The organism is Pseudomonas sp. JAI111 (genome assembly GCF_024809425.1).
Taxonomy (GTDB): domain Bacteria; phylum Pseudomonadota; class Gammaproteobacteria; order Pseudomonadales; family Pseudomonadaceae; genus Aquipseudomonas.
Genome location: NZ_JANUCB010000014.1, coordinates 56,702 through 109,031, shown reverse-complemented (window position 1 = coordinate 109,031; position 52,330 = coordinate 56,702). Strand labels below are relative to the sequence as shown.

At 58.5% G+C, this 52,330-nt stretch carries 58 protein-coding genes (1 of these 58 only partly in view); 36 read left to right on the top strand and 22 right to left on the bottom strand.

All coding sequences use genetic code 11. The annotated features are described in order from the left end of the window. The coding region (locus HNR03_RS30060; protein ID WP_259157811.1) for a hypothetical protein at positions 1 to 204 on the top strand (204 nt) is incomplete at its 5' end. On the opposite strand, the gene HNR03_RS30055 is transcribed toward HNR03_RS30060, so the two are convergent. Both HNR03_RS30055 and HNR03_RS30050 read right to left on the bottom strand, forming a co-directional pair. Beyond that, positions 182 to 1,402, bottom strand: a complete 1,221-nt coding sequence (locus HNR03_RS30055) for a CaiB/BaiF CoA-transferase family protein (protein WP_259157808.1) — start codon at positions 1,400 to 1,402, stop codon at positions 182 to 184. The genes HNR03_RS30060 and HNR03_RS30055 overlap by 23 nt on opposite strands. 13 nt (positions 1,403 to 1,415) lie before the next feature. Continuing rightward, positions 1,416 to 2,597, bottom strand: coding sequence for an acyl-CoA dehydrogenase (locus HNR03_RS30050; protein ID WP_259157807.1), 1,182 nt, complete (start codon positions 2,595 to 2,597; stop codon positions 1,416 to 1,418). Positions 2,598 to 2,755: 158 nt separating this feature from the next. Here HNR03_RS30050 and HNR03_RS30045 point away from each other — a divergent pair, with 158 nt between their 5' ends. The 11 genes from HNR03_RS30045 to HNR03_RS29995 all read left to right on the top strand — a co-directional run bounded on the left by HNR03_RS30045 (position 2,756) and on the right by HNR03_RS29995 (position 12,854). Beyond that, positions 2,756 to 3,655: a LysR family transcriptional regulator gene (locus HNR03_RS30045; protein ID WP_259157805.1), complete on the top strand. Its 900-nt coding sequence runs from the start codon at positions 2,756 to 2,758 to the stop codon at positions 3,653 to 3,655. Between the two features lie 435 nt (positions 3,656 to 4,090). Then, a complete protein-coding gene (locus tag HNR03_RS30040) occupies positions 4,091 to 5,212 on the top strand; it encodes a Re/Si-specific NAD(P)(+) transhydrogenase subunit alpha (protein WP_090177270.1) in 1,122 nt (373 codons plus the stop codon). A 15-nt stretch (positions 5,213 to 5,227) separates the two neighbouring features. Beyond that, positions 5,228 to 5,551: an NAD(P) transhydrogenase subunit alpha gene (locus HNR03_RS30035; RefSeq protein WP_003187010.1), complete on the top strand. Its 324-nt coding sequence runs from the start codon at positions 5,228 to 5,230 to the stop codon at positions 5,549 to 5,551. Then, positions 5,551 to 6,987, top strand: coding sequence for an NAD(P)(+) transhydrogenase (Re/Si-specific) subunit beta (locus HNR03_RS30030; RefSeq protein ID WP_222589240.1), 1,437 nt, complete (start codon positions 5,551 to 5,553; stop codon positions 6,985 to 6,987). Before HNR03_RS30035 ends, HNR03_RS30030 begins: the two co-directional genes overlap by 1 nt. Positions 6,988 to 7,167: 180 nt before the next feature. Then, complete coding sequence (locus HNR03_RS30025) at positions 7,168 to 8,661, top strand: acetyl-CoA hydrolase/transferase family protein (RefSeq protein ID WP_222589239.1); 1,494 nt, start codon at positions 7,168 to 7,170, stop codon at positions 8,659 to 8,661. A gap of 318 nt (positions 8,662 to 8,979) precedes the next feature. Next, positions 8,980 to 9,195, top strand: a complete 216-nt coding sequence (locus HNR03_RS30020; RefSeq protein WP_090177277.1) for a DUF1127 domain-containing protein — start codon at positions 8,980 to 8,982, stop codon at positions 9,193 to 9,195. Positions 9,196 to 9,453: 258 nt separating this feature from the next. Beyond that, positions 9,454 to 9,663 (top strand): DUF1127 domain-containing protein, encoded by a 210-nt coding sequence (locus HNR03_RS30015; RefSeq protein ID WP_259157766.1) that lies wholly within the window; start codon positions 9,454 to 9,456, stop codon positions 9,661 to 9,663. Positions 9,664 to 9,807: 144 nt separating this feature from the next. Then, positions 9,808 to 10,125, top strand: coding sequence for a DUF2388 domain-containing protein (locus HNR03_RS30010; protein WP_222589237.1), 318 nt, complete (start codon positions 9,808 to 9,810; stop codon positions 10,123 to 10,125). A gap of 105 nt (positions 10,126 to 10,230) precedes the next feature. Beyond that, positions 10,231 to 10,548 (top strand): DUF2388 domain-containing protein, encoded by a 318-nt coding sequence (locus HNR03_RS30005; RefSeq protein WP_222589236.1) that lies wholly within the window; start codon positions 10,231 to 10,233, stop codon positions 10,546 to 10,548. A 27-nt stretch (positions 10,549 to 10,575) separates the two neighbouring features. Next, a complete protein-coding gene (locus tag HNR03_RS30000) occupies positions 10,576 to 10,896 on the top strand; it encodes a DUF2388 domain-containing protein (protein ID WP_222589235.1) in 321 nt (106 codons plus the stop codon). A 32-nt stretch (positions 10,897 to 10,928) separates the two neighbouring features. Further along, positions 10,929 to 12,854 (top strand): DUF4105 domain-containing protein, encoded by a 1,926-nt coding sequence (locus tag HNR03_RS29995; protein WP_405046099.1) that lies wholly within the window; start codon positions 10,929 to 10,931, stop codon positions 12,852 to 12,854. A 55-nt stretch (positions 12,855 to 12,909) separates the two neighbouring features. On the opposite strand, the gene HNR03_RS29990 is transcribed toward HNR03_RS29995, so the two are convergent. The 3 genes from HNR03_RS29990 to trpB form a co-directional block, all read right to left on the bottom strand. Then, complete coding sequence (locus HNR03_RS29990) at positions 12,910 to 13,377, bottom strand: RcnB family protein (RefSeq protein ID WP_259157759.1); 468 nt, start codon at positions 13,375 to 13,377, stop codon at positions 12,910 to 12,912. Between the two features lie 121 nt (positions 13,378 to 13,498). Further along, positions 13,499 to 14,311: a tryptophan synthase subunit alpha gene (trpA, locus tag HNR03_RS29985; protein ID WP_090177296.1), complete on the bottom strand. Its 813-nt coding sequence runs from the start codon at positions 14,309 to 14,311 to the stop codon at positions 13,499 to 13,501. Then, positions 14,311 to 15,546: a tryptophan synthase subunit beta gene (trpB, locus tag HNR03_RS29980; protein WP_259157756.1), complete on the bottom strand. Its 1,236-nt coding sequence runs from the start codon at positions 15,544 to 15,546 to the stop codon at positions 14,311 to 14,313. The genes trpA and trpB overlap by 1 nt, the downstream gene beginning before the upstream one ends. A gap of 112 nt (positions 15,547 to 15,658) precedes the next feature. On the opposite strand from trpB, the gene HNR03_RS29975 reads away from it, so the two are divergent. Beyond that, on the top strand, positions 15,659 to 16,552 hold the full coding sequence (locus tag HNR03_RS29975; protein ID WP_259157753.1) for a LysR family transcriptional regulator: 894 nt from the start codon (positions 15,659 to 15,661) through the stop codon (positions 16,550 to 16,552). Here the strand turns inward: HNR03_RS29975 and HNR03_RS29970 are convergent. After that, positions 16,549 to 16,875 (bottom strand): YqjD family protein, encoded by a 327-nt coding sequence (locus tag HNR03_RS29970; RefSeq protein ID WP_090177306.1) that lies wholly within the window; start codon positions 16,873 to 16,875, stop codon positions 16,549 to 16,551. The genes HNR03_RS29975 and HNR03_RS29970 overlap by 4 nt on opposite strands. A 157-nt stretch (positions 16,876 to 17,032) precedes the next feature. Between HNR03_RS29970 and HNR03_RS29965 the strand changes: the two genes are divergently transcribed. Together HNR03_RS29965 and HNR03_RS29960 are read left to right on the top strand one after the other, a co-directional pair. Then, on the top strand, positions 17,033 to 17,248 hold the full coding sequence (locus HNR03_RS29965; protein WP_222589230.1) for a dodecin: 216 nt from the start codon (positions 17,033 to 17,035) through the stop codon (positions 17,246 to 17,248). Positions 17,249 to 17,369: 121 nt separating this feature from the next. Continuing rightward, positions 17,370 to 17,591 carry a DUF1161 domain-containing protein gene (locus HNR03_RS29960; protein WP_222589229.1) on the top strand — a complete coding sequence of 74 codons (222 nt, stop codon included), beginning with the start codon at positions 17,370 to 17,372 and terminating at the stop codon, positions 17,589 to 17,591. Between the two features lie 64 nt (positions 17,592 to 17,655). On the opposite strand, the gene HNR03_RS29955 is transcribed toward HNR03_RS29960, so the two are convergent. Beyond that, positions 17,656 to 18,657: an LLM class flavin-dependent oxidoreductase gene (locus HNR03_RS29955; protein ID WP_259157747.1), complete on the bottom strand. Its 1,002-nt coding sequence runs from the start codon at positions 18,655 to 18,657 to the stop codon at positions 17,656 to 17,658. A gap of 243 nt (positions 18,658 to 18,900) precedes the next feature. Between HNR03_RS29955 and HNR03_RS29950 the strand changes: the two genes are divergently transcribed. Next, on the top strand, positions 18,901 to 19,332 hold the full coding sequence (locus tag HNR03_RS29950) for an OsmC family protein (RefSeq protein ID WP_222589227.1): 432 nt from the start codon (positions 18,901 to 18,903) through the stop codon (positions 19,330 to 19,332). 221 nt (positions 19,333 to 19,553) lie between these two features. Beyond that, positions 19,554 to 19,787 carry a DUF1161 domain-containing protein gene (locus HNR03_RS29945; protein WP_222589226.1) on the top strand — a complete coding sequence of 78 codons (234 nt, stop codon included), beginning with the start codon at positions 19,554 to 19,556 and terminating at the stop codon, positions 19,785 to 19,787. 6 nt (positions 19,788 to 19,793) lie between these two features. Here HNR03_RS29945 and HNR03_RS29940 read toward each other — a convergent pair whose 3' ends face one another. Continuing rightward, positions 19,794 to 20,216: a hypothetical protein gene (locus HNR03_RS29940; protein ID WP_222589225.1), complete on the bottom strand. Its 423-nt coding sequence runs from the start codon at positions 20,214 to 20,216 to the stop codon at positions 19,794 to 19,796. Between the two features lie 40 nt (positions 20,217 to 20,256). Further along, positions 20,257 to 20,679: a hypothetical protein gene (locus HNR03_RS29935; protein WP_259157744.1), complete on the bottom strand. Its 423-nt coding sequence runs from the start codon at positions 20,677 to 20,679 to the stop codon at positions 20,257 to 20,259. A 61-nt stretch (positions 20,680 to 20,740) separates the two neighbouring features. Here HNR03_RS29935 and HNR03_RS29930 point away from each other — a divergent pair, with 61 nt between their 5' ends. Then, positions 20,741 to 21,817, top strand: a complete 1,077-nt coding sequence (locus HNR03_RS29930; protein WP_259157742.1) for an aminopeptidase — start codon at positions 20,741 to 20,743, stop codon at positions 21,815 to 21,817. An 88-nt stretch (positions 21,818 to 21,905) separates the two neighbouring features. On the opposite strand, the gene HNR03_RS29925 is transcribed toward HNR03_RS29930, so the two are convergent. Next, positions 21,906 to 22,556 carry an HAD family hydrolase gene (locus tag HNR03_RS29925; RefSeq protein WP_259157737.1) on the bottom strand — a complete coding sequence of 217 codons (651 nt, stop codon included), beginning with the start codon at positions 22,554 to 22,556 and terminating at the stop codon, positions 21,906 to 21,908. A 44-nt stretch (positions 22,557 to 22,600) separates the two neighbouring features. Next, positions 22,601 to 23,146, bottom strand: coding sequence for a gamma carbonic anhydrase family protein (locus HNR03_RS29920; protein WP_222589221.1), 546 nt, complete (start codon positions 23,144 to 23,146; stop codon positions 22,601 to 22,603). A 62-nt stretch (positions 23,147 to 23,208) separates the two neighbouring features. Here HNR03_RS29920 and prlC point away from each other — a divergent pair, with 62 nt between their 5' ends. After that, the gene (gene prlC, locus HNR03_RS29915) at positions 23,209 to 25,287 is read left to right on the top strand and encodes an oligopeptidase A (protein ID WP_259157734.1); all 2,079 of its coding nucleotides are present in this window, start codon (positions 23,209 to 23,211) and stop codon (positions 25,285 to 25,287) included. Further along, the gene (locus HNR03_RS29910) at positions 25,284 to 25,571 is read left to right on the top strand and encodes a YheV family putative zinc ribbon protein (protein ID WP_090177333.1); all 288 of its coding nucleotides are present in this window, start codon (positions 25,284 to 25,286) and stop codon (positions 25,569 to 25,571) included. The genes prlC and HNR03_RS29910 overlap by 4 nt, the downstream gene beginning before the upstream one ends. 55 nt (positions 25,572 to 25,626) lie before the next feature. Here the strand turns inward: HNR03_RS29910 and HNR03_RS29905 are convergent, their stop codons facing one another. Continuing rightward, positions 25,627 to 26,277: a dual specificity protein phosphatase family protein gene (locus HNR03_RS29905; RefSeq protein WP_222589219.1), complete on the bottom strand. Its 651-nt coding sequence runs from the start codon at positions 26,275 to 26,277 to the stop codon at positions 25,627 to 25,629. Positions 26,278 to 26,571: 294 nt separating this feature from the next. On the opposite strand from HNR03_RS29905, the gene HNR03_RS29900 reads away from it, so the two are divergent. The 3 genes from HNR03_RS29900 to HNR03_RS29890 are packed head-to-tail and all read left to right on the top strand — an operon-like array spanning position 26,572 to position 30,416. Then, on the top strand, positions 26,572 to 27,312 hold the full coding sequence (locus HNR03_RS29900) for a gluconate 2-dehydrogenase subunit 3 family protein (RefSeq protein WP_259157727.1): 741 nt from the start codon (positions 26,572 to 26,574) through the stop codon (positions 27,310 to 27,312). A 2-nt stretch (positions 27,313 to 27,314) separates the two neighbouring features. Next, positions 27,315 to 29,099, top strand: coding sequence for a GMC family oxidoreductase (locus tag HNR03_RS29895; RefSeq protein WP_259157723.1), 1,785 nt, complete (start codon positions 27,315 to 27,317; stop codon positions 29,097 to 29,099). 12 nt (positions 29,100 to 29,111) lie between these two features. Beyond that, positions 29,112 to 30,416 carry a cytochrome c gene (locus tag HNR03_RS29890; RefSeq protein WP_259157720.1) on the top strand — a complete coding sequence of 435 codons (1,305 nt, stop codon included), beginning with the start codon at positions 29,112 to 29,114 and terminating at the stop codon, positions 30,414 to 30,416. 61 nt (positions 30,417 to 30,477) lie between these two features. Here the strand turns inward: HNR03_RS29890 and HNR03_RS29885 are convergent, their stop codons facing one another. Next, on the bottom strand, positions 30,478 to 30,783 hold the full coding sequence (locus HNR03_RS29885; RefSeq protein ID WP_259157718.1) for a hypothetical protein: 306 nt from the start codon (positions 30,781 to 30,783) through the stop codon (positions 30,478 to 30,480). Positions 30,784 to 31,008: 225 nt separating this feature from the next. Between HNR03_RS29885 and HNR03_RS29880 the strand changes: the two genes are divergently transcribed. The 3 genes from HNR03_RS29880 to HNR03_RS29870 all read left to right on the top strand — a co-directional run bounded on the left by HNR03_RS29880 (position 31,009) and on the right by HNR03_RS29870 (position 34,659). Further along, complete coding sequence (locus HNR03_RS29880) at positions 31,009 to 32,067, top strand: PA0069 family radical SAM protein (protein ID WP_259157716.1); 1,059 nt, start codon at positions 31,009 to 31,011, stop codon at positions 32,065 to 32,067. Between the two features lie 243 nt (positions 32,068 to 32,310). Continuing rightward, positions 32,311 to 33,042, top strand: coding sequence for a carbonic anhydrase (locus tag HNR03_RS29875; RefSeq protein ID WP_222589213.1), 732 nt, complete (start codon positions 32,311 to 32,313; stop codon positions 33,040 to 33,042). 90 nt (positions 33,043 to 33,132) lie between these two features. Next, positions 33,133 to 34,659 carry a SulP family inorganic anion transporter gene (locus HNR03_RS29870; protein WP_259157714.1) on the top strand — a complete coding sequence of 509 codons (1,527 nt, stop codon included), beginning with the start codon at positions 33,133 to 33,135 and terminating at the stop codon, positions 34,657 to 34,659. Positions 34,660 to 34,779: 120 nt separating this feature from the next. Here the strand turns inward: HNR03_RS29870 and HNR03_RS29865 are convergent, their stop codons facing one another. Beyond that, positions 34,780 to 35,430 carry a hypothetical protein gene (locus tag HNR03_RS29865; protein WP_222589211.1) on the bottom strand — a complete coding sequence of 217 codons (651 nt, stop codon included), beginning with the start codon at positions 35,428 to 35,430 and terminating at the stop codon, positions 34,780 to 34,782. A 370-nt stretch (positions 35,431 to 35,800) separates the two neighbouring features. Here HNR03_RS29865 and coxB point away from each other — a divergent pair, with 370 nt between their 5' ends. The 4 genes from coxB to HNR03_RS29845 all read left to right on the top strand — a co-directional run bounded on the left by coxB (position 35,801) and on the right by HNR03_RS29845 (position 40,185). Further along, complete coding sequence (coxB, locus tag HNR03_RS29860) at positions 35,801 to 36,928, top strand: cytochrome c oxidase subunit II (RefSeq protein ID WP_259157711.1); 1,128 nt, start codon at positions 35,801 to 35,803, stop codon at positions 36,926 to 36,928. Positions 36,929 to 37,010: 82 nt separating this feature from the next. Beyond that, on the top strand, positions 37,011 to 38,603 hold the full coding sequence (ctaD, locus tag HNR03_RS29855; RefSeq protein WP_259157710.1) for a cytochrome c oxidase subunit I: 1,593 nt from the start codon (positions 37,011 to 37,013) through the stop codon (positions 38,601 to 38,603). A gap of 117 nt (positions 38,604 to 38,720) precedes the next feature. After that, positions 38,721 to 39,272, top strand: a complete 552-nt coding sequence (locus HNR03_RS29850) for a cytochrome c oxidase assembly protein (RefSeq protein WP_208670660.1) — start codon at positions 38,721 to 38,723, stop codon at positions 39,270 to 39,272. A gap of 25 nt (positions 39,273 to 39,297) precedes the next feature. Then, positions 39,298 to 40,185 (top strand): cytochrome c oxidase subunit 3, encoded by an 888-nt coding sequence (locus HNR03_RS29845; protein WP_259157708.1) that lies wholly within the window; start codon positions 39,298 to 39,300, stop codon positions 40,183 to 40,185. 4 nt (positions 40,186 to 40,189) lie between these two features. On the opposite strand, the gene HNR03_RS29840 is transcribed toward HNR03_RS29845, so the two are convergent. Then, complete coding sequence (locus HNR03_RS29840) at positions 40,190 to 40,393, bottom strand: twin transmembrane helix small protein (RefSeq protein WP_090177370.1); 204 nt, start codon at positions 40,391 to 40,393, stop codon at positions 40,190 to 40,192. A gap of 69 nt (positions 40,394 to 40,462) precedes the next feature. Between HNR03_RS29840 and HNR03_RS29835 the strand changes: the two genes are divergently transcribed. From HNR03_RS29835 to HNR03_RS29815, 5 genes are read left to right on the top strand one after another with little or no spacing between them, the layout of a single operon-like run. Then, positions 40,463 to 41,203, top strand: a complete 741-nt coding sequence (locus HNR03_RS29835; RefSeq protein ID WP_222589206.1) for an SURF1 family protein — start codon at positions 40,463 to 40,465, stop codon at positions 41,201 to 41,203. Continuing rightward, positions 41,169 to 41,762, top strand: coding sequence for a hypothetical protein (locus HNR03_RS29830; RefSeq protein ID WP_259157704.1), 594 nt, complete (start codon positions 41,169 to 41,171; stop codon positions 41,760 to 41,762). The genes HNR03_RS29835 and HNR03_RS29830 overlap by 35 nt, the downstream gene beginning before the upstream one ends. Before the next feature lie 10 nt (positions 41,763 to 41,772). After that, complete coding sequence (locus HNR03_RS29825) at positions 41,773 to 42,849, top strand: heme A synthase (protein ID WP_222589204.1); 1,077 nt, start codon at positions 41,773 to 41,775, stop codon at positions 42,847 to 42,849. After that, positions 42,837 to 43,736: a heme o synthase gene (gene cyoE, locus HNR03_RS29820; RefSeq protein WP_222589203.1), complete on the top strand. Its 900-nt coding sequence runs from the start codon at positions 42,837 to 42,839 to the stop codon at positions 43,734 to 43,736. The genes HNR03_RS29825 and cyoE overlap by 13 nt, the downstream gene beginning before the upstream one ends. After that, entirely contained in the window at positions 43,733 to 44,368 is a 636-nt protein-coding gene (locus HNR03_RS29815; protein ID WP_259157699.1) for an SCO family protein, read from the top strand. The genes cyoE and HNR03_RS29815 overlap by 4 nt, the downstream gene beginning before the upstream one ends. 173 nt (positions 44,369 to 44,541) lie before the next feature. Here HNR03_RS29815 and HNR03_RS29810 read toward each other — a convergent pair whose 3' ends face one another. The 3 genes from HNR03_RS29810 to HNR03_RS29800 all read right to left on the bottom strand — a co-directional run bounded on the left by HNR03_RS29810 (position 44,542) and on the right by HNR03_RS29800 (position 47,056). Beyond that, positions 44,542 to 45,312, bottom strand: coding sequence for a MetQ/NlpA family ABC transporter substrate-binding protein (locus HNR03_RS29810; RefSeq protein ID WP_090177385.1), 771 nt, complete (start codon positions 45,310 to 45,312; stop codon positions 44,542 to 44,544). Between the two features lie 62 nt (positions 45,313 to 45,374). After that, positions 45,375 to 46,049 carry a methionine ABC transporter permease gene (locus HNR03_RS29805; protein ID WP_090177389.1) on the bottom strand — a complete coding sequence of 225 codons (675 nt, stop codon included), beginning with the start codon at positions 46,047 to 46,049 and terminating at the stop codon, positions 45,375 to 45,377. Beyond that, the gene (locus HNR03_RS29800) at positions 46,049 to 47,056 is read right to left on the bottom strand and encodes a methionine ABC transporter ATP-binding protein (RefSeq protein WP_259157695.1); all 1,008 of its coding nucleotides are present in this window, start codon (positions 47,054 to 47,056) and stop codon (positions 46,049 to 46,051) included. The genes HNR03_RS29805 and HNR03_RS29800 overlap by 1 nt, the downstream gene beginning before the upstream one ends. A gap of 265 nt (positions 47,057 to 47,321) precedes the next feature. Between HNR03_RS29800 and katE the strand changes: the two genes are divergently transcribed. After that, on the top strand, positions 47,322 to 49,460 hold the full coding sequence (katE, locus tag HNR03_RS29795) for a catalase HPII (RefSeq protein WP_222589199.1): 2,139 nt from the start codon (positions 47,322 to 47,324) through the stop codon (positions 49,458 to 49,460). 118 nt (positions 49,461 to 49,578) lie between these two features. Here the strand turns inward: katE and HNR03_RS29790 are convergent, their stop codons facing one another. The 4 genes in view from HNR03_RS29790 to zur are tightly spaced (at most 37 nt apart) and all read right to left on the bottom strand, a layout consistent with a single transcriptional unit that may run on beyond the window. Further along, entirely contained in the window at positions 49,579 to 50,298 is a 720-nt protein-coding gene (locus HNR03_RS29790; RefSeq protein ID WP_222589198.1) for a PA5502 family lipoprotein, read from the bottom strand. A 37-nt stretch (positions 50,299 to 50,335) separates the two neighbouring features. Then, positions 50,336 to 51,124 carry a zinc ABC transporter permease subunit ZnuB gene (gene znuB / locus HNR03_RS29785; protein ID WP_090177401.1) on the bottom strand — a complete coding sequence of 263 codons (789 nt, stop codon included), beginning with the start codon at positions 51,122 to 51,124 and terminating at the stop codon, positions 50,336 to 50,338. Further along, the gene (gene znuC, locus HNR03_RS29780) at positions 51,117 to 51,902 is read right to left on the bottom strand and encodes a zinc ABC transporter ATP-binding protein ZnuC (protein WP_259157688.1); all 786 of its coding nucleotides are present in this window, start codon (positions 51,900 to 51,902) and stop codon (positions 51,117 to 51,119) included. Before znuC ends, znuB begins: the two co-directional genes overlap by 8 nt. Next, positions 51,902 to 52,330, bottom strand: the 3' portion of a protein-coding gene (zur, locus tag HNR03_RS29775; protein WP_090177408.1) for a zinc uptake transcriptional repressor Zur. Its footprint extends 54 nt past the window's final position; 429 of the gene's 483 nt are visible here — the last part of the coding sequence; its start codon lies beyond the right edge, outside the window — the gene reads right to left on this strand; it ends in the stop codon at positions 51,902 to 51,904. Before zur ends, znuC begins: the two co-directional genes overlap by 1 nt.

The window sequence follows — 52,330 nt, the reverse complement described above, 5'->3', positions numbered from 1 at the left end:
TTGTTTACCAAGGAGTTTTCCGTTTCGACTGCGCCGGAAGTGGGGCGAATTATAGACTTCTGGAATCTGCCGTCAACACCTATTTATGCTTTTCTATCAATAACTTGTAGAAGGCATGAAAACAGGCCGATTTCCCTCTATATAGAAGAGCAAAACCACGCCTTCTATATAGAAGGCGTCTTTAGAGCACTCCCGCTGCCTTGAAAGCCGCGACCGCATCAGCATCCAGACCCAGCACCCGCTGCAAAACCTCCAGCGTGTGCTCACCCAATAAAGGAGGCGCATTACGATATTCGACGGGCGTCTGCGACAATCGAATCGGGCTCGCGACCTGCGGCACCATACCAGCCAGCACGTGCGGCAATTCAATTGCCAGCCCGCGCGCCTTGACCTGAGGATCGGCAAACATCTGAGCCAGGTCATTGATAGGGCCACACGGCACACCAGCCTGCTCCAATTGCAGCACCCACTCAGCGGTGGTCTTGAAGACCGTCGCCTGGCGGATAAGCGGGATCAACACCGCACGATTCGCCACCCGCAGCTTATTAGTCGCAAAGCGCGGATCATCTGCCCACTGCGGCTGACCAGCTACCTCGGCAAATTTTCGGAACTGCCCGTCATTGCCCACAGTGAGGATGAAGTCGCCATCCGCCGTGGGAAAGTCCTGATAAGGCACGATATTCGGATGCGCGTTACCCAGGCGCTTGGGAGCATTGCCTGTCGTCAGGTAGTTCATCGCCTGGTTAGCCAGACAAGCCACCTGAACATCCAGCAACGCCATATCAATATGCTGTCCGCCACCAACATGCTCTCGATGAGCCAGCGCGGCAAGAATAGCCACGGTGGAATAGAGCCCGGTCAATATGTCCGTCAGCGCCACACCGACTTTCACCGGCCCTGCGCCCTCCTCCCCTTCCGGTCGACCCGTCAAGCTCATCAGCCCGCCCAAGCCCTGGATCATGAAGTCATAACCCGCACGCTTGGCATAAGGGCCGGTCTGTCCAAACCCGGTGATCGAGCAATAGATCAGGTTCGGATTGATGGACTTGAGCGTCTCATAGTCCAACCCATAAGCCGCTAGACCACCGACCTTGAAGTTCTCGATCAGGATGTCGGACTTGGCCGCCAACTCACGCACCAGCTTTTGACCCTCTGGCCGCGTGAAGTCGATAGTCACCGATTGCTTGTTGCGATTGGCCGACAAGTAGTAGGCGGCCTCGCTGGTGTTCTCGCCATAGGCGTCTTTCAGGAAGGGAGGGCCCCAGGCGCGCGTGTCGTCGCCATTGCCCGGGCGCTCGACCTTGATCACTTCGGCGCCAAGGTCTGCAAGGATCTGCCCGGCCCAAGGCCCGGCGAGCACCCGCGATAAATCCAGTACCCGTAGATGCGAAAGCGCGCCCATGGCCGTTCTCCTATTAATAGAACGCCTGGATGCCGGTCTGCGCGCGACCGAGGATCAACGCATGGACGTCATGCGTACCTTCATAGGTGTTCACCACTTCCAGGTTCACCAGATGGCGAGCGACACCGAACTCATCGGAGATACCGTTGCCACCCAGCATGTCGCGCGCCATGCGCGCGATATCCAGCGACTTGCCGCAGGAGTTGCGCTTCATCATCGAGGTGATCTCGACCGCCGCAGTGCCTTCATCCTTCATACGACCCAGGCGCAGGCAACCTTGCAGCGCGAGGGTGATTTCGGTCTGCATGTCGGCCAGTTTTTTCTGGATCAACTGCGTGGCAGCCAACGGGCGACCGAACTGTTGACGATCCAGGGTGTACTGGCGAGCAGTGTGCCAGCAGAACTCGGCAGCGCCCAATGCGCCCCAGGAAATGCCATAGCGTGCCGAGTTGAGGCAGGTGAACGGGCCTTTCAGTCCACGCACGTCCGGGAAAACGTTCTCTTCAGGGACAAACACGTTGTCCATCACGATCTCGCCGGTGATCGATGCACGCAAACCCACCTTGCCGTGGATTGCTGGTGCGCTCAGGCCTTTCCAGCCCTTCTCCAGAACGAAACCACGGATGTCGCCTGCATCGTCCTTGCCCCAGACCACGAACACATCAGCGATCGGGCTGTTGGTGATCCACATCTTGCTGCCCGTCAGGCTGTAGCCGCCTTCCACTTTGCGTGCACGAGTAATCATCGCGCCCGGGTCGGAACCGTGGTTCGGCTCTGTCAGACCAAAGCAGCCAATCCATTCACCGGTAGCCAGTTTCGGCAGGTACTTTTGCTTCTGGGCTTCAGTACCGAATTCGTTGATCGGCACCATGACCAGCGAGGACTGCACACTCATCATCGAGCGATAGCCGGAGTCGACACGCTCGACTTCACGGGCAATCAGGCCGTAGCTGACATAGTTCAGGCCGCTGCCACCGTATTGCTCTGGAATGGTTGCACCCAACAGACCCACTTCGCCCATCTCGCGGAAGATCGCAGGATCGGTCTTCTCATGGCGGAAAGCTTCCAGAACGCGCGGCGCCAGCTTCTGCTGAGCGAACTGCTCGGCGGTGTCGCGAATCATGCGCTCTTCTTCGGTGAGCTGTTGATCCAGCAGCAGGGGATCGATCCAGTTGAAGCTAGCTTTACCGCCCATGAGTGAGTCCTCTCGAATCGGGTCAAATTGCGTGGGACTGATCCTAGGCCGGGTTCGGCGTGACAGCAAACGAGGATTTTGCATACTGTTGTGCTAATTTCTCACTCCGTAGCATCGTGAAGCGGCTTTTATACGATGCATTAGTGAGGTAGAAGTACATGCGCCGGAAAATCCCTAGCACAACTGCGCTGATCAGCTTTGAAGCGGCTGCACGCCACGAGAGCTTCACCAAGGCGGCACAGGAGCTTTCGCTCACCCAGGGCGCCATTTGCCGACAGATCGCCAGCCTGGAGGAGTTCCTCAGCGTTGAACTCTTCCGACGCTCGCGGCGCGGAGTCAAACTGACCGAGGCAGGACTTTCCTACAGCCGCCGGGTCGCTACCCAGCTCGATGCTGTCGAGCGCGACACCCTTTCAGTGATGGGGCAACAAGGCGCCAACGTGATCGAGTTGGCCGTCGTGCCGACCTTTGGCACTCAATGGCTGCTGCCACGACTGAAGGACTTCCAGCACAAACACCCGGAAGTGACCGTCAACCTCACCAACCGCACACGCCCCTTCCTCTTTGCCGACACCGACTTCGATGCCGCTATTTACTTCGGTGATGCGGACTGGTCGGGTACCGAATCCCACAGGCTGATGGGTGAAAATCCGATGCCAGTGTGCAGTCCAACGTTACTGGGCAATAAGAGCTCCCTGTCAGCCGATGAAATCGCCGACATGCCCCTGTTGCAGCAAACCACTCGACCCTATGCCTGGCGCCAGTGGTTCAACTCGCAAAACCTTAATGTGCCGCGAGACATGACAGGGCCGCGCTACGAGCTATTCTCCATGCTTGCCCAGGCGGCGATGCACGATATGGGGATCGCCTTGATTCCGCCCTTTCTGATTCAACGCGAATTGGCCGAGAAGCGCTTGGTGATTGCCAACCCCCAGGCACTGTCGAGCATCAAGGCCTATTACCTGATGATTCCTGAGCGAAAGGTCGAATCGGCGTCTCTACGCGCTTTTCGTGACTGGTTGGTGAACCAGGCGCAGAGCTACAGCCTAGAGGGATAAAGGGTCAACGCTACTTGTTGACCTCGTAGTCAGCAAAGTAAAAGCCCTACAGATATAAGTATTTGTCGCATATTCGCAGACTGTACCGAAAAGCAGTACAAACGTCCCACAAGCGCCTGCCTACGTGGCTTTGAGCCTCTACTGATGGGCAATAACACCTCATTCACGGTGCGGATGCGTAAATTCTTTAATTTTCGCCAAAATCCTTGTAAGGCACGGCCTGTATGGGATTGAGGCGGTAGGTTGCGACATTCGGTCACGGGGTGACTTGTAGTTAATTTTCCGTCACCCGTCATAATCCCTTGAAGGGCACAAAGTTCGCCTGCAAAATGCCGCGCCCCGCCCTGATTTGGCGGGGTCGTGCTGATCGGCCGCCCCAGCCGCACCATCCGTAGTGCCTGGGTTTACTCAATAAGATCACGCAGGAGATTTGACGTGCACATTGGTGTTCCTCTCGAAACCCAGACGGGTGAAACGCGGGTTGCTGCAACCCCGGAAACCATCAAGAAGCTGATCGGCCAGGGTCATAAGGTCACTGTACAAAGCGGCGCAGGCATTAAAGCCAGTGTTGTTGACAGTGCCTATGAAGCGGCAGGCGCAACCATTGGCAGCGCCAACGACGCGTTTGGTGCCGAGCTGATTCTCAAGGTAGTCGCTCCCAGTGACAGCGAGCTGACGCTGATTAAGAGCGGCACCGTTGTGGTGGGCATGCTCAACCCGTTCAGCAATGAAACCATTGCCAAGCTGGCCGAGTGCGGCATTACCGCGTTCGCGCTGGAAGCTGCGCCACGCACCTCCCGCGCCCAAAGCCTGGATGTGCTGTCCTCCCAAGCGAACATCGCCGGTTATAAAGCCGTGCTGCTGGCCGCTCACTACTACCCTCGCTTCATGCCGATGCTGATGACTGCTGCGGGCACCGTGAAAGCGGCGCGCGTGCTGATTCTCGGTGCAGGTGTAGCCGGTTTGCAGGCGATCGCCACGGCGAAACGCCTGGGTGCAGTGATCGAAGCTTCCGACGTGCGCCCTGCGGTGAAAGAGCAGATCGAATCTCTGGGCGCCAAGTTCGTCGACGTCCCTTATGAAACTGATGAAGAGCGCGAATGCGCCGTCGGTGTCGGCGGTTACGCGCGACCAATGCCTGCCAGCTGGATGCAGCGCCAGGCCCTGGCTGTGCACGAACGCGCCAAACAGGCCGACATCGTCATCACCACCGCCCTGATCCCGGGCCGCAAGGCTCCGACACTGTTGAGCGCCGAAACCGTGGCACAGATGAAGCCTGGCTCGGTGGTCATTGACCTCGCGGCAGCCCAGGGCGGCAACTGCCCGCTGACCGTGGCTGACCAGGTCGTCGTCGAGAATGGCGTGACCATTTGCGGCCCGACCAACCTGGCCGGGGAAGTCGCCGCAGATGCTTCGGCCCTGTACGCCCGCAACTTGCTGGACTTCCTGAAGCTGGTCTTCAACAAGGAAGGTCAGTTTGAAGTGAACCTCGAAGACGACATCGTCGCTGCGTGCCTGATGTGCCGCGACGGCCAAGTCATCCGCAAAAACGCCTAAGCAGGGATTCAGACGATGGAAGAGCTTATCTCCCCCGGTATCTACAACCTGATCATCTTCGTGCTGGCGATTTATGTCGGTTATCACGTGGTCTGGAACGTAACGCCTGCGCTGCACACGCCCCTGATGGCAGTCACCAACGCCATCTCGGCGATTGTCATTGTCGGTGCCATGCTGGCCGCCGCACTGACCGTGACGCCACTGGGCAAGACCATGGGCACCCTGGCAGTCGCTCTGGCTGCAGTGAACGTGTTTGGTGGCTTCCTGGTCACCCGCAGGATGCTTGAGATGTTCAAGAAAAAAGCCCCGAAAGCCGTAAAAGAAGAGGCGCCCAAGTAATGAGCATGAACCTTGTCACGACGCTCTACTTGATCGCGTCGATCTGCTTCATCCAGGCCCTCAAAGGCCTGTCGCACCCAACAACGTCACGGCGCGGCAACGTATACGGCATGCTCGGCATGGCACTGGCGATCCTCACCACGGTGGGCCTCATCTATAAGCTGGGGGCAGAGTTGGCTACTGCCGGCATTGGTTATGTCATCGTCGGTCTGCTCGTCGGCGGCACTGCCGGTTCGATCATGGCCAAGCGCGTTGAGATGACCAAGATGCCGGAACTGGTCGCCTTCATGCACAGCATGATTGGTATGGCCGCGGTGTTCATTGCCATCGCCGCTGTGGTCGAGCCGCAATCTCTGGGCATCGTCAAACACCTGGGCGATTCGATTCCGGCGGGCAACCGTCTGGAGCTGTTCCTCGGTGCGGCCATCGGTGCAATTACCTTCTCCGGTTCGGTCATTGCGTTCGGCAAATTGTCGGGCAAGTACAAGTTCCGTCTGTTCCAGGGCGCACCGGTACAGTTTGGTGGTCAGCACAAGTTGAACCTGCTGCTGGGCCTGGCGACACTGGGCCTCGGCGTGACCTTCATGCTGAGTGGCAACCTCAGCGCCTTCGCGCTGATGCTGGCCCTGGCCTTCGTGCTGGGCGTGCTGATCATTATCCCGATCGGCGGCGCAGACATGCCGGTCGTGGTGTCGATGCTCAACAGTTACTCCGGCTGGGCGGCGGCAGGTATTGGCTTCTCGCTGAACAACTCGATGCTGATCATCGCCGGTTCGCTGGTGGGTTCGTCCGGTGCGATCCTCTCGTACATCATGTGCAAAGCGATGAACCGTTCGTTCTTCAACGTATTGCTCGGTGGTTTCGGTAACACGGCGGACGCGGCCGGCCCGGCGGGCTCGAAAGAAGCCCGTCCGGTGAAGTCCGGTTCGGCTGACGATGCGACCTTCCTGCTGACCAACGCCGACACCGTGATCATCGTTCCCGGCTACGGCCTGGCGGTGGCACGGGCGCAACACGCGCTGAAAGAACTGACCGAGAAACTGACCCATCGCGGCGTGACCGTGAAGTATGCGATCCACCCGGTTGCCGGTCGCATGCCTGGCCACATGAACGTGTTGCTGGCGGAGGCAGAAGTGCCTTACGACCAGGTGTTCGAGATGGAAGACATCAACTCCGAGTTCGGTCAGGCAGACGTGGTACTGGTGCTCGGCGCCAACGACGTGGTCAACCCGGCCGCGAAGAATGACCCGAAATCGCCGATCGCCGGCATGCCGATTCTCGAGGCATTCAAGGCCAAGACCATCATCGTCAACAAGCGCTCGATGGCCAGCGGCTATGCCGGTCTGGACAACGAACTGTTCTACCTCGACAAAACCATGATGGTATTCGGCGACGCGAAGAAGGTCATCGAGGACATGGTTAAAGCAGTCGAGTAAAAAATGCTCCAACGCAATGCCCAAAACCCCGGCCTTTAGTAGGCTGGGGTTTTTTTATTCCTCATGAAACCCGACCAAAGGCTCTAAATCAGTGGTCTGCATTCGACCATGGTAGCGGGAGGAATTTTTCTGAAATCACTAGACTGCAGACCTTGCTTCCGTTACCCGAGATAACAATCCATGTACCGTGATCGTATTCGTTTGCCTTCGTTGTTGGATAAGGTGATGAGCGCCGCTGACGCTGCCGCTCTGATTGAGGACGGCATGACCGTCGGCATGAGTGGTTTCACGCGCGCCGGCGAAGCCAAGGCCGTACCTCACGCATTGGCCGAACGCGCCAAAATCACTCCACTGAAAATCACGTTGATGACCGGCGCCAGCCTGGGCAACGACCTCGATAAACAGCTCACCGAAGCCGGCGTACTGTCGCGACGCATGCCGTTCCAGGTCGACAGCACACTGCGCAAGGCTATTAATGCCGGCGAAGTGATGTTCATTGACCAGCATCTCTCGGAAACCGTGGAATCGCTGCGCAACCAGCAACTCAAACTGCCGGACATTGCGGTGATTGAAGCCGTGGCGATCACTGAGCAAGGCCATATCGTGCCGACCACGTCCGTGGGCAACTCGGCCAGCTTCGCGATTTTCGCCAAACACGTGATCGTTGAGATCAACCTGGCGCACAACCCGAATCTGGAAGGTCTGCACGACATCTATATCCCGACCTACCGCCCGACGCGCACGCCGATCCCGCTGGTGAAGGTCGACGATCGTATTGGCAGCACCGCGATCCCGATCCCGCCGGAAAAGATCGTCGCGATTGTGATCACCAATCAGTCCGACTCTCCATCCACCGTCCTGCCGCCGGACGTCGACACCCAAGCCATTGCCGACCATTTGATCGGCTTCTTCAAGCAGGAAGTCGCCGCAGGGCGCATGACCAACAAGCTCGGCCCATTGCAGGCCGGCATCGGTACCATTGCCAACTCGGTAATGTGCGGCCTGATCGATTCGCCGTTCGAAGACCTGACCATGTACTCCGAAGTGCTGCAGGATTCGACCTTTGACCTGATCGATGCGGGCAAACTGAGTTTTGCTTCGGGCAGTTCGATAACCTTGTCGAGCCGGCGTAATGCCGATGTGTTCGGCAATCTCGAACGCTATAAGGACAAGCTGGTTCTGCGGCCGCAGGAAATTTCAAACCACCCGGAAGTGGTGCGCCGACTGGGCATTATCGGCATCAACACGGCGCTGGAGTTCGACCTGTATGGCAACGTCAACTCTACCCACGTCTGCGGCACGCGGATGATGAATGGCATCGGCGGTTCCGGGGACTTCGCGCGCAACGCGCATCTGGCGATCTTCGTTACCAAGTCCATCGCCAAGGGTGGCGCGATCTCCAGCGTGGTGCCTATGGTCAGCCACGTCGATCACACCGAGCATGACGTCGACATCCTTGTGACCGAGATAGGCCTGGCGGACTTGCGAGGTCTGGCACCACGCGAGCGCGCCAGGGTCATCATCGACAACTGTGTGCACCCGGATTATCGCCAGGCACTGGATGACTACTTTACGGCTGCTTGCGCAGTGGGTGGGCATACACCGCATATCCTGCGCGATGCCCTGAGTTGGCACATCAACCTGGAAGAAACCGGGCGAATGCTGGTGGTCTGATCCAGGAAAATACAGCTGACACAAACACAGTTGTGTCAGCTGCCCTTCGCTTCCTTCGATTCCGTTTAAAACTGTACTTCTGTACCGGTCATTTCTTACCGTATCGCCCTACCAAATCGTGTAAGACGGGCATTTTTGCTCCTTATTGGTGCAGACAAGTACAGTTGCCTCAATTTCGACCAGTACACCGTCTATTAACAGTTAACTGGTCCCTCACAATACAGGTGAACTGTATCTACAGGGACTGGCCAAACGAGAGGATCATTGGCATCAGTTAAACCACTACCTAATCCCGCCATAAGCGGAAGGATGTCAACCATGGAACGTACACTCAGTTCCGAACTGTTCTTCGAAGACACTGCTGCAAAATCCCAGGCTTCCATGCCTCTGCGCGTTATTGCCAACCTGATGTTGTGGCAGCGCCGCATCTCCAGCCGCCATCAACTGGCTCGTCTGGATTCGCGTCTGCTGGCTGATGCCGGGATTAGCGAAGCACAACGCTACGAAGAGCTGAGCAAGCCGTTCTGGCGCTAACTTAGCGTCGCTGGCCCTGACCCACCGGGTCCACTGCCAGCATCCAAATTGAAAAAACAGAGCCCGTCGTGGGAAACCACGACGGGCTTTGTCGTTTTCGGCATCAGGCGGCGGCTATACAGAAGAGATAACGGAGAATAGGTACAGTTTAATAATTTCATCTATTGAACCGGTACAATTTGACATCGGTGTATCTGTTGCTCCAGTACCAGCGGCATCAACATGTACGTCCTGACTCAACAACTAAAGGACGGCGTCATGGATGACTTACTGAAAGTTTGCGCCCCTCCCCTTCAAGCCAAGCTGCGATTCGGAACGCTTAAACGAATGCTGACGGCATTCGCTGATAGCCTTGAGCGAGCTCGAACCCGGCGCTTGTTGGGCCAAATGAATGAACATCAACTCTCGGACTTGGGCATTAGCCACGCCGATCGCCTGAATGAATTGGACAAACCGTTCTGGCGTTGACGCCCTGCACTGAAAGACAGGACTATTCGAAGCGATAAAAGCAGGCTTAATATCCAACCCGAACGTGGCGAGCGCTGCATGACAAGCGTCTGATCCAACAGCGGCTTCATCACCTCACTTTCGGTTATCCAAAGGAGTTACACCATGTCCCGTCTTCGTCTGCTCAGCGCCGCAGCCCTGCTTGTCGTGGCTGCAAATTCCCACGCCACCAGCTTTATCGTGACCACGGATGCAGTGGTTGGCGCGCTGAAGTCCAGCTCCGATGCAACCTCGGATGTCACTTCTTCCTTTCGCGATAACAAGATTGTTCGCGCCGCCCGTGACGACGCCGCCAGCTATGTGGCCAGCGAAGGCGCCATTCGTGGTGTGAAACTGGAAAGCGCATTTGACTACATTCGCCGCCAGGTTCCTCAACTGAACGCAACCGATGCCCAACTGGCCCAGGCTATTCTGGCAATCTAAATCCCACGCTCCATGAGATACGCCGGTCGTGTCCCAATGTTTCGACGCTGGCTCTACGCCGGGCGTTGAGCTAGCCTTGGGACTCGCTTTCGGCAATCGAGTCTCATGCGTTTTATTCCAAAGCTTGTTTACTTTTCGATCATTCTCCCGGCCTTTTGGTCGGGCTCAACGCTTGCGTACGACGCCTTCAATCTTTCCACGCAAGGCATTGTCGCCACGGGTTACGCCACCAGCATGGTGACCACTGCCCCCTTCGACCGTAAGCTGCTACTGGCTGCGCACGATGACGCCGCAGCATTCATTGCCAGCGACGGCCAGCTACGCGGAGCGCGGCTGGAGTCGGCGCTGATTTACCTGCGCCAAACCCAACCAAAACTTCATGCAAGCGACCTTGAACTGGCGCAGGCAATTCTCGTCCAATAGTTATCCTTGTTCTTGCGGAGCTGTTCCATGCGTACCCCCCTGATCGCCGCCACTCTTGGCCTGCTGCTGTTGGCCGACATAGCTCATGCGCAAACCCTGGTTGCCACCAGCAACATCCTCATCAATGCCACCCGGCGCACGCTCGATTTCACGTCTGACACCACGACGTCCATCCGCGACTCCAAGATCGTCCGTGAAGCCCACGACGATGCAGCCAGCTTCGTTGCCAGCAACGGCGACATACGCGGCGCTCACCTGGAAGCGGCCTTCAATACCTTGCGCATCCGCGTACCCGAAGCCCGCGACGCCAGTGATCAGGTTCTCGCAGAAGCCATCCTCGCACTGTGAAGTTTCCCGTAGCCTGGCTGCTGGCCGGGGTAATGCTACTGCTTTGCAACACAGCTCAGGCGAGCCTGCAATTACGGCTCAAGACTGAAGGCCTGAGCCCTGAACAACAGCAGGCCAGTCAAACGTTGCTTGATGACGCCATGCAAGCCTTGCCGCCACGCTTCATTGAGCAACTGGACCGGCGCATTGATGTCGGCTGGACCGATGACATGCCGAGCAATGCTTTCGGCCAGGCGTCGCTGGTCTCTGAACTCGACCTGAACCGCAACCTGCTCGCCAGCCTCACCGACGGCAGTGCCGCGACAAAGAAGACCTATCGCCCCCACGGCACTGTTCGCCGCGAAATGCTCGCGACGGTACTGCATGAACTCACCCACATTTACGATCGCTCACGCCTGTGGCCCGACGCGGAGCGCAAGCTGATCCAGCGTTGCACCCGACGTAATGACAGCTCAGGCCTGATTGGCCTGCCCGATGAATGTCGAGGCCAGTCCGCACGGCGTTTTACCTTGAGCGATGATCCTCGCCTGCTGGATCTGGCCGGATGGCAGCAATACGTCGGTCGCCGTGGCGAGCGCGAACAGCACAACCGACAAATTGCCCGCAGCCCGGACATCTACGAGACGAGCAGTCCCAAGGAGTTCGTCGCGGTCAACATGGAGTATTTCCTCCTCGATCCGAGCTATGCCTGCCGTCGTCCCGCGCTGTATCGCTACTACAAAGAACATTTCGGTTGGGCGCCCGCCGCCAAAGACACTTGCTCCAAGTCCTTCGCCTTCCTCAATGCCGGCAACGACTTCGCCAAACAACCGCTGGGACAGGTCGATCCGGAACGGGTGTATGCCGTCGACTATCTGCTAGCCGAAGCCAACCAGAACTGGGTCAGCCGCTGGGGCCACAGCATGTTGCGCCTGGTGATCTGCGCGCCGGGGCGGCCAAGAGGACCGGACTGTCGCCTGGATCTGGACCAGCATCTGGTCTTGTCCTACCGCGCCTTTGTCGGTGACGTGCAGCTTTCCAGTTGGGATGGACTAGTCGGCAAATACCCGTCGCGCCTGTTCGTCTTGCCGCTGTCCCAAGTGATCGATGAGTACACCAAAACCGAACTGCGCAGCCTCGCTTCAGTGCCCCTGAACCTGTCACGCCGCGAGATCGAAGACGTGGTGGAACACGCCGCCGAGATGCACTGGAGTTACGACGGCAACTATTTTTTCCTGTCCAACAACTGCGCGGTGGAAGGCCTGAAGTTACTGCGCAGCGGCACCAACAATGCACAACTGGTCGGGCTCGACAGCATCATGCCCAACGGTTTGCTTGAAGTGCTCAAGGGCCGGGGGCTGGCGGATACCAGTGTGCTGGATGATCCGCGAGAAGCCCTTCGCCTGGGCTATCGCTTCGACTCCTTCCGCGATCGCTACCAGGCGATGTTCGACGTGCTGAAAAAGCATTTGCCGATCAAGCAGGAAAAGGTCGAGGACTGGCTGGCTTTAAAAGCCATCGACCGCCGGCAATGGTTCGAACAGGCTGACTTGCGCACCAGTGCGGCATTGTTGTTGCTGGAGCAGGCAAGCTTCCGCCAGCAATTGGTGTTGGCCCAGGACGAAGTGAAACAGCGCTATCTGGGTGCCAGAGAGTTGAAGAACGGCGGAATGGACAAGGCCAATGCAACCTTGCAGCAGATTCTCGCCAATAGCGGCTTCCTCAGCCGTCCGGCAGAGCTACTGGGTAGCGGCGGATATGGTTTGCCTCAGCCCAGTGAATGGCAGCGACTGGAGTCGGAAAGCAGTCTGCGCCAGAAGCAGCTTCAGTTGCTCACCGGTGATCTGGACAAGGAAGTCCGGGCGCTGCTCGATCCGAGTCGTGCCGCTGAGATGGCCGCCAATGAAGCCAACCTGAAACAGATTGGCGAACATTTGCGCAAGTTGCACAAAGCGGCGGGCGGATTGGAATTGCCATAAAAAAGAAGGCTTCGTGGATGATCCACGAAGCCTTCTTTGTTACCTGCAGGTTAAATCAAAGCACGCCTTCCAGAATCTCGTAGACGATCCCGGTGCCCACGGCGATCAACACGATGTCGCCGCCCGCACGGCGCCATTCGTAACCAGGGTAATAGGGCAGTCGACCCAAGGCGCGGTTATCCAGGCGTTCGCCGTAATAGCCATGAGGCAACGGTCGACCACGAACCAGGTGAATACCTGGAGGTGGCGGCGCGCCCCTTACGAAATAGCCATGATTGTCGTGAATGGTCTGGCGCACCGGGCCGAAGTCTCGCGGTGGAGGGCCGCCGCGACGGTTGTCCTGCGGACCCCGGTGATCATTACCATGGTCATCGCCACGATTATCTCCACGGTTATCGTAATGGCCCTGCTGCTGGTCGCCGCGGTCGTGATCGTCACGCTGATCGGCGCTCGCATGCAACAGCGGGGTGGCACTGAGCATCAGCACACCCAGGCTGGCAATCAGACGTTTCGGCATTTTCATCAGGTCTTTCCTCACTGCGCATACAGCAAAAAGGGCTTCAGAACGGTGTCCTGAAGCCCTCGGTCTTGCTATTTAGTGTGTGCCGCGAGGCGCTAATTCCTCTGTATCAGGAACTTTACCTTCAGCTGACGCGGGCCTTACGCACGCCATCGGCCAATGCCGCGCAAAGACTCAACACTCCGTCCACGGCCTGTTCCGGCGTTGAGGCATTGGCGATGTGATCGATCAGCGCCGAACCCACCACAACACCATCCGCCAAGCGTGCGATGGCCGCCGCTTGCTCTGGAGTCCGAATGCCAAAACCGATGCTGATCGGCAGATCGGTGTGACGACGCAGGCGCGCCACCGCTTCTTCCACGTGCTCCAGCGTCGCCGCGCCCGCACCGGTCACACCGGCGACGGACACGTAGTAGACAAAGCCCGAGCTGCCATTGAGAACAGTCGGCAGGCGCACATCATCGGTCGTCGGTGTCGTCAGACGGATGAAGTCCAGGCCCGCGGCCTGAGCCGGATCGCACAACTCGGCGTTATGCTCTGGCGGCAAGTCGACCACGATCAGGCCATCAACGCCGGCCGCTTTCGCGTCGGCAATGAAACGCGGCACGCCGTACATGTGAATCGGGTTGAAGTAACCCATCAGCACCAGCGGCGTGTCACTGTTGCCTTCACGGAACTCGCGAACCATTTGCAGGGTTTTCGCCAGGTTCTGCTTGGCGCCCAGCGCACGAATGTTCGCCAACTGGATCGCCGGGCCATCGGCCATCGGATCGGTGAAGGGCATGCCCAGCTCGATCACGTCGGCACCCGCACCGGGCAAGCCTTTGAGGATCGCCAGGGACGTGTCATAGCTCGGGTCGCCAGCGGTGACGAAGGTCACCAGGGCGGCACGATTTTGTTCCTTGAGTTCGGCAAAACGTGTTTGCAGGCGGCTCATCAGTGTTTCTCCTGCTGGGAGTGCTCTTGTTGAGAGTGTTCCATATGGTGCATCACGGTTTGCATGTCTTTGTCGCCACGACCGGACAGGTTGACCACCATCAGGTGATCCTTAGGCAAGGTCGGTGCGCGCTTGAACACTTCGGCCAAGGCGTGGGCGCTTTCCAGTGCAGGAATGATCCCTTCCAGGCGGCAGCATTTATGGAACGCATCGAGGGCTTCGTGATCGGTGACCGAGGTGTACTGGACGCGGCCAATGTCATGCAACCAGGCGTGCTCAGGGCCGATGCCTGGATAGTCGAGGCCGGCAGAAATCGAATGGGCATCGATGATCTGGCCATCGTCGTCCTGCAGCAGGAAAGTACGGTTGCCGTGCAACACGCCTGGCACGCCGCCGTTCAGGCTGGCGGCATGCTTGCCGGTTTCGATACCGTACCCAGCGGCTTCGACACCAATGATCTCGACGCTTTTGTCGTCGAGGAATGGGTGAAACAGGCCCATGGCGTTGGAACCGCCACCGATGCACGCCACCAGGCTGTCCGGCAGGCGGCCTTCCTGGGCTTGCAGTTGATCACGGGTTTCTTTGCCGATCACGGCCTGGAAGTCACGGACCATGGCGGGATAAGGGTGCGGACCGGCGACGGTGCCGATCAGGTAGAACGTGCTGTCGACGTTGGTTACCCAGTCACGCAGGGCTTCGTTCATTGCATCCTTGAGCGTGCCGGTGCCGGCCACGACCGGAATCACTTCGGCGCCGAGCAGTTTCATGCGGAACACGTTGGCCTGCTGCCGTTCGATGTCAGTGGTGCCCATGTAGATCACGCACTCCAGGCCGAATCGTGCGGCCACGGTGGCAGTCGCCACACCGTGCATGCCGGCGCCGGTCTCGGCAATGATGCGTTTCTTGCCCATGCGCCGCGCCAGCAGGATCTGGCCGATGCAGTTATTGATCTTGTGCGCGCCGGTGTGATTGAGCTCTTCACGCTTCAGATAAATCTTCGCACCGCCGCAGAATTCGGTCAGACGCTCAGCGAAATACAGTGGGCTTGGACGTCCGACGTAATCACGCTGGAAGTAGGCCAATTCTTCTTTGAATGCCGGATCTTCCTTCGCCAACTCGTATTCACGGGCCAGGTCGAGAACCAACGGCATCAGGGTTTCGGCAACGTAGCGGCCGCCGAACGAGCCAAACAGGCCGTTGGCATCGGGGCCGGTACGCAAATTAGTCTGGGTCATGGGTCGCTCCAGTTGGATTCGTGAGATGACAATGACGATCACTCTACCCCTGACGCCCAGGCCTGAAAACCGATAAGATCGCCACAACCTGTCAGGAAAACTCACAGATCCCATGAGCCACGACCTCCCCCCGCTGAACGCCCTTCGTGCTTTCGAAGCGACTGCCCGCTTGAACAGCGTCAGTCAGGCCGCCGAACAGCTGCACGTCACTCATGGTGCCGTCAGCCGGCAACTCAAGGTGCTTGAAGAACACTTGGGCGTCAGCCTGTTCATCAAGGATGGACGCGGCCTGAAACTCACAGATGCCGGTGTGCGGTTGCGTGATGCCAGCAGCGAAGCCTTCGAGCGTTTACGCACGGTATGCGCCGAGCTGACCCAAAGCACCGCCGATGCGCCATTCGTCCTGGGTTGCTCGGGCAGCTTGTTGGCGCGCTGGTTTATTCCGCGCCTGGGACGACTGAATGCGGACCTGCCGGACCTGCGTCTGCACCTGTCGGCAGGGGAAGGCGATCTGGATCCGCGTCGGCCGGGGCTCGATGCTTTGTTGGTGTTTGCAGAGCCGCCATGGCCGGCAGACATGCAAGTCTATGAACTGGCCAGCGAACGGATCGGCCCTGTCATGAGCCCGCGTTTTGCGGGTTATGAAAGGCTGCAAGGTGCACCGGCCAGCGCGCTGCTGACCGAGCCGTTGCTGCACACCACGTCGCGCCCGCAGGCCTGGCCGAGCTGGGCACAGCAAAACGGCCTCGACGCCAAGGCGTTGAAGTACGGTCAGGGTTTTGAGCATTTATATTATTTGCTGGAAGCAGCAGTCGCGGGACTGGGCGTGGCGATTGCGCCTGAGCCGCTGGTGGCCGAGGACTTGAAGGCCGGTCGCCTGGTTGCGCCATGGGGTTTCAGTGAAACCCCGGCGCAACTGGCGTTGTGGCTACCCAAGCGCGCCGCGGACGGGCGCGCTCGGCAGCTGGCGCAATGGCTCAAGAATGAGCTGCGCCAACCCGATTAGTCACCGCGCTTGCACAGCAAGTACGCCGCGAGCAAACCGAGGGCACCGACAGCGACGCCAGCGGTAGTCCAAGGGTGTTCCTGGGCGTAGTCCCGAGTGGCAATCCCGGTTTCGCGGGTTTTGACTTTGACTTCCTCATACGCATCGCTCAATAGATGACGCGAATGCTTCAGCGCGTTCTCGGCGTTGCTTTTAAGCGCTTTGAGGGTTTTACGCGACTCGTCCGAGGCATCGTCTTTCAGGCTTTCCAACGATTTGAGCAGACTCTCGATCTCGGCTTCCATGCTTTGCAATGAGGCTTTACGTAAAGAGGTGTTGGCCATGGTGGCTCTCCTTCATTGATATGAGTTGCGTGTGTTGGTTGGGACTTCAAGGGTTCGAGAAAGTGCAGTAAATCTGAACTTATGCGTGACATCAGCCGACAGAAGTAAGACGAAAAATCACTGCTAGGCTGTATTTCACACCCTGAGGAGAACACCCATGACTGATCACCACACGTACAAAAAAGTCGAACTGGTTGGCTCATCCACGTCCAGTATCGAAGACGCGATCAACAATGCACTGGCCGAAGCCAGTAAAAGCATCAAATACCTGGAATGGTTCGAAGTCACCGAAACCCGCGGCCATATCAAGGACGGCAAAGCGGCACATTTCCAGGTGACTCTCAAAGTCGGCTTCCGGATTGCCAGCAGCTGACTTTGAGCTAGTCTTCTGAACTTGCGCGCTGGCCGAGCGCCATAGGGAAATGGCAAGCGCTAGATGAGTGCCTCTGGCCCGTGGCTGGATGCTCCCTTTGACCCGACCAGGAATGCGATCGATGAAGAATCTTATTTTGGCGATAGGTTTGTTGAGCCTTGCGGGGACAGCCTTCGCCGATGGTAAATCGTGTGAAGAGCTGAAAGCTGAAATCGCGGCGAAACTGGATGCCAAGGGCGTTTCCGGTTACTCACTGGAAATCGTCGATAAAGGCGCCGAAGCCGGCGGGAAAAAAGTAGGCACCTGTGAAAAGGGCGCCAAGGTCATCGTTTACAAGAAATAAGCAGGTCCTGCACCAATGAAAAAGCCGACGCAATGCGTCGGCTTTTTTGCGGGGCTTGTGAGCCTCAGCCCTTCATGACCTGCGCCAGCAACTCATAGGAATGCACGCGATCAGCGTGTTCGTACAGATCACAGGTGAAGATGAGCTCGTCAGCCTGGGTCTGCTCGACCAATACTTCCAGTTTGGCGCGGATTTTCTGTGGGCTACCCACCATCGCAAGGCCTAGGAAATCGCCGACGGCTTCTTTCTCATGGGGCAACCACAGGCCATCCATGGTCTTCACCGGCGGACGTTGCACCAGGCTCTGGCCGCGCATCAACGCGAGAATACGTTGGTAGACCGATGTTGCCAGGTAATCCGCTTGCTCGTCGGTGTCGGCTGCGACCAGCGGCACACCCAACATCACATAGGGTTTATCCAGCACGGCTGAAGGCTTGAAGTGATTGCGGTAGACGCGAATCGCTTCATGCATGAAGCGCGGTGCGAAATGGGAGGCGAACGCGTAGGGCAAACCGCGCTCACCGGCCAGTTGTGCGCTGAACAGGCTGGAGCCGAGCAGCCAGATCGGGACATTGGTCCCGGTGCCCGGCATGGCGATGATCCGCTGGTCCGGCGTACGTGGCCCGAGGTATCGCATCAGTTCGGCGACGTCCTCGGGGAACTCGTCAGCACTGCCAGAGCGTTCACGACGCAGCGCCCGCGCGGTCATTTGATCGGAACCGGGCGCACGGCCCAGGCCCAGATCGATCCGTCCCGGGTAGAGGCTCTCGAGGGTGCCGAATTGCTCGGCAATCACCAATGGCGCGTGGTTGGGCAGCATCACACCGCCGGAACCGACCCGAATGGTCGAGGTGCCGCCGGCCAGATAACCCAGCAATACCGAGGTAGCCGAACTGGCGATGCCGTCCATGTTGTGGTGTTCGGCAACCCAGAAGCGGTTGTAACCGAATTTCTCGACATGTTGCGCAAGGTCCAGCGAATTACGCAGCGACTGGGCCGCACTGCCATTCTCGCGCACGGGCACCAGATCGAGGGTCGAAAACTTGATATCGGACAGTCGTTTCATAAACCTGCTTCTCCAATTGAGGTCGCAGGTTTTTTCTCTCGAACGAAAACCTGCCAAATCCATAAGCGTGTTCCATGCAATGAGGGCATATACCCGAGTTTCAATAGCCAAGCCAAAAAAACCTACGAAAACGGTAGGAATAATCAGATCAGGTGAACTTTGCGCCACCGTCTATCCTCAGAACCCTAGCAACCGAAAACCACGAAGGTGCGACGTTCCGCACCGGATCTTGAGGAGGCAGACATGGCTATCACGAAGAAAGCATCGGCTCATTGGGAAGGTGACCTGAAAACCGGCATCGGCTCGATCTCCACTGAAACCGGCGTACTCAGAGAAGCGCCTTATGGTTTCAAGGCTCGTTTCGAAGGCGGTAAAGGCACCAATCCTGAGGAGCTTATCGGCGCAGCCCACGCAGGCTGTTTCTCCATGGCGTTTTCGATGATCCTCGGCGATGCTGGCCTCAAGGCTGAGAGCATCGACACCAATGCCGAAGTTACCCTGGATCAGGTCGAGGGCGGTTTTGCGATCACCGCAGTGAAGTTGATCCTCAAGGCGAAAATTCCTGGCGCCACCCAAGCGCAGTTCGAGGAGTTGAGCAATAAAGCCAAAGAAGGCTGCCCGGTGTCCAAAGTGCTGAATGCGAAAATCAGTCTGGATGCAACGCTGGTTAGCTGATAACCAGATACAAGCGTCTACACGAACAGACTCGCTCCCCACATTTGGAATGCATTCAATATGTGGGGAGCGAGCCTGTTCGCGATGCGAGTTTATAAACGACACCCTCCCAACGGCTCAACATGTGAGCGAAGTCAGAACTCGCTTTGCAAAACTGTGGTCGAATAAATGACAGCAGCTGAAACGCAGGTCCCTGCGCGCTGCCTCAATGGAGCCTCACCATGAAACGTTTTGCCTTGGCGATTATGTGTTGTGCACTGGCCACATCGGCTCTGGCGGCAACGAAATCCTGTGAAGAACTCAAAGCCGAGATCGAAGCCAAGATCCAGGCGAAAAACGTCTCGTCCTATACCCTGGAAATCGTCACCAACGATGAAGTGCACGATCAGAACATGGTTGTCGGTACGTGCGACGGCGGCACCAAGAAAATCATCTACCAGAAGAACGACCGCTGATCCGCCTCACATGAGGCAATAAGATTCTCGATCTTCGGCGACGATTTCCCGCTTGGCGTTATACAACCGGGCACCGGGGGTAAACGCTAATGACTGACCTACCAGCACGTACCGTTGGCCGGCTTCGAAATGATCATATTGGATGGTCAGGTAGCACAGCCGCTCCGTAGGGCCGTCCATAAAACTCGGGCCGCCCCCTCCGGGCACTTCGAAGTCGAATCGAACAATCAGCTCATGGCTGCCGGGCGTCACTTGAAAAAAACGCCCGTCAGGCATTCGCTGCTTATCCAGACGTTCGGCCATGAGCAATTTGTCGTTGGGGAACGGTGTAGAAAAGTCCACCCAGGCCATTTGCGGGTTAACCGCTGGCAACGGGCTCTGACAGCCGGCAACGACGCCGGCAGCGAGCAACAACATCAACCTGCGCATGATGAATGTCCCACTGATTGGTCATTCAGCATACCGCCGATCAGCTGCGTTGGCAGCCTGCCGGTATGCCCTGACCAATCACTTTTCGCTGCTGATCATAAAGTTTCGCCCACGGCCGAAAACCGATATTCCCCGCTTGCAACTGATACCGCTCGCCGGCGTTGAAGTCGTTGAATTTCACATTCAGCTGGCAGTCGCGCCACAGCGGTTTGGCGTCAGGACCGATATTGCTGGGCTGAACCGCAAACTGGTAACGCACCGTCAACTCATGGCTTCCCGGCTGAACCTCGAAGTAGCGTTTGTCGGGTGAAGCCTTTCTATCGACTTTCAGCGCTTGCAGTGTGGTGTCTTCCTGCCGCGAATCCAGGTCGATCCATGCTTGAGACGGATCATGGCGAGGGAATCCGAATCCAGCACAGCCGGTCAGCATCAATAAGCCTCCCGTCAGCATCAATTTGCGCATAGCGGAGCTCCAGTCAGGCGGGATAGTCTTGCGGGCAGACTCTCCATGGATGATTTTTATTTTGATCAGGCCGCTTCCAAGCCTTGGGTTACTTGATCGCGTTTTTCGGATTTTGTTTCCGGGTGTACTGCTTTTACTGCTCAGCGGCTGCGCCAGCGTCAGCTATTACAGCCAACTGGCCAGCGGTCAGCTGCAATTGCTGCGAGCCAGGGAGCCGGTTTCCAGCGTCATCGCCGATCCGCAGCGCAGCGAGCAATTACGTGCACATCTGGCGCAATCACAAAAGGCCCGCACCTTTGCCAGCCAACAGCTGCACCTTCCGGATAATCAGAGCTACCGACTGTATGCCGACATCGGCCGACCGTTTGTGGTCTGGAACGTCTTCACCACGCCGGAATTTTCCCTGACACCACAGACCCATTGCTTCCCCATTGCCGGCTGCGTCGCCTACCGCGGTTATTACAGCCAGAGTGCCGCCCGTGGCGAGGCTGCGATGCAACGCCTGAAAGGTATGGATGTGTCGATTGGCGGCGTCGAGGCCTATTCGACGCTTGGCTGGTTCAACGATCCGATTATCAGTTCGATGATGGGTTGGGGTGACGAGCGGTTGGCGACGTTGATCTTTCACGAGCTCGCCCATCAGCGCTTCTATGTGAAGAACGACACTGAGTTCAACGAGTCTTTTGCCACCTTTGTCGAGCAGGAAGGCACTCGCCAATGGCGTGCATTACGCGGCCTGCCTCCGGACGATGGCGTGCAGTCACAACACCGGGATCAGTTCATCCAGTTGGTTCTGGACACTCGCAAACGACTTGAAAAGCTGTACGCCCTGCCGTTACCCGCAGACCAGATGCGCCAACGCAAAGCGGCGGAGTTCGAACGACTGCGCCAGGAATATCGACAGCTGCGCGACAGCCGATGGGCCGGGGACAAACGCTACGACGCGTGGATCAATGCGCCGATGAATAATGCGCGGTTGTTGCCGTTCGGGCTGTATGACCAATGGGTGCCGGCGTTTGCGACGTTGTTTAAGCAGGTTGGTGGGGATTGGGTTAGGTTTTATGCGGCGGTCGAGAAGCTGGGCGCGTTGCCGATGGGTGAACGCAAGGCGGCGTTGAAGGCTTTGGCTGGTTCATAAAATTTCGGCGGCTTATAGGGCCTCATCGCGAGCAGGCTCGCTCCCACAGGATCCGTGTGGACGCGCGGCTGCTCGCGATGGCGATTAACTAGCGTTGCAAGAACGCCTGATGCATCTCTTCCAGCGTTTCGAAGTGATATGCGGGCGCTTCAGCGCTCAACTCTTCCCGACTGCCAAAGCCATAACCCACCGCCGCCGCATCCAGTCCATTGCTGCGAGCACCGATCAGGTCGTGTTTGCGATCGCCAACCATCAGCGTGCTGGCCGGATCCAGACCTTCTTCGGCCATCAGGTGGGCTATCAACTCGACCTTGTTGGTCCGGGTGCCATCCAGTTCGCTGCCGTAAATCACTTTGAAGTGCCTGGCGAAATCGAAGTGCCGGGCGATTTCCCGAGCGAACACCCACGGTTTGGACGTCGCGATATACAGCTGGCGCCCTTGCCCGCTCAAGGTTTCCAACAACGGCGTAACGCCGTCGAATACGCGGTTCTCATACAAACCGGTTACCTTGAAGCGTTCGCGGTAGAAATTCACGGCTTCCCAGGCTTTGGCCTCGTCGAACGCGTAAAACTGCATGAACGCCTGCAACAACGGCGGGCCGATGAAGTGTTCGAGTTTGGTCAAGTCAGGCTCATCGATGCCCAGTTTGTTCAGGGCAAACTGGATCGAGCGCGTAATGCCCTCACGCGGATCGGTCAGGGTGCCATCGAGGTCGAACAGTACGGTTTGGTAATGCATGAAAATTCCTGGGCAAGTGCGAAACGCTTTCCGTTAGTCGAGGCTCAGAGCTGGTCGTAGCCTTCGGCCATGTGCAAATCCTTGAGCTTCACGTAATTCGCCGCACTGTAGGTAAAAAAGGCTTTTTCCTTGTCCGTCAGCGCGCGGATCTGTTTCACCGGACTCCCCACATAAAGGAAGCCGCTTTCCAGGCGTTTGCCCGGTGGCACCAGGCTCCCGGCGCCGACGATCACATCGTCCTCGATCACGGCACCGTCCATGACGATGCTGCCCATGCCGATCAGAATCCGGTTACCGACGCTGCAGCCATGCAGCATGACTTTATGGGCAATGGTCACGTCGTCTCCGATCAGGCAGGCGAAGCCATCGGGGTTGAACGGCCCGGCGTGAGTGATGTGCAACACGCAGCCATCCTGAACACTGGTGCGCGCGCCGATACGGATGCGGTGCATGTCGCCACGGATGACCGTCAGCGGCCAGACAGAGCTGTCTTCGCCGATTTCGACGTCGCCGATCACCACTGCCGAACCGTCGACAAAAGCGCCTTTGCCCAGTAGCGGCGTATGGTTCTGATACTTGCGAAGGGTCACGATAGGGTTTCTCTCTGTTGCCGATAGCTGCGGTGAGCCTCGATTGTAATTAAGATGGCCGCATGTTTCTTCCAGCCAAGGTGCCAACCGTGAGCGTGAACAACCCTCTTTTGCAGTCCTACGACCTGCCGCCGTTCTCGGCGATCCGTGCCGAACACGTGCAACCGGCCATTGACCAGATTCTCACTGACAACCGCGCCGCCATTATCGAGATCCTCAAAACCCAGCGCAAACAGCCTACCTGGGCCGGTCTGGTGCTGGCGATGGACGAACTCAATGATCGCCTGGGCGCCGCCTGGAGCCCGGTCAGCCACCTGAACGCCGTGTGCAACAGCGCTGAACTGCGCGAAGCCTACGAGTCGTGCCTGCCGGCATTGAGCGCCTACTCCACCGAACTGGGCCAGAACCGCGAGCTGTTCGAGGCTTTCGAAGCCTTGGCCAACAGCCCTGAGGCTGCCGGTTTCGATGTGGCGCAGAAAACTATCCTGGAACACTCGCTGCGCGACTTCCGTTTGTCGGGTATCGACCTCCCGCCAGCCGAGCAAAAACGCTACGCCGAAGTGCAGAGCAAACTGTCGGAGCTCGGCAGCCGCTTCTCCAACCAGTTGCTCGACGCCACTCAAGCCTGGACCAAACACGTTACCGACGAAGCCGCCCTCGCCGGCCTGACCGATTCGGCCAAGGCGCAAATGGCCGCAGCGGCCCAAGCCAAAGGCCTGGAAGGCTTCTTGATCACCCTGGAATTCCCGAGTTATTACGCGGTGATGACCTACGCCCACGACCGCGCCTTGCGCGAAGAAGTCTACGCCGCCTACTGCACCCGTGCGTCGGACCAGGGCCCGAATGCCGGCCAGAACGACAACGGCCCGGTCATGGAAGAAATCCTCGACCTGCGTCAGGAGCTGGCCAAGCTGCTGGGTTTCGCCAGCTTCTCGGAGCTGAGCCTGGCGACCAAAATGGCCGAATCCAGCGATCAGGTGCTGAGTTTCCTGCGCGATCTGGCCAAGCGCAGCAAACCGTTTGCCGTCCGCGACCTGGAACAACTCAAGGCTTACGCCGCCGAACAAGGTTGCCCGGACCTGCAAAGCTGGGACAGCGGTTTCTACGGTGAAAAACTGCGCGAACAACGCTACAGCGTTGCCCAGGAAGCACTGCGCGCTTACTTCCCGATCGACAAGGTACTGGGCGGCCTGTTTGCCATCGTCCAACGCCTGTACGGCATCGAGATTGCCGAGCTCAAGGGCTTCGACACCTGGCACCCGGATGTTCGTCTGTTCGAAATCAAGGAAAACGGCCAGCACGTCGGCCGCTTCTTCTTCGACCTCTACGCTCGCGCCAACAAGCGTGGCGGTGCATGGATGGACGGCGCACGCGACCGTCGCCGCACCATTAGCGGCGTATTGCAAAGCCCGGTGGCTAACCTGGTGTGCAACTTCACACCAGCGGACAGCGGCAAACCTGCGCTGCTGACCCACGACGAAGTCACCACCCTGTTCCACGAGTTCGGTCACGGCCTGCATCACCTGCTGACCCGCGTCGAACACGCTGGCGTGTCCGGCATCAACGGCGTGGCGTGGGATGCGGTCGAGTTGCCAAGCCAGTTCATGGAAAACTGGTGCTGGGAACCGGAAGGCCTGGCGCTGATTTCCGGGCACTACGAAACCGGCGAGCCGCTGCCGCAGGACCTGCTGGAAAAAATGCTCGCGGCGAAAAACTTCCAGTCCGGCCTGATGATGGTTCGACAGCTCGAGTTTTCGCTGTTCGACTTTGAACTGCACGCTACCCACGGCGATGGCCGCAGCGTGGCGCAAGTGCTCGAAGGTGTGCGCGACGAGGTGTCGGTCATGCGTCCACCGGCCTATAACCGTTTCCCCAACAGCTTTGCGCACATCTTCGCTGGCGGTTACGCGGCGGGTTACTACAGCTACAAATGGGCTGAAGTGCTGTCGGCAGATGCCTTCTCGAAATTCGAAGAAGATGGCGTGCTGAATGCCGAGACCGGTCGCGCCTTTCGCGAAGCGATCCTCGCCCGCGGCGGTTCTCAGGAACCGATGGTGCTGTTCGTCGACTTCCGCGGACGTGCGCCGTCGATTGACGCACTCTTGCGCCACAGCGGCCTGACTGAGGTCGCAGCAGCATGAGCGAGGGTCCTGTGATCACGAAGAAGCGCTTTATCGCCGGGGCGGTCTGCCCGGCCTGCAGCGAGCCCGACAAATTGATGATGTGGAATGAAGACGAGGTCCCGCACCGCGAGTGCGTGGGCTGCGGTTATTCCGACACGTTGAATGAACAAGGTCTGTCCGTGCCCAAGGAATTGGGCACGCGGGTCAATACGTCGGCGCTGAAGGCACCGGATGCCAAGGTTCAGGCGGTGCAGTTTTTCCCGAACCCGAAGCTGAAGAAAAAGCCTGACGAGCAACACTGAGTCAGCACCGTCCACACCTTCAGGGTGTGGACGGTAGCCTCATGATCCCTTCTGACTATTTATTCTCGACGTTCGCCGATTTGAACCAGTTCTTCATGGAGCACATGGCAAATGGGCTGGTACTGCAATCGCCATTGGCCAATGCGGTACGCAATTTGTCGGTATCCGCCTGCATCATGTAGCGAACACCGTCCTTGAAGTGGGTGCTGTCACCAAAACCGCCCTCGGTCATTTCGTTCAGAGCGTCTTCCTTGCTCCAACCCTGCACAACCACCCGATACATGGCCGCCATCAGGCCCGTGCGGTCGGAACCGTGTTTGCAATGCATCAACACCGGGCCTTTGGCCTCGGCATCCTGAATTGCGCGAAGGGCAGCGATGACTTGTGCATCATCCACGTGATTGGTGCGATAGGGCAGTTGGACCTGGTTGATGCCTGGTGTAGACAACCAGCGGGAGTCCGACTCAGGCAGGAAGTTGATGACGGTTCCAACCTTGAGCTTTTCCAGCAGCGGCACCACTCCACTGTCCGGCAATGCGCTGCGGTAAAGAGTCGGGGACATCTGGAAGAGGTTGTACTTCGCCTCCACCGGCTGCGCCCATTCCGCTGGTCGCGATGATGTGCTGTCGCCGGCCAAGGCCAGCGATACATTGAACAAGGCAACAAGCGACAGACACATAGCTGGGATAAAACGAGTAATGGGCATGCTCGGCGGCCGTAGGGAAGAAGGGAATAATGACGCTCAGCTTCAGCCTTGAGCGGTCAAAGCGCTGTGAGCCAACTGTCAAAGAATCGTGAATGCAGCAACTTTCGTCACAAAACCCGGTTTATTTCCGCTGAATCGGTTCATCCTGATACTTAGCCTGCTACCATTTGTTACCAAAGTTTGCATATGCGCAGCGTTATTACAGCCGCCAAAGATCCGCATCCCTGCCAAAACATAAAGCCATTCGACGAAACGGCTGAAAAAAAACCATCAATGCCTGATGAGGTGCCCCCCATGTCTGATCAAGATCGAGACAACCCGCGGCGTGAGTTCTTGCGCAAATCCCTGACCTTGATCCCGGTGGTCACCGTCGCCAGCACCGCGCTGGGCAGCTCCGTCCTGCTCGCCGCGCCAGAGTCGGCGCCGACCAACCCTGACAGAACTCCCGTCAGCACCAGCACTTATGAGCCCACCTACTTCACCGCCGAAGAATGGACATTCATCAAGGCTGCCGTTGCTCAATTGATCCCTAGTGATGCCCAAGGGCCTGGCGCGCTGGAAGCCGGCGTGCCGGAATATATCGACCGCCAAATGAACACCCCTTACGCCGCCGGTGCCCTGTGGTTTATGCAGGGGCCATTCAATGCCGATGCCGCGCCAGAAATGGGTTGGCAGAGCAAACTGGTGCCCAAAGAGATTTATCGCCTGGGTATTGCTGCCACGGATGCTTGGTCGAAGGCGTTCAACGGGAAAATATTTGCCGAGCAAGACAGCGCTATCCGAGACAATTTGTTGAAACAACTCGAGGCCGGAAAGCCTGAGTTCGATAGCGTCCCATCGAAGATTTTCTTCAACCTGCTGCTGCAAAACACCAAGGAAGGGTTCTTCTGCGACCCGATCCACGGGGGCAATAAAGGCATGGTCGGCTGGACCATGATCGGCTTCCCCGGCGCCCGCGCCGATTTCATGGATTGGGTGGAACGCAATGAGCAATACCCCTTTCCGGCAGTTTCGATTCGCGGCGAGAGGGCATAAGCATGGCAACGGTAATGAAGAAGGTCGATGCAGTCATCGTCGGTTTTGGCTGGACTGGCGCGATCATGGCCAAAGAGCTGACAGAAGCAGGCCTGAACGTGTTGGCGCTGGAGCGCGGACCGATGCAGGACACCTACCCTGATGGCAACTATCCCCAGGTGATCGACGAACTCACCTACAGCGTGCGGAAAAAACTCTTTCAGGACATCTCCAAAGAGACCGTTACCATTCGCCATAGCGTGAATGACATTGCACTGCCGAACCGCCAACTCGGCGCGTTCCTGCCCGGCAATGGCGTGGGCGGTGCCGGCCTGCACTGGTCCGGCGTGCACTTTCGGGTCGATCCGATCGAGTTGCGGATGCGCAGCCACTACGAAGAACGTTACGGCAAAAGCTTCATCCCCAAGGACATGACCATCCAGGACTTCGGCGTCAGCTATGAAGAGCTGGAGCCGTTTTTCGATTACGCCGAGAAAGTCTTCGGCACCTCGGGTCAGGCCTGGACGGTCAATGGCCAGTTGGTTGGTGAAGGCAAGGGCGGCAACCCTTACGCGCCAGATCGCTCGAATCCCTTCCCGCTGGAATCCCAGAAAAACACGGTTTCCGCACAACTGTTCCAGAAAGCCGCCACAGCTGTAGGTTACAAACCCTACAACCTGCCGTCGGCCAATACGTCCGGCCCGTACACCAATCCCTACGGCGCCCAGATGGGCCCGTGCAACTTCTGCGGTTTTTGCAGTGGTTACGTTTGTTACATGTACTCCAAGGCTTCGCCGAACGTGAATATTCTTCCGGCCCTCAAGCCGCTGCCGAATTTCGAGTTGCGGGCCAATTCCCACGTGCTGCGGGTCAACCTCGACAGCACCAAGAGCAAAGCCACCGGCGTGACCTACATCGACGGCCAGGGCCGAGAGATCGAGCAACCTGCCGACCTGGTGATCCTCGGCGCGTTCCAGTTCCACAACGTGCGATTGATGCTGCTCTCCGGCATCGGCAAGCCTTACGACCCGATCAGCGGCGAAGGCGTGGTCGGCAAGAATTTCGCCTACCAGAACATGGCCACCATCAAGGCGTTCTTCGACAAGGACACCCACACCAATAACTTCATTGGTGCCGGCGGCAACGGTGTGGCGATTGATGACTTCAACGCCGACAACTTCGACCACGGCCCCCACGGCTTCGTCGGCGGCTCGCCGATGTGGGTCAACCAGGCCGGCAGCCGGCCGATTGCCGGGACGTCCAACCCACCAGGCACGCCGGCCTGGGGCAGTGCCTGGAAACGTGCCACCGCCGATTACTACACCCACCAAGTGTCGATGGACGCCCACGGCGCGCATCAGTCCTACCGTGGCAACTACCTGGATCTCGACCCTGTTTACCGCGATTCCTACGGTTTGCCACTGCTGCGGATGACCTTCGACTGGCAAGAAAACGACATCAAGATGAACCGTTTCATGGTCGAGAAACTGGGCAAGGTCGCCGAAGCGATGGGCCCCAAAGCCATCGCCGTGATCGGCAAACAGGTCGGTGATCACTTCAACACCGCGTCCTACCAGACCACCCACCTCAACGGTGGCGCGATCATGGGCACCAACCCGAAAACCAGTGCCTTGAACCGTTACCTGCAGAGCTGGGACGTGCACAACGTGTTCGTCCCTGGCGCGTCGGCATTCCCACAAGGCCTGGGCTACAACCCTACAGGTCTGGTCGCCGCATTAACCTACTGGTCGGCGCGGGCGATCCGCGAGCAGTACCTGAAAAACCCCGGCCCGCTGGTTCAGGCTTAAGGAGCGATGAGCATGAAAGCATTCGTTATCGCGACCTTGGCCCTGCTTGGCAGTGGCTCGATCAGCGCCGCTGAAGTTGATCAAAACCTGATCAAACAAGGCGAATACCTCGCCCGTGCCGGCGACTGCGTGGCCTGTCACACTACCAAGGACGGCAAGCCATTCGCCGGTGGCTTGCCGATGGAAACGCCGATAGGGACGATCTATTCAACCAACGTCACGCCGGACAAAACCGGCCTGGGCGACTACAGCTTCGAGGACTTCGACAAAGCCGTGCGCCATGGCGTCGCCAAAAACGGTAGTACTTTGTACCCGGCGATGCCGTATCCGTCCTACGCCAGCGTCAACGCAACCGACATGCAAGCCTTGTACGCCTACTTCATGCACGGCGTGGCGCCAGTGGCCCAGGAGAACAAGGCCAGCGATATTCCCTGGCCATTGAGCATGCGCTGGCCGCTGATGGGGTGGCGCTGGCTGTTCGCCCCGGCCGTGGCTGACGACAAAGCGGCGCCTGGCGCAGATGCCGTGGTCAGTCGTGGGGCTTATTTGGTTGAAGGCCTGGGACATTGCGGCGCCTGCCATACGCCGCGTGCCCTGACCATGCAGGAAAAATCCTTGAATGCCGGGGAAGGTAGTACGTTTCTATCAGGCAGTGCGCCACTGGAAGGCTGGATCGCGAAAAGTCTTCGCGGTGATCACAAGGATGGCCTTGGCAGTTGGAGCGAAGAGCAACTGGTGCAATTCCTCAAGACCGGGCGCAGTGATCGCAGTGCGGTGTTCGGTGGCATGAGCGATGTGGTCACCCACAGCATGCAGTACATGACCGACGCCGACCTGACCGCGATTGCCCGTTACCTCAAGTCCCTGCCGGCCAATGACCCCAACGACCAGCCGCACCAGTACGACAAACAAGTCGCCCAGGCGCTATGGAAAGGTGACGACAGCAAGCCCGGCGCCTCGGTGTACATCGATAACTGCGCGGCCTGCCACCGTACCGACGGTCACGGTTATACGCGGGTGTTCCCGGCGTTGGCGGGCAACCCGGTGTTACAGTCGGACGATCCGACGTCGTTGATCCACATTGTGCTCAAGGGCGGGACCTTGCCGGCCACGCATACGGCACCGTCCACTTTCACCATGCCCGGGTTTGCCTGGCGGCTGTCGGATCAGGAAGTGGCGGATGTCGTGACCTTCATCCGCACAAGTTGGGGAAATAAAGGCACGACCGTAAAGTCCAGCGATGTAGCCAAACTGCGCAAGGATGATATGAAAACAACTTCCGGTGACGATCTTGGCCAACTCACCCAGCACAACTAAGTTGTCGTAATGAAATAAACCTGCATGAGCGATCATGCAGGTTTAATTAGTTATTCAACTATCAAGGATTGACGATAACGGAATAGGCCTTGGCCAGAGCCAGCAGCTTTTCCTTGTCATGACTATCGATATCACCGTCACCATCCACATCACTGCTGATTGTCTGGATATTAAAGGATCGACCGCCATCCGCCGAGACTGCCGTGATGTAGACGGAATCTACCAGTGCTTCGGTCTGTACGCCATTGACGTCATCCCAATCCAACTCCTTGCGGGCAAGTTGCATCGATACTTGCGCTTCATTTGGATTGACAATAGTCGGGGCCAACAACTGCAAAAAAATACCACGCTGATTAAACATTGACATTTATTAATTCCATTTAATAAGTAATTCACGAAGGTTTCGTGTGCCGGAGATAATACTTACCTCACTACACTACAACCTACTATTTATATGTTTCCCATGATGACGACATACCTCGTTAATACTCCCCATACAAAAACTGTTTTGATGCGACAGATCGCCGAACGGTACTGGTCGATTTCGACACGCCCATATACTGTATGAACATACAGCTAAAGGATTGAATCGATGAACATTCCTCTGCCACCACGCGGTCGCGGCACCGCCACCAACCCGCACAATCGCTTCGCACCGAATCGCTCGGTGGTCGAGGATGACGGCTGGTATCAGGAAGCGCCGGTCACCCAGGGCACCGAGGTGCGCATCGAAACGGCAAAAACCATCATCACCCGCAACAATTCTCCGGACTTGCCCTTCGACCGTTCGATCAATCCCTATCGCGGCTGTGAACACGGTTGCATTTACTGCTACGCGCGGCCCAGCCACGCTTACTGGGACATGTCGCCAGGGCTGGACTTCGAAACCAAATTGATCGCCAAGACCAACGCTGCCGATGTGCTGGAAGAACAACTGTCCAAGCGTGGCTATCAATGCGCGCCCATCAACCTGGGCTCCAACACCGATCCTTATCAACCGATCGAGCGTGAACACAAGATCACTCGCAAAACCCTCGAAGTGCTGCTGCGCTACCGCCATCCGGTGACTATCATCACCAAGGGCTCACTGATTCTTCGCGATCTGGACCTGTTGGCCGAACTCGCGGAGCAAAGGTTGGTGGCGGTGATGATCAGCCTCACAACCCTGGACGATGAGCTCAAACGCATCCTCGAACCCCGTGCCGCAGCGCCCAAGGCCCGGTTGCGCGCGATCAGGGTGATGCGTGAAGCGGGTATCCCGGTGGGCGTGCTGTGTTCGCCGATGATTCCGATGATCAACGACAGCGAACTTGAAAGCCTGCTCACCGAGGCTCACGCAGCGGGCGCGCAAAGTGCGGCCTACATGATGTTGCGTTTGCCGCTGGAGGTGGCGCCACTGTTCGAAGAATGGCTGGCGGCCCACTACCCTCAACGTGCCGCGCATGTGCTGAGCCTGATTCGACAAAGCCGCGGCGGCGAGCTCTATGACAGTCGGTTCGGTGCCCGGATGCGCGGTGAGGGGCCGTTCGCCGATCTATTGGCGCAACGTTTTGCCAAAACCATCAAACGCCTGGGGCTCAATCATCGCGAAGGCTTTAATCTGGACTGCGATTCCTTCTGCCCGCCGGGTCGCCAGATGTCATTGATTTGAGGACAATGGGCGTATGGTTGAGGAGTGGGAAATACATTTGGCCATGACGCCGGTCACGTTTTTTGTGACCTGGAACACACGTTCTAGAGCGTTCGATTCAGTTTGAGTTAAGTTTCGACGGCTACCTTGTTCATCGAGTGACTGACGGGTCTAGCTTTTCGGCCTGGATGTTTTTTAAACAGCCACTGGCTTCACACCGGACAAAACGGGAAAATTCCGTGACTCCGCCAAAGAGGATGAATCATGAGTGACAAGGATAAACAGCCGTTAGCTGCGTCGGCTTCAGCCCAACACGAGACGGAAACCTCCGATGCAGCGCTGAAACATATTGTTGACGGCTTTTTGCACTTTCATCACGAGGTTTTCCCGCAGCAGGAAGAACTCTTCAAAAAACTCGCCACGGCCCAAAGCCCGCGAGCGATGTTCATCGCCTGCGCCGACTCGCGCATCGTTCCCGAGCTTATTACCCAAAGCTCCCCCGGCGACTTGTTCGTAACCCGTAACGTCGGCAACGTCGTTCCGCCTTATGGTCAGATGAACGGCGGTGTTTCCACGGCCATCGAATACGCCGTGCTGGCACTCGGGGTGCAACACATCATCATTTGCGGGCACTCCGATTGCGGCGCGATGCGCGCGGTGCTCAACCCGCAAAGCCTGGAAAAAATGCCCACGGTCAAAGCCTGGCTGCGGCATGCCGAAGTGGCGAAAACCATGGTCCAGGAAAACTGCCATTGCACTGACGAAAACGAGACCATGCACTTCCTTACCGAGGAGAACGTGATCGCCCAGCTGCAGCATTTGCGCACTCACCCGTCGGTTGCTTCGCGCATGGCCAACGGTCACCTGTTTATCCATGGCTGGATCTACAACATCGAAACCAGCGAAATCAGAGCTTACGACGCGGATCAGGGGTGCTTCCTGCCGCTCGATGGCACTCATCCGATTCCGGTGGCGACGCCCAAAGCGCGCTTCTAAATCCTCCTAAATCTATGTGTGGTTTAGCCGAGGCTGCTGATTGAGCAGCCTGGCTTTGCCATGCCTGAAGAAAACTTCGGGAGAATCACCATGCGTGCTGCGCAATTGAAAGCTGTTCTGCCACGGGAGCTGCTGGCATCCGTGGTCGTGTTTCTCGTCGCCCTGCCCTTGTGCATGGGCATCGCGATCGCTTCGGGTTTGCCACCCGCCAAAGGTTTGATCACCGGGATCATTGGTGGACTGGTCGTCGGTTGGCTTGCCGGCTCGCCTCTGCAAGTCAGTGGCCCAGCGGCAGGTTTGGCGGTGCTGGTCTTCGAATTGGTGCGCCAGCACGGTATTGCCATGCTCGGGCCGATCCTGCTGCTGGCGGGTTTTCTGCAGCTGGTGGCCGGGCGCTTGAAGCTGGGTTGCTGGTTCCGGGTCACGGCGCCAGCCGTGGTTTACGGCATGCTTGCCGGGATCGGTGTGCTGATCGTGCTTTCACAGGTGCATGTGATGCTCGACGCCGTGCCCAAGCCTTCCGGCCTGGACAATCTCGCGGCCTTCCCGGCTGCCGTCATGCAGGCATTGCCGTCCCTTGGCTGGCAGGCAGGTTTGCTTGGGTTGTCGACGATTGCCGTGATGTGGCTGTGGGAAAAATTTCGCCCTCACTCATTGCGCTTCATTCCCGGTGCACTGCTTGGCGTCGGGTTGGCGACTGTCGCCAGCCTTATCCTCGCGTTGCAGGTCAAACGGGTGGAAGTCCCGGCCAATCTGGCCGAGGCCATCGACTGGTTGAAACCGGCCGACTTGCTCAACCTCGCGGACCCGACCTTGCTGATTGCCGCTTTTGCCGTGGCCTTCATCGCCAGCGCCGAAACCTTGCTCTCGGCAGCAGCGGTGGACCGTATGCACAGCGGCCAGCGTTCAGACTTTGACCGAGAGTTATCGGCGCAAGGGGTGGGCAATATGCTCTGCGGCCTGATGGGTGCGCTGCCAATGACCGGTGTGATCGTGCGCAGCTCGGCCAACGTTCAGGCCGGTGCCACCACGCGTCTGTCGACGGTGTTCCATGGTTTGTGGCTGCTGGCCTTTGTGTTGCTGTTGTCCAGTGTGCTGCAAAGTATTCCGGTAGCGAGCCTGGCGGGTGTGCTGGTGTACACCGGTTTCAAACTGGTCGACATGAAGGCCTTTCGAGGCCTGGGCCGCTATGGCCGGATGCCGATGTTCACTTACGCGGCGACAGCGCTGGCCATCATCTTCACCGACCTGCTGACGGGTGTGTTGATCGGCTTTGGCCTGACATTGGCGAAACTGGCGTGGAAAGCTTCGCGACTGAAAATCGGTCTGATCGACCTGCCCACGGACGGTGAAATGGAGTTGCGCCTGATGGGCGCCGCGACCTTTCTCAAAGTACCGGCATTGACTCAAGTCCTGGGGACCATCCCTGCAGGTACGACGGTGCATGTGCCGCTCAATAACCTGAGCTACATCGATCACTCGTGCCTGGAATTACTGGAGGAATGGGGCCGGGCCAATGCGGCCAAGGGGTCGAAGCTGATCATTGAAGCGAGGGGTCTGAAGCGCAGGTTGGAGGGGCGTTTGCGGACGACCACCGGCGTAGGTTCAGCCGCGTAGAAAACAATGTGGGAGCGGGCTTGCTCGCGAAAGCGGTGTGTCAGTCAACATCAATGTTGAATGATCGACCGCCTTCGCGAGCAAGCCCGCTCCCACAGGTGTTCGGTTTCTCCCGTTGGATCAAGCCGCCGGCTGATCCAGTTCAAAGCCCACGCCTAAACGGCGCGACATGCACGGCCAGCGCTTCCACGCGGCGCCAGTGTCCGGGCTGCTGAGCTTTTCACGGTAGGCCTCGACCGATTCCAGCGCAAAGCTTTCCTCGTTGAGCATCTCGTCCACGGCGTGATGTACCGCCTCGTCCAGCTGGTTGGCGAACTCCTCACCGATCAATTGGTGGGCAATCAGGTTGGCGACAGTCATGTCCAAGGGGATCAGTGGCTGGCCAAAATGCTTGATGTACAGATCGTTGACCTCTTCAACCAGCCGATGTGCCAGATACGCCTCGTCCAGCAGGCTGTCCAGACCGACATGACCGGCCATGATCGCCGGTGGCTGAAGGAAATACTGTTCGGCAATCGTCAGCACCGGTTTGATCTGTGACTCGATACCCGCTTCCCTGGCGACTTCATTGGCTGCATCCAGCAGATCAGGCACTTCATTTATGTAAGCGGCGACGAAACGCGCCAGTACACCGTTGGCATCCGTTTCCGGCAATTGAATCGATGGATGTAAATGAGGCAGTTTGCTTTCCAGCTGACGAGTCAGCAGGCCGGTATCGGCTTCATGTTGTTGGGCTTTTTGGATCTGCTCGCGCAATGCGGCGGTGTTCATGAAAACTCCAGGAAACAAGGCAATGAAATAGGGAAGACATAACTTAGCTGGCGTATGACGAACGCTAAGACGCATTTGTCATAATTGTTTCATCCTTGAGACGCCTCCGTTATATCGGTTTGCCACCACTCGTCTGCATCCTTCTCCATTCGTGACCTTGAACGCAAGTCCCAGCTGTTTCAGATCATTTACGCCATCACATTGCGAGGTCGCGGTCGCTGTCTATACTCGGGTTGGAATGGAGTTAGCTGATGACGCCCGACTGCACATGCAGCAAGGCACGGCGATTCAAGTTCGTAGTCTGAAAATGCCGCTCCCTTGCCGCTGGTGTTTGCCGGCGGGATAACAAGAACGATAAGGGGAACCCGCAATGATGCGACATCCACACGTCTGGATGGGCCTCCTGTTGTGGTCGATTTTCAGTCCTGCGCACGCCGCCTGGACTGTGAATATGGCGCCGGGAGCGACTGAAATCAGTCACGCAGTATTTGATCTGCACATGACCATCTTCTGGATCTGTGTGGTGATCGGCATCATCGTCTTCGGCGCCATGTTCTGGTCGATGATCCTCCACCGCCGCTCGACCGGGCAGGTGGCTGCAAAATTTCATGAAAGCACCACCGTCGAAATCCTCTGGACCATCGTGCCCTTCCTGATCCTGGTGGCCATGGCGGTTCCTGCGACCGCAACCCTGATCAAGATGTACGACGCCAGTGAACCGGATATCGAAATCCAGATCACCGGCTATCAGTGGAAGTGGCATTACAAATACCTCGGCCAGGACGTTGAGTTCTTCAGCAACCTGAACACCCCTGCCGATCAGATCCACAACAAGGAAACCAAGGGCGAGCACTACTTGCTCGAGGTCGACAAGCCGCTGGTGCTGCCGATCGGCGCCAAAGTTCGCTTCCTGGTGACTTCCGCCGACGTTATCCACTCCTGGTGGGTGCCGGCCTTCGCAGTCAAGCGCGACGCGATCCCGGGGTTCGTCAACGAAGCCTGGACCCGCATCGACAAACCGGGCATCTACCGTGGCCAATGTGCCGAATTGTGCGGCAAGGACCACGGCTTCATGCCGATCGTGGTCGAGGTCAAGGAAAAGGCCGACTACGACAAATGGCTGGCCGAACGTAAAGCCGAGGCCATGCAGCTTAAAGAGCTGACCAGCAAGGAATGGACGCTCGACGAGCTCAAAGAACGCGGCGACAAGATCTATCACACCACCTGCGTGGCCTGTCACCAGGCCGAAGGCCAAGGCCTGCCGCCAATGTTCCCGGCGCTTAAAGGCTCGCCGATTGCTACCGGCCCCAAAGCCGACCACCTGCACCGCGTTTACTTCGGCAAACCCGGCACCGCCATGGCGGCGTTCGGCAAGCAGCTTTCGGAAGTCGATATCGCGGCGGTCGTGACCTACGAACGTAACGCCTGGGGCAACAACAAAGGCGACATGGTCACTCCTAAAGAAGTGCTGGAGCTGAAACAGGCGGAAAGCAAATGACCCGGTCTATTGCGCACGTAAGGAACCGGTCGGGGCTGCACGCCCTGACCTGCCCAGCCCCTCTGTTTGCAGGAGACAGGACATGACTGCTGTCGTCGATGACCATGTTCAAACCGAGACTGCCCACGCCCATGGCCCTGCCAAAGGCCTGATGCGCTGGGTGCTGACCACCAACCACAAGGATATCGGGACGCTGTACCTGTGGTTCGCGTTCTGCATGTTCCTGCTGGGCGGTTCGTTTGCGATGGTGATTCGCGCCGAACTGTTCCAGCCCGGACTGCAAATCGTCGAGCCGGCGTTCTTCAACCAGATGACCACCATGCACGGCCTGGTTATGGTCTTCGGTGCGGTGATGCCGGCCTTCGTCGGCCTCGCCAACTGGATGATCCCATTGATGATCGGCGCGCCTGACATGGCCCTGCCACGGATGAACAACTTCAGCTTCTGGCTGTTGCCGGCCGCATTCATCCTGCTGGTCTCGACCCTGTTCACCCCTGGTGGCGGACCGAACTTCGGCTGGACGTTCTACGCCCCCCTCTCCACGACCTATGCACCGGAAAGCGTCACGTTCTTCATCTTCGCCATCCACCTGATGGGGATCAGTTCGATCATGGGGGCGATCAACGTGATCGCAACCATCCTCAACCTGCGCGCCCCCGGCATGACGTTGATGAAAATGCCGCTGTTCGTCTGGACCTGGCTGATTACCGCGTTCCTGCTGATCGCGGTGATGCCGGTTCTGGCCGGTTGCGTGACGATGATGCTGATGGACATCCACTTCGGCACCAGTTTCTTCAGCGCCGCCGGTGGCGGTGACCCGGTGTTGTTCCAGCATGTGTTCTGGTTCTTCGGTCACCCCGAGGTGTACATCATGATCCTGCCGGCCTTCGGTGCCGTCAGCTCGATCATCCCGACCTTCTCGCGCAAGCCGCTGTTTGGCTACACCTCGATGGTCTATGCGACAGCGAGTATTGCGTTCCTGTCGTTCATCGTCTGGGCGCACCACATGTTCGTGGTCGGCATTCCACTGGTGGGCGAACTGTTCTTCATGTACGCCACGTTGCTGATCGCTGTGCCCACCGGGGTCAAGGTGTTCAACTGGGCCAGCACCATGTGGCAAGGCTCGTTGACCTTCGAGACGCCGATGCTGTTTGCGGTGGCGTTCGTGATCCTGTTCTCCATCGGCGGCTTCTCCGGCTTGATGCTGGCCATCGCCCCGGCGGACTTCCAGTACCAGGACACCTACTTCGTGGTCGCGCACTTCCACTACGTGCTGGTGCCGGGGGCGATCTTCGGGATCTTCGCGTCAGCCTACTACTGGATGCCGAAATGGACCGGCCACATGTATGACGAAACCCTGGGCAAGCTGCACTTCTGGCTCTCGTTCATCGGCATGAACATGGCGTTCTTCCCGATGCACTTCGTAGGCCTGGCCGGCATGCCGCGGCGGATTCCGGACTACAACCTGCAATTTGCCGACTTCAACATGGTGTCGTCGATTGGCGCGTTCATGTTCGGCGCCACGCAGCTCTTCTTCCTGTTCATCGTGATCAAGACCATTCGCGGCGGCCCGCCAGCACCGGCCAAACCGTGGGATGGGGCCGAAGGCCTGGAGTGGAGCATCCCGTCACCCGCGCCGTATCACACGTTCACCACGCCGCCGGAAGTGAAATGAACGCACTGACCCTTGTGGGAACCGGCTTGTTCGCGATGGCAATTTGTCTGACTCACCGTGTCGCGTCCATCGCAGGCAAGCCAGCTCCCACAGGGTCTGGTGTTGAGGGCTTGAATCATGGCTGATTCGATTTCGCTGAAGAAACTCGTCACCCGCCTGCTACTGGTGGTGGTGGCGATGTTTGTCTTCGGCTTTGCCCTGGTGCCGATCTACGACGTGATGTGCAAGGCGTTCGGCATCAACGGCAAGACCGCCGGGCAATACGAAGGCGAGCAAGTGGTGGATATGTCGCGACAAGTGCGCGTGCAGTTTCTGTCGATGAATAACGCCGACATGGTCTGGGAGTTCTATCCCAAGGGCAATGAGCTGACGGCGCATCCGGGGGCCGTGAACGAGATGATTTTCGTCGCCTACAACCCGACCGATCACCCCATGAGCGCCCAGGCAGTGCCGAGCATCGCACCCAGTGAAGCGGCGGCGTACTTCCACAAAACCGAATGTTTCTGCTTTACCCAGCAAGTGCTGCAGCCCGGTCAACGGATCGAGATGCCGGTACGTTTCATCGTTGACCGTGACATGCCCAAGGATGTGAAGCACCTGACGCTGTCCTACACGCTGTTCGATATCACCGCCCGACATCCACCGGTAGCTGTAAACACTGGCGGTTGAGCGTGCCCGATAAGGAGAACAATAAATGGCAACTCATGAACATTATTACGTTCCGGCCCAGAGCAAATGGCCGATCATCGCCACGGTCGGCATGCTCACGACCGTTTTCGGCCTGGCCACCTGGTTCAATGACCTGAAAGCGGCGCGACCCGAATCCCACGGCCCGCTGATCTTTTTCGTCGGCGGCCTGCTGGTGGCCTACATGCTGTTCGGCTGGTTCGGCACGGTGATCAAGGAAAGTCGCGGCGGCTTGTACAGCGCGCAGATGGATCGCTCGTTCCGCTGGGGCATGAGCTGGTTCATCTTCTCCGAGGTGATGTTCTTCATCGCTTTCTTCGGTGCGCTGTTCTATGTAAGGCACATTTCGGGTCCCGCACTCGGCGGCGAAGGTCCGAAAGGTATCGCCCACATGCTGTGGCCTAACTTCCAGTTCGCCTGGCCGCTGCTGCATACCCCGGATCCGAAACTGTTCCCGCCACCCAAGGAAGTCATCAGCCCTTGGGGTTTGCCGTTGCTCAATACCGTGTTGCTGGTGAGTTCCAGCGTCACCATTACCATCGCCCACCACGCCTTGAAAAAGGGCCATCGCGGTGCGCTGAAAATCTGGCTGGCGATCACCGTGCTGCTGGGTTGCGCGTTCCTCACCTTCCAGGCTGAAGAGTACATGCACGCCTACCACGAGCTGGGCCTGACCCTCGGCTCGGGCATCTACGGCGCGACGTTCTTCATGCTCACCGGTTTCCACGGCGCCCACGTGACCATCGGCACCATCATTCTGTTTGTGATGCTGATGCGGATCATGCGAGGACACTTCGATAACGAACATCAGTTCGGCTTCGAGGCCGCGAGTTGGTATTGGCACTTCGTCGATGTGGTGTGGATCGGGCTGTTTGTTTTCGTCTACGTGCTCTGAGGTTTTACCAAGGTGCCGTAGAGACCAACTGGCCGCTGTAAAAACCCCAGGCGATCAAGCCGACGGTCACGGCGGCCAGTGCAACACGAACACTCAAGGCAATGACGAGGCGGTTCGAGCTGCTGTCGTCCTTGACCAGAAAAAACAGGCCGCTGAACAGGCTGACAACCGTGGCAATCAGCATCAGGACGATGGCTGCTTTGAGCATGGTGAAACTCCGGGGAAAGGCGATGCACTTGAGTATAGCTATCGCGATGACCGACTTTCTGGCGACGCCATGAAGCGCTTCCGGCCGGGTGTCGTGCCAACGCTGGTGGTCGCAATCCTGCTGCCGCTGCTGGTGTCGCTCGGGTTCTGGCAATTGAGCCGGGGCGCGGAAAAAAGCGCGCTCCTGCACACCTACACCGAACGCCGTGCCGCTGAACCGATGGCCAGTACCGCACTGCAACACACTGAAGATCCGGCGTTTCGCCGCGTTCACTTGCGCGGCCAGTTCGATCCCGCCCACAGCCTGCTGCTGGATAACCGCCAACGCGACGGCAAGGTCGGCGTCGAGTTGCTGCAACCGTTCCAGGATCAGGCCACCGGACTCTGGCTGCTGGTCAATCGCGGCTGGCTGCCGTGGCCGGACCGGCGCACACCGCCGCAATTCACCACGCCGACCGAGGCGTTGAACCTGACTGCCTGGGTTTACGTGTCCCCCGGCGCGACGTTTCAGTTGCACGCCGACCCGAGCACCACAACCTGGCCACAGCTGGTGACGGCCGTTGACCCGGCGAAGCTGTGGACCACGCTCGATCGTGAAGGCTTTGCCTACGAATTACGTGAAGAAACCGGCCCCGCGTCCTACCAGGCCGATTGGCCCGTGGTGGCCATGGGGCCGGAGAAACACATCGCTTATGCCGTGCAGTGGTTCGCCATGTCGATCGCCCTGCTCGGCCTTTTCATCTACCTCGGCTGGCACAACGCAAAGGAGAAACACCATGGGAGCGGCCATGAATCCACCCAGCATGTCTGAGGCGAAAACACCGGTGAGCCGGCGCAAGGGTCGCTTGCAGTTGCTGCTGATCCTGCTGGGGGTGATCGGTCCGATGATCCTCGCCACCGGCATGTACAAATTGCAATTCTGGGTGCCAGAGGGCCGCAGCTATCACGGCGAACTGATCGGCAATGGCCAGTCCCGCGCCGACCTTGGCGTGCAGGCGCAAGAGGACCGTTGGCAATTGCTGGTCACGGCGCCCAAGGAGTGTTCGGTCGACTGCCAACAACTGGTGTACCTGGCGCGACAAGTCCAGATCGGCCTTGGCCGCGACGCCGGGCGCGCCAGTCACGCACTCGCCGCGGCGCAACCGCTGAGCAGCGATTACGACGCCAAACTCACCCGCGAGTATCCTCAATTACAGCGCTATCCACTGAATTTGACCGAGTTCCATAAAGCCGCCGGCGACCAGGCAGTACCGCATCTCTGGATCATCGACCCTCACGGCAATCTGGTGCTGCGCTACGACCCGACGGTCAAGGGTAAGGACCTGCTCAACGACCTGCGTCATCTGTTGAAACTGTCGAACATCGGATAAGGGCATCGTCATGGCCAAACCTGGATTTCGCCTCGCGTTGTTTGCCACCTTGCTGGCACTGATTGTAGTGCTGCTCGGCGCCTACACCCGCCTGACCCACGCCGGCCTCGGCTGCCCGGACTGGCCGGGCTGCTACGGTTTTATCAGCGTGCCCAAAGGCGAAGCTCAACTGGCCCATGCCGAATTGCATTTTCCCGAGGCGCCTGTCGAAGCCCATAAAGGCTGGAACGAGATGGTCCACCGCTATTTCGCCGGCACACTGGGGCTGTTGATTTCGGTGCTGGCCGGGCGTGCCTGGGTGCATCGCCGTCATCCGGGGCAACCGGTGAAGTTGCCATTGTTTCTGTTGGGCGTGGTGTTTGCCCAAGCGGCGTTCGGCATGTGGACGGTAACGCTCAAGCTCTGGCCGCAGGTGGTCACCGGGCATTTGCTCGGCGGATTTGCGACGCTGAGTCTGTTGTTTTTGCTGACCTTGCGCCTGTCCGGCTTAGTGCCGGCGCTGACGGTGCCACGGCGTCTGCAACACTGGGCGACGGCGGGATTGCTGCTGGTGATCCTGCAAATCGCCCTCGGCGGTTGGGTCAGCTCCAACTACGCGGCAGTGGCCTGCATCGATTTCCCGACCTGCCATGGGCAATGGCTGCCGCCGGCTGACTTCGCCAACGGCTTTCACCTGACCCAGCACATCGGCCCCAATTACCTTGGCGGGCAACTGGATAGCGATGCCCGCACGGCGATTCACCTGACTCACCGGATCGGCGCGTTGCTGGTGACGCTCGTACTACTTGGGCTGGCCTGGCAACTGAAGGTGGTCGGCATGACTCGCCTGGCAGGGCTGGTGCTGATTGCACTCGGCGCACAAATCACCCTCGGCATCAGCAACGTGCTGTTCCACCTGCCCCTGCCGGTGGCTGTCGCCCATAACGCCGGTGGCGCGGCGCTGCTACTGACGATGGTCCTGGTCAACTATCACGCGCGAACCAGTCTGGTTCGGGTGAAGCAGCAAACTCCGCGCTGGCGCTTCAGCCCGCGTAAACATTCGGCCGGCCCCATAACAATAAAAGGAGAGACGCCATGGCGACTCTGATCGGCGCGCGTCACAGTCAGGCCATCTGGCGTGATTACCTGGAGCTGACCAAGCCCAAAGTGGTGGTGCTGATGCTCATCACCTCGCTGGTCGGCATGTTTCTGGCGACCCGCGCCGGGGTGCCGTGGACCGTGCTGGTGTTTGGCAATCTGGGGATCGCACTGTGTGCGGGCGGCGCAGCGGCGGTGAACCATGTGGTCGACCGGCGTATTGATGCGGTCATGGCTCGCACGCACAAACGCCCCTTGGCCGAAGGTCGAGTGTCCCCGGCAGCCGCGCTGATTTTTGCCCTGGTGTTGGCGCTGCTTGGACAAGCCGTGCTGCTGGCCTTCACCAATGCGCTGACAGCCTGGCTGACCCTCGCTTCCTTGCTTGGCTACGCGGTGGTCTACACCGGTTTCCTGAAGCGCGCGACGCCGCAGAATATTGTCATCGGCGGCCTGGCCGGTGCCGCGCCGCCGTTGCTCGGCTGGACCGCTGCGACGGGGCATGTCAGCGCCGAACCGTTGCTGCTGGTGTTGATCATCTTCGCCTGGACCCCGCCACACTTCTGGGCCCTGGCCATTCACCGCAAAGAGGAATACGCCAAGGCCGACATTCCGATGCTGCCGGTCACCCATGGCGAGCACTACACCAAAATCCACATCCTGCTTTACACCTTCGCGCTGCTGGCCGTCAGCCTGATGCCCTACGTGATCCACATGAGCGGCATGCTCTACCTGATTTGCGCGCTGGGACTCGGCGCCAGATTCCTGCAATGGGCCATCGTGCTGTACCGTGGCACTCGGCCGCACGCGGCGATCAACACCTTCAAGTACTCTATTTACTACTTGTTCCTGCTGTTTATCGCGCTGCTCGTAGACCACTACTTACTGTTGAACCTATGACTCGAACTCAGAAAACCGTCTTCATCCTTGTCGCCCTGATCGCACTGGTTCTGGGCCTGACCATCAACAAAGTGCTGTCCGGCAAAGGCCAGGGCGATCCGACAGCGCTGATCGACGCCGGGATCATTTTGCTGCCGCAAAGCCGCAACCTGCCGAACGTGACGATGACGGACGAAGACGGCAAGCCTGTCACGGTCAATGAGCTGAAAGACAAATGGTCGCTGCTGTTCTTCGGTTACACCTTCTGCCCGGACATCTGCCCGACCACCCTCGCCCAGTTGCGTCAGATCAAGAGTGAATTGCCGCCAGAGGCGGTGGCCAAGTTGCAGATCATTCTGGTCAGCGTCGACCCGAACCGTGACACGCCCAAGCAACTCAAGCAGTACCTGGGTTACTTCGATCCGCAGTTCAAAGGCCTGACGGCCTCTTCCGTGGACGACATTCAAAAACTGGCCAACGCGGTGAGCATCCCGTTTATTCCGGCGGACACCAGCAAGCCGAACTACACCGTCGACCACAGCGGCAACCTCGCGGTGATCGGGCCGGACGGGACGCAACGTGGATTCATTCGTGCACCGTTGAATAACCAGAAACTGGTGGCGCAATTGCCGGTGATGCTCAAGCGCAAGTAAGAAAACCGGCCAAAAAAAAACCGCAGCCCAAGCTGCGGTTTTTTTATATCTGATCGTTCCCACGCTCCGCGTGGGAATGCAGCCAGGGACGCTCTGCGTCCCCAAACGGACGCGGAGCGTCCGGTGAGGCATTCCCACGCAGAGCGAGGGAACGATCAGTGTAGAGGGGTAGATCAGAACGCCGGCAATACCGCGCCTTTGTACTTCTCGAGGATGAAGGCTTTCACTTCCGGGCTGTGCAGGGCAGCAACCAGTTTCTTCATCGCGTCGCTGTCCTTGTTGTCCTCACGGGCTACGAGGATGTTCACGTACGGCGAATCGTTGCCTTCGATGACCAGCGCATCCTTGGACGGATCAAGTTTGGCTTCCAGCGCGTAGTTGGTGTTGATCAGCGCCAGATCGACCTGAGTCAGCACGCGCGGGATGGTCGCGGCTTCCAGTTCACGGAATTTCAGGTCCTTGGTGTTCTCGGTGATGTCCTTGACGGTCGACAGGATATTGTTGGAATCCTTCAACTTGATCAGACCAGCCTTGGCCAGCAGCAACAGCGCACGGCCGCCGTTGGTGGCGTCGTTCGGAATCACCACGTTGGCGCCACCAGGCAGTTCGGTCAGCGCCTTGTACTTGCTGGAGTAAGCGCCCAGCGGTTCCAGGTGAACGCCGGCAACGGCCACCAGGTTAGTGCCCTTGGCCTTGTTGAACTCATTGAGGTACGGCTGGTGCTGGAAAAAGTTGGCGTCCAGACGTTTTTCGGCGACCTGCACGTTCGGCTGGATGTAATCGGTGAAGACTTTGACCTTCAAGTCCACACCTTCCTTGGCCAGGGCCGGCTTCACGAATTCGAGGATTTCTGCGTGCGGAACCGGGGTGGCCGCAACGGTCAGTTCATCGGCGTGAGCAGCGAACGCTGCAACAGCGGCGAACGCGACAAGTAGTTTTTTCATTCAGCTAACTCCATGTGAGGCGCCTGCATTTGGCGCCTGCCAGCGAATGGCCGGCTCATTTGTCATTTACGTGAAAAGTGTACGACCATCTTATCGCCGACGGTTTGCAACACTTGAACCAGTACCAGCAGCAACATCACCGTCACGACCATCACATCAGGCTGGAAACGCTGGTAACCGAAACGGATCGCCAGGTCGCCCAGACCACCCGCGCCCACCACACCCGCCATCGCCGTGTAGGACACCAGTGTAATCGCCGTCACCGTTATCGCCGCGAAGATGCCCGGGCGGGCTTCCGGCAGCAAGGCATTGGTGATGATCTGGCGCGTCGTAGCGCCCATCGCCTGGGTCGCCTCGATGATGCCGCGATCGACTTCACGCAAGGCGGTTTCCACCAGTCGTGCAAAAAATGGCGTAGCGCCTATCACCAGCGGCGGAATCGCACCGGCCACACCCAGGGACGTACCGGTGATCAGCACGGTGAACGGGATCATCACGATCAGCAGGATGATGAACGGCAGCGAACGCAGGATGTTCACCATCAGCGACAGCATCGCGTAGACGCCTTTGGCTTCGAGCAACTGACGCGGGCTGCAGAGAAACAGCAGCACGCCAAGCGGCAGGCCGAGCAAAACGGTAAACAACAGCGAACCGAAGAGCATCAGCAATGTATCGCCGGTGGCCAGCCAGATTTCGAACCAGTCGATATTGACGAAGAAACTTGTCAGGACTTCCATCAGCGCAACACCTCCATGTGGACGTCAGCGGCGGTGAAGTGGGCGAACGCCGCTTCCATGTCGCCACCGGTGACGGCCAGGGTCAATTGCCCGTAGGGGATGTCTTTGATGCGGTCGATACGGCCGGCGAGGATGCTGTAGTCCACACCTGTTTCCCGGGCAACGGTTCCCAGCAATGGCGCGTAGGTCGCTTCGCCCTGAAAGGTCAGGCGTACTATGCGGCCCGGCACGTGAGCGAAGTCATCGCGCTGTTCGCTTTCGTCGATCTGCTCGTCTTCTTGCACGAAGCGCTTGGTGGTCGGGTGCTTCGGATGCAGGAACACCTCGGCCACTGAACCTTGTTCGACGATCACGCCCGCGTCCATCACCGCCACTTGATCGCAGACCCGACGGATCACGTCCATCTCGTGGGTGATCAGGACGATGGTCAGCTTCAACTCGCGATTGATCTCGGCCAGCAATTGCAGGACCGACGCAGTGGTCTGCGGGTCCAGTGCGCTGGTGGCTTCGTCGCACAACAGGATTTTCGGCTTGGTCGCCAGGGCGCGGGCAATGCCGACGCGCTGCTTCTGGCCACCGGACAACTGCGCCGGGTACTTTTTGGCGTGATCGGACAAACCGACCCGTGCCAGCAATTCCGCCACCCGCAAGTCGATTTCACTGCGCGACAGTTCGCCGGCGAGGGTCAGCGGCAGCGCCACGTTGTCGGCCACGGTCTTGGATGCCAGCAGGTTGAAGTGCTGGAAAATCATCCCGACCTGCTGACGGAAACGCCGCAAGCTATTAGCGTCGAGCGCTGTGACTTCTTCGCCGTCGACAATGATCTTGCCGCCACTGGATTCTTCCAGGCGATTGATCAGACGCAGCAGGGTACTTTTTCCCGCACCGGAATGGCCGATCAGGCCAAAGACCTGACCGTTCTCAATCGTCAGACTGGTCGGGTGCAGGGCGGGAATATCCTTACCGGCGACGCGGTAGGTTTTGTGGACGTTTTGAAACTCGATCACGTAGCGAACCTTGTGGGGCGCGTTGGAAAAGGATCAGCGGTTAGCCGGGCGCGCATTTTAGCCTGTCCGTATAGAGGTTATTAGCATTTATTCCGCATTCAACCTTCCATTTGGCAATAACGCGATCAAAGGTTAGAAAAAAGGAACGGCGCAAAACGTCATCAGTCACTTATTAGGCAACTCGAAAACGCCCCCGGTGCCGTGCCTGGGGAATTGCTCAAGAGTCCTGGCTACGGCGGGAATCGCAACGAGGAGTTTAAAACCGATGAGTACCAAGAAGCCTGCCGCTCCAAAAAGCGCACTGGCCGGGACCGATACCCTGGACCGAGGCAACACCAATACCAAGCTCGACAGCCTGGAAAAATTTCGCTCCGATGCCACTGATCAGGCCCTGCGCACCAATCAGGGCGTGAAAGTTTCGGACAACCAGAACACCTTGAAGGTCGGCGCTCGCGGGCCGTCGTTGCTGGAAGATTTCATCATGCGTGAAAAAATCACGCATTTTGACCATGAACGCATTCCCGAGCGCATCGTCCATGCGCGCGGCACCGGTGCTCATGGTTATTTCCAGACGTACGAAAACCATTCAGTCCTGACCAAGGCCGGTTTCCTGCAAGACCCCGGTCATAAAACCCCGGTCTTCGCGCGCTTCTCTACGGTCCAGGGCCCGCGCGGGTCGGGCGACACCGTGCGCGATGTGCGCGGTTTCGCCGTGAAGTTCTTCACCGAGGAAGGCAACTTCGACCTGGTCGGCAACAACATGCCGGTGTTCTTCATTCAGGACGCCATCAAGTTTCCTGACTTCGTGCACGCCGTGAAGCCGGAGCCGCACAACGAGATTCCTACCGGTGGCTCGGCTCACGACACCTTCTGGGATTTTGTGTCCCTGGTGCCGGAGTCGGCGCACATGGTGATCTGGGCCATGTCCGACCGGGCCATTCCGAAAAGCCTGCGCAGCATGCAAGGTTTCGGTGTGCACACCTTCCGGCTCGTCAACGCCGAAGGTAAATCACGCTTCGTCAAATTCCATTGGCGCCCTACCGCCGGGACTTGCTCGCTGGTGTGGGATGAAGCGCAGAAGCTCGCCGGTAAAGACACCGATTTCCACCGTCGCGATCTCTGGGAGTCGATCGAGATGGGCGACTACCCGGAATGGGAGCTGGGCGTACAGATCATCGAAGAGGAGAACGAGCACTCGTTCGACTTCGATATCCTCGACCCGACCAAGTTGATTCCGGAAGAACTGGTGCCGATCACGCCGCTGGGCAAAATGGTGCTCAACCGCAACCCGGACAACTTCTTCGCTGAAACTGAGCAAGTCGCGTTTTGCCCAGGGCATATCGTGCCGGGCATCGACTTCTCCAACGACCCTTTGCTGCAAGGTCGACTGTTTTCCTACACCGATACGCAAATCAGCCGACTCGGTGGACCGAATTTCCACGAGATTCCGATCAACCGTCCGGTCGCGCCGTTCCACAACGGTCAGCGCGATGCCATGCATCGCACCACCATCGACAAGGGACGCGCTTCCTACGAGCCGAACTCGATCGATGGCGGATGGCCGAAAGAAACGCCACCGGCGGCACAGGACGGCGGCTTCGAGACGTATCCGGAGCGCATTGACGCCAACAAGATCCGCCAGCGCAGCGAATCGTTCGGCGACCACTTCTCCCAGGCGCGGCTGTTTTTTCACAGCATGAGCAAGCACGAGCAGGAACACATCATCGCGGCCTACAGCTTTGAGCTGGGCAAGGTTGAGCGTGAATTTATTCGTGCGCGCCAAGTGAATGAGATCCTGGCCAACATCGATCTGGAACTGGCCAAGCGCGTTGCGACAAACCTTGGTTTGCCAGCGCCCAAAGCCGGCACCGTCGAAGTGCGCAAGACGTCGCTGGATCGCTCACCGGCCCTGAGCCAAGCGAACCTGCTGCCGGCGGATATCAAAACCCGCAAAGTGGCAATTCTTGCAGCCAACGGCGTCGATGGTGCAGCGATTGATGCCATGAAGAAGGCGCTTCAAGCAGAAGGCGCGCATGCGAAATTGCTCGGCCCGACTTCCGCGCCCGTGAAAACGGCAGATGGCAAATCACTGCCGGTGGATGCATCGATGGAAGGATTGCCTTCGGTGGCGTTTGACGCCGTATTCGTACCGGGTGGCGCAGCGTCGATCAAAGCATTGAGCGGCGATGGCGTGGCGCTGCATTACCTGCTCGAGGCGTACAAGCACCTGAAAGCCATTGCGCTGCATGGCGAGGCTAAACAGTTGTTGGATGTGCTCAAGCTTGAGGTCGATGCGGGGCTGATCGTGGGCGCGGATGCCAAGTTGATCAAACCGTTCTTTGCCGCCATCGGGCAGCATCGGGTTTGGGATCGGGAGCCGAAGGCCAAGGCGATTCCGGCTTAAGGATTTGTGTAGTCAGGGACGACGCCTTCGCGAGCATGCTCGCTCCCACAAAGATTAATTTCGTTCGCTATTTCGTGAACGATTAAATCCTGTGGGAGCGGGCTTGCCCGCGATGCTTTTAAGGCTGCTTACGCGGACTCAAGACCATTTGCGCGGGAACGTTGCGCAGGATCTGCTTCTCAAGCTTCAGATCAAACCCGGAATCCAGCTTCTTCACCCTTTTGGTGAGCAACGTCGCCAACCAAGGAAAATCCTCGGTACGTGGCGCTTGAATGCTCACGTCGCACTGGTAATTCACCACATCAGCAGCAATCGCATCGAGTTGCCGGCGAAGCTTTGTCATATCCGCGAGGTTCAGCGCGATCGTCGTGCTTTCTGCCGTCGGATCGATCACTTTCGCCTGGGGCTGGGCCTCTGCAGCCATGAGCGCAGCTTCGGCTCTATCCAGTTCAGCCTTGCGAGCATTGACGATGGCGTTGTTGACGCCCCCTGTCAGCGCCGGAGCCTTGGGCATCAACGCGCGAGCACGGGCCAGCGCCGTTGCGGCAGCATTGACATCGCCTTTTTGCAGCACGATCTGGCTGCGACGCAGGTACGCTTCAGCCAATTGCCGCTGATACGGCACAAGGGATGGATCGTTCGGCGACTGCGCCTGTAAGGCAGCCAGTTGATCTTCGGCAGTGGCCAGCTCGCTGCTGGCCAGGTTTTGTTCCAGCTGCGCGATGGCCGCAGCCCGTGCATCGGTCGCCTCAGTGGCGGCCGGCGGCGTGCTTTGACATGCGCCCAGTAGCAGCGAAAATGCGACAAGGAGCAGATAACGGGAGGCTAACAGCTTCATTCCTGCGACTCTCTATTTGCGCAAAAAACGAGCAAGTCTACACCCCTCGACGGGGCAGGACAAAACTCAGCAGAAACAGTGCGGCGGCCGTCACAACAATTGACGGGCCCGCCGGGGTGTCCTTGAACCATGACAACGCCAACCCGCCACAGACCGCGAGCATACCCAGCAGGCTCGCGCCCAGTGCCATCTGCTCCGGTGACCTGGCGTGACGTTGTGCCGCAGCCGCCGGAATGATCAGCAACGAAGTGATCAGCAACACACCGACAATCTTCATCGCCACCGCGATCACCACGGCGATCAGTAACATCAGGGTCAGGCGCAACGCCGCGACCGGCAAGCCTTCGACCGTGGCCAGCTCTTCATGCACCGTGATTGCCAGCAACGGCCTCCACAATGTCACCAGCAAGGCCAAAACAGCCGCGCTGCCGCCGAGAATCCAGGACAAGTCAGTCGGACTGATCGCCAGCAAGTCGCCAAATAGATAGGCCATCAGGTCGATCCGCACTTCGTGCATGAAGCTTAGTACGACCAGGCCCAAAGAGAGCGTGCTTGGCGCGAGAATGCCTAAAAGCGTGTCGGAAGCCAGTGGCTGACGTTGTTGCAGGGTCACCAGCAACACCGCCAACAGCAGGCAGCCAACGGTGACGGCCACGGCCGGGCTGACATCCAGCAGAAAGCCCAACGCCACACCCAGCAAGGCCGCGTGGGACAAGGTATCGCCGAAATAGGCCATGCGCCGCCAGACCACAAACGACCCCAGAGGTCCCGCGACCAGCGCCAAAGCCAGACCTGCAAGCAGGGCGTAAAGCAGAAAATCAGCCATGCTTGCAGCTATCTCCATGGACGTGGGTATGGACCGCCGGGGTCGCGGTGACCACCGAGCCATGCAGGTCATGGGCGTGGTCGTGATGGTGGTGATAAATCGCCAGGCTTTGCGCGTTCTTTCCGAACAACTCGACGAAAGCCGGATCGCCGCTGACCTGTTCCGGGTGCCCGGAGCAGCAAACATGGCGATTGAGGCAAACCACCTGGTCGGTGGTGCTCATCACCAGGTGCAAATCGTGGGAAACCATTAACACGCCACAACCGTGACGGTCGCGCAGGCGTGTGATCAAGCTGTAGAGCTCGGCCTGACCGGCCACATCGACACCTTGCACGGGTTCGTCGAGCACCAGCAATTGCGGTTCGCGCAACAATGCCCGAGCCAACAACACGCGCTGCATTTCGCCGCCGGAAACACTTTGCACCGGACTGTCGATCACCTGTTCGGCACCGACTTCCTTGAGGGCCGACAGGGCCATGGCGCGATCCACGCCCGGCACCAGGCGCAAGAAGCGCAGCACCGAAAGCGGTAACGTCGGGTCGACGTGAAGTTTTTGCGGCATGTAACCGACGCGCAGCTTCGGCTTGCGCCAGACGCTGCCGCTGTCGGGCTTCAGAAGGCCGAGCACCGCCCGAACCAACGTGGTCTTGCCCGCGCCGTTAGGGCCGATCAGTGTGACGATCTGCCCTGGCTCAACACTCAGATCGATGTTGTCCAGGACGTTTTGCCCGGCAAAAGTGACGGCAACGTTTTCGAGGCGGATCAGCGTGTTGCTCATCAAGCCCCCTGACATCCCGAGCAGAGCCCGACCACTTCAACGGTCTGGCCTTCGACGATGAAACCGACATCCTTCGCGCTGCCAACGATGGCGTCGCTGATGGACTTCTGCTCCAGCTCGATGGCGGCGTGGCATTCGCGGCAGATCAGGAACTGCCCTTGGTGGGCATGCTCCGGGTGATTGCAGCCGACGAAGGCGTTCAGTGAGGAGATGCGGTGCACAAGGCCGTTTTCCAGCAGGAAATCCAGCGCACGGTACACAGTGGGCGGCGCGGCACGGCGACCGTCCTGCTCGCTGAGCACTGCCAGGATGTCGTAGGCGCCCAGCGGTTTGTGGCTTTGCCACACCAGTTCCAGCACCCGCCGACGCAAGGCGGTCAGGCGCAGGCCTTGCCGCGCGCACAAAGCATCGGCCTCTGACAGAGCGCT

Bases quoted from the DNA above. Each gene is read 5' to 3' on its own strand.
- katE (WP_222589199.1), top strand. From the start codon at position 47,322: ATGAGTACCAAGAAGCCTGCCGCTCCAAAAAGCGCACTGGCCGGGACC.
- HNR03_RS29790 (WP_222589198.1), bottom strand. From the start codon at position 50,298: ATGAAGCTGTTAGCCTCCCGTTATCTGCTCCTTGTCGCATTTTCGCTG.
- HNR03_RS29850 (WP_208670660.1), top strand. From the start codon at position 38,721: ATGGCTGATTCGATTTCGCTGAAGAAACTCGTCACCCGCCTGCTACTG.
- HNR03_RS29945 (WP_222589226.1), top strand. From the start codon at position 19,554: ATGAAACGTTTTGCCTTGGCGATTATGTGTTGTGCACTGGCCACATCG.
- HNR03_RS30050 (WP_259157807.1), bottom strand. From the start codon at position 2,597: ATGGGCGGTAAAGCTAGCTTCAACTGGATCGATCCCCTGCTGCTGGAT.
- HNR03_RS30005 (WP_222589236.1), top strand. From the start codon at position 10,231: ATGCGTTTTATTCCAAAGCTTGTTTACTTTTCGATCATTCTCCCGGCC.
- HNR03_RS30025 (WP_222589239.1), top strand. From the start codon at position 7,168: ATGTACCGTGATCGTATTCGTTTGCCTTCGTTGTTGGATAAGGTGATG.
- ctaD (WP_259157710.1), top strand. From the start codon at position 37,011: ATGACTGCTGTCGTCGATGACCATGTTCAAACCGAGACTGCCCACGCC.
- HNR03_RS30010 (WP_222589237.1), top strand. From the start codon at position 9,808: ATGTCCCGTCTTCGTCTGCTCAGCGCCGCAGCCCTGCTTGTCGTGGCT.
- HNR03_RS29840 (WP_090177370.1), bottom strand. From the start codon at position 40,393: ATGCTCAAAGCAGCCATCGTCCTGATGCTGATTGCCACGGTTGTCAGC.
- HNR03_RS29835 (WP_222589206.1), top strand. From the start codon at position 40,463: ATGAAGCGCTTCCGGCCGGGTGTCGTGCCAACGCTGGTGGTCGCAATC.
- znuC (WP_259157688.1), bottom strand. From the start codon at position 51,902: ATGAGCAACACGCTGATCCGCCTCGAAAACGTTGCCGTCACTTTTGCC.
- HNR03_RS29810 (WP_090177385.1), bottom strand. From the start codon at position 45,312: ATGAAAAAACTACTTGTCGCGTTCGCCGCTGTTGCAGCGTTCGCTGCT.
- HNR03_RS29900 (WP_259157727.1), top strand. From the start codon at position 26,572: ATGTCTGATCAAGATCGAGACAACCCGCGGCGTGAGTTCTTGCGCAAA.
- HNR03_RS29845 (WP_259157708.1), top strand. From the start codon at position 39,298: ATGGCAACTCATGAACATTATTACGTTCCGGCCCAGAGCAAATGGCCG.
- HNR03_RS29870 (WP_259157714.1), top strand. From the start codon at position 33,133: ATGCGTGCTGCGCAATTGAAAGCTGTTCTGCCACGGGAGCTGCTGGCA.
- HNR03_RS29805 (WP_090177389.1), bottom strand. From the start codon at position 46,049: ATGGAAGTCCTGACAAGTTTCTTCGTCAATATCGACTGGTTCGAAATC.
- HNR03_RS30045 (WP_259157805.1), top strand. From the start codon at position 2,756: ATGCGCCGGAAAATCCCTAGCACAACTGCGCTGATCAGCTTTGAAGCG.
- HNR03_RS29975 (WP_259157753.1), top strand. From the start codon at position 15,659: ATGAGCCACGACCTCCCCCCGCTGAACGCCCTTCGTGCTTTCGAAGCG.
- cyoE (WP_222589203.1), top strand. From the start codon at position 42,837: ATGGCGACTCTGATCGGCGCGCGTCACAGTCAGGCCATCTGGCGTGAT.
- HNR03_RS30020 (WP_090177277.1), top strand. From the start codon at position 8,980: ATGGAACGTACACTCAGTTCCGAACTGTTCTTCGAAGACACTGCTGCA.
- HNR03_RS29995 (WP_405046099.1), top strand. From the start codon at position 10,929: ATGCTACTGCTTTGCAACACAGCTCAGGCGAGCCTGCAATTACGGCTC.
- HNR03_RS30030 (WP_222589240.1), top strand. From the start codon at position 5,551: ATGAGCATGAACCTTGTCACGACGCTCTACTTGATCGCGTCGATCTGC.
- trpB (WP_259157756.1), bottom strand. From the start codon at position 15,546: ATGACCCAGACTAATTTGCGTACCGGCCCCGATGCCAACGGCCTGTTT.
- HNR03_RS29905 (WP_222589219.1), bottom strand. From the start codon at position 26,277: ATGCCCATTACTCGTTTTATCCCAGCTATGTGTCTGTCGCTTGTTGCC.
- HNR03_RS29890 (WP_259157720.1), top strand. From the start codon at position 29,112: ATGAAAGCATTCGTTATCGCGACCTTGGCCCTGCTTGGCAGTGGCTCG.
- HNR03_RS29940 (WP_222589225.1), bottom strand. From the start codon at position 20,216: ATGCGCAGGTTGATGTTGTTGCTCGCTGCCGGCGTCGTTGCCGGCTGT.
- HNR03_RS30015 (WP_259157766.1), top strand. From the start codon at position 9,454: ATGGATGACTTACTGAAAGTTTGCGCCCCTCCCCTTCAAGCCAAGCTG.
- HNR03_RS29825 (WP_222589204.1), top strand. From the start codon at position 41,773: ATGGCCAAACCTGGATTTCGCCTCGCGTTGTTTGCCACCTTGCTGGCA.
- HNR03_RS29865 (WP_222589211.1), bottom strand. From the start codon at position 35,430: ATGAACACCGCCGCATTGCGCGAGCAGATCCAAAAAGCCCAACAACAT.
- HNR03_RS29965 (WP_222589230.1), top strand. From the start codon at position 17,033: ATGACTGATCACCACACGTACAAAAAAGTCGAACTGGTTGGCTCATCC.
- HNR03_RS29895 (WP_259157723.1), top strand. From the start codon at position 27,315: ATGGCAACGGTAATGAAGAAGGTCGATGCAGTCATCGTCGGTTTTGGC.
- HNR03_RS30000 (WP_222589235.1), top strand. From the start codon at position 10,576: ATGCGTACCCCCCTGATCGCCGCCACTCTTGGCCTGCTGCTGTTGGCC.
- HNR03_RS30055 (WP_259157808.1), bottom strand. From the start codon at position 1,402: ATGGGCGCGCTTTCGCATCTACGGGTACTGGATTTATCGCGGGTGCTC.
- coxB (WP_259157711.1), top strand. From the start codon at position 35,801: ATGATGCGACATCCACACGTCTGGATGGGCCTCCTGTTGTGGTCGATT.
- znuB (WP_090177401.1), bottom strand. From the start codon at position 51,124: ATGGCTGATTTTCTGCTTTACGCCCTGCTTGCAGGTCTGGCTTTGGCG.
- HNR03_RS29935 (WP_259157744.1), bottom strand. From the start codon at position 20,679: ATGCGCAAATTGATGCTGACGGGAGGCTTATTGATGCTGACCGGCTGT.
- HNR03_RS29990 (WP_259157759.1), bottom strand. From the start codon at position 13,377: ATGAAAATGCCGAAACGTCTGATTGCCAGCCTGGGTGTGCTGATGCTC.
- HNR03_RS29970 (WP_090177306.1), bottom strand. From the start codon at position 16,875: ATGGCCAACACCTCTTTACGTAAAGCCTCATTGCAAAGCATGGAAGCC.
- HNR03_RS29910 (WP_090177333.1), top strand. From the start codon at position 25,284: ATGAGCGAGGGTCCTGTGATCACGAAGAAGCGCTTTATCGCCGGGGCG.
- HNR03_RS29885 (WP_259157718.1), bottom strand. From the start codon at position 30,783: ATGTCAATGTTTAATCAGCGTGGTATTTTTTTGCAGTTGTTGGCCCCG.
- HNR03_RS29960 (WP_222589229.1), top strand. From the start codon at position 17,370: ATGAAGAATCTTATTTTGGCGATAGGTTTGTTGAGCCTTGCGGGGACA.
- HNR03_RS29880 (WP_259157716.1), top strand. From the start codon at position 31,009: ATGAACATTCCTCTGCCACCACGCGGTCGCGGCACCGCCACCAACCCG.
- HNR03_RS29830 (WP_259157704.1), top strand. From the start codon at position 41,169: ATGGGAGCGGCCATGAATCCACCCAGCATGTCTGAGGCGAAAACACCG.
- HNR03_RS29815 (WP_259157699.1), top strand. From the start codon at position 43,733: ATGACTCGAACTCAGAAAACCGTCTTCATCCTTGTCGCCCTGATCGCA.
- trpA (WP_090177296.1), bottom strand. From the start codon at position 14,311: ATGAGCCGCCTGCAAACACGTTTTGCCGAACTCAAGGAACAAAATCGT.
- HNR03_RS29925 (WP_259157737.1), bottom strand. From the start codon at position 22,556: ATGCATTACCAAACCGTACTGTTCGACCTCGATGGCACCCTGACCGAT.
- HNR03_RS30035 (WP_003187010.1), top strand. From the start codon at position 5,228: ATGGAAGAGCTTATCTCCCCCGGTATCTACAACCTGATCATCTTCGTG.
- HNR03_RS29955 (WP_259157747.1), bottom strand. From the start codon at position 18,657: ATGAAACGACTGTCCGATATCAAGTTTTCGACCCTCGATCTGGTGCCC.
- prlC (WP_259157734.1), top strand. From the start codon at position 23,209: ATGTTTCTTCCAGCCAAGGTGCCAACCGTGAGCGTGAACAACCCTCTT.
- HNR03_RS29950 (WP_222589227.1), top strand. From the start codon at position 18,901: ATGGCTATCACGAAGAAAGCATCGGCTCATTGGGAAGGTGACCTGAAA.
- HNR03_RS29875 (WP_222589213.1), top strand. From the start codon at position 32,311: ATGAGTGACAAGGATAAACAGCCGTTAGCTGCGTCGGCTTCAGCCCAA.